Raw genomic sequence first — 57,671 nt, forward strand, 5'->3', positions numbered from 1 at the left:
ACGGATTGCAATGACTTCGCCATCCTCTAACTCATCAATTGCAACCTTTGCCTTTACAAAAGTAAGCGGGCACACTTTATCGGTAATATCTACTGTATCATCAATCTTGATTCCTTCGATTTCCATCTTATTTCTCCTCATATAATAATTTTTATTTTGAATTTCCATTCCGATTTTTTCTTTTTCTGCTGCTTCCGGCAACTCTATTTTTCTTCAAATGCATTGCGGATTACTTTGCGGAATTCATCTTCTCCTACGCGCTGTAAAAGTAAACGGAAACGCTCACCCGGATTTGCATGCTCTTCAAAGAATCCAATGGCTGCATCAGTCACACGGAATAATGTCTCTTCATCGGTAATCAGCGGAAGTAACTGTTCTCCTTTGTAAATATGATTTCCAAATAATCCACCAAAGGATACAATATATCCGCTCTTTCCTTCCCATGCATCTGTCGGGCAGGATTTTACACAACGGCCGCAGTTGGTACATTTATCATAATCAATGGTAACTTCTGTTCCGGTACATTTGATAGCATCTTCACGGCACGCCTTTTCACAGACACCACAATTGATACATTTATCTGCTACCCAGCTTACTTCCATACCACCTTTTACACCGATATCATTTTCTTCTGCCTTAAGACAGTTGTTCTGACATCCGGTAACACCAAATTTGAATTTGTGTGGAAGCTCTCTTCCGAAGTAATGCTCATCTAATTTCTTTGCCAGGCTATAGGTATCGATACATCCGCTCGGGCAGATTTCAGAGCCCTGACATGCGGTAACGGTACGGACTCTCGGTCCACATACACCAGGTTTTACACCACCGTCTGCTAACTTTGCACGAACCTCTTCTATATCTTCAAAGTTAATAAATGGAATCTCAATGCCCTGTCTGGAAGTCATATGAACATAGCCTTTTCCATATTTTTCTGCCACATCTGCTACTGCTTTAATATTTTCTGCTGTCAGGTTTCCTCCAACTACCTGAATTCTTAAAGAAAAGAATCCTTTCTGTTTCTGGCGCATAAATCCGCCTTTTTTCAATGCCGCATAATCAATTTTTGCCATTGTCTGCTTCCTCCATTTACTCTTTGCTTTTCTCTGGTCTGCTCTGATCCATTGCCTGTCTGAAGTCTTCGATTAAATCTTCGATATCTTCAATTCCGACACTGATGCGGATCAAATCATCAAATACTCCGGCGTCTCTTTTTTCTTCCGGGGTACTGTGTACATTTAATGTAGATTCCGGATGAATCACTAATGTTTTCGTATCTCCGATATTGGAAATAATCAGCGGAAGCTTTAATGCATTGATTATTTCAAATGCCCGTTTCTTGCTTCCGGTCCGTATGGTTAAGATTCCACCAAAACGGTCCTTAAACTGTTTCTTTGCGATTTCATGCCATGGACTGCTCTCCAATCCCGGATAATTGACTGTTACATCCGGATATTCTCTTACAAAAAACCTTGCCAGTTCTGCTGCATTGTCACAGATACGCTCCATCCGGATTCCCAGTGTCTCTAACCCGATGCAGTTATAAAATGCATTCTGCGGAGACAGACAGGCTCCTGTGTTGCGGAACAGTCCATTCCGAAGCTTGGCAGTATAGGCAAATGGTCCAAACTTCTTAAAGTCTGCCATGCCCGGATATTTTTCCACATCCCACTTAAATCTGCCGCTGTCCGTAATAATTCCGCTGATGGAATTGCTGTGACCATTGATGTATTTAGAGGAAGAATTCATTACAATATCCGCTCCTAGGGAAAGCGGCTTCACTAAGAATGCAGTAGCAACCGTATTATCTATAATGAGCGGTACCTGATGCTCATGTGCCAGATTTGCAAGTGCCGTAATATCTGTCACATCAAGTCTTGGATTACCAATGGTCTCTGCAAAGTAAAGACGGGTATGTTCATTGGTCTTTGCTTCAAATGCAGCCAGGTCATTGTTTTCCACATAATGTGTTGTGATACCAAATGCCTCTAAGTCACGGAATAAATCAATGCTGCCGCCATAGAGACTGGCACTGGATACGATTTCATCGCCGGAACGAAGGATATTACAAAATGCATTGTAGAGTGCTGCCATTCCTGATGCACAGGCAACGCTTGCTACGCCACCCTCTAACGCCGTTACTCTTTTTTCAAATGCATCTACCGTAGGATTACTGATTCTCGTATAGGAATATCCCGGTGCCTGGTTATGAAAAATCTTTTCTAGCTTCTCTGCCGACTCATGTGCAAATGCACTGGATTGATAAATCGGAGTTGTTGTTGCACCTGTATTCGGTTCTCCTTGAAAATCTCCATGTAATAATGCGGTATTAAACTTCATCTTACGCTCCAATTCCTGCACGTCTTATCGTGCACTAAATACTTTGAACTGCCTTAGGAAATCTATTTACGATTATTCCTATTGGTTTTGTATGAATTATATTTTACTATATTTTTCTAATTTGTCAATACTAATTTATCAGAGCATTGTTATTTCTCTCCGAATATGTTATTTTATTCACGCAAGCGACCGCCGCAGGCGCGAGAACGTGCCAAGGCTCATTCTTTGTTGCAACAATACTTTTCAGGAAACACAATACATATTTCTGGAATAACGGAAAGGATTTCCTATGTACACGAGAAAAAAAATCATTTTATCTTTTGCCGGAATGTTTTTCCTGCTGCTTCTTATGATGTTGGCAAGTCTTTTTTTCGGCAGTGTTTTATTAAATCCAAAAGAGATTTTATCCTGTCTGATTCAAAATGACCGGACTTCTGTCACAGGTCTGTTACTTTTTCATATCAGAATTCCACGGATGTTTGGTGCCATTGCTGCCGGCATGGGTTTATCCTGCGCCGGAGTTATCTTACAGACTGTTATGAATAATTCCCTTGCCAGTCCGAATACCATCGGTGTCAATTCCGGAGCCGGATTTGCCGTTATGATTGGGCTTGCCCTCTTCCAGGGCCGTGCAGCCCATAATGCCATCTTTGCATTTGCAGGTGCCTTTCTGACAACACTTCTTATTTTTGCACTGGCGTATATGGCAGACAGCAAACGTACTACTATTATTCTTGCCGGAATTACCGTTTCTTCTTTTTTAAGTGCCGGAATCAATACGGTAAAATTATTAAGTGATGATATCACCTTAAACCTCACTACCTTTATGATTGGTTCTCTTTCTGATGTCACCACCAAAACGCTGTTGGCTCCCGGCATTGCCATTGTCATTGCGGTTATTCTCTCCTGCTTTTTTGGAAGCCACATGAATGTTCTGAGTCTTGGAGAAGATGTTGCCCGCTCCCTTGGCATTCCGGTATCGCTGCTCCGTTTCCTGTTATTGATGCTTTCCAGTATACTGGCAGGCTGTGTGGTAAGCTATGCAGGACTTTTAAGCTTCGTCGGGCTGATTGTTCCTCATATTGCAAGACGGCTCTTTGGCAATGATCTGCGGCTTTTAGTTCCCCTTTGTGCTCTCTTAGGTGCAAGTTTCGTCCTCTTCTGTGACACCCTTGGACGTGTTATTGCCGCACCATATGAACTTCCTGCCGGCATTATTCTTTCTTTTGTTGGCGGACCGTTTTTCTTATATCTTTTATTAGGAAAGAAAGGAGGCCGCAGAGTCCATGCTTAAATTTGATTCCGTTTCCATTGGCTACCACAAGGTGCCTCTGATTAAAAATCTGTCCGTTGAAATTCCTACCGGCAGCATCACAACCATCGTAGGGCCAAATGGCTGTGGCAAAACAACACTGATTTCCGTATTAAATAAATCCAGCCAGCTTTTTAACGGCTCTATCACATTAGATGGCGAAGATATTTATCATATGAATGGACACCTTCGTGCCCAGAAAATTGCATTTTTACCGCAGATTCGTGAAGTGATTCCTGCTCTTCCGGTTCATACCTTAGTGGAGCATGGACGTTTTCCATATCTTGGCTTCTCCAGACGCCTCACCAAAGAAGACCGCAAACTGGTGGAAGATGCCATGGAATTTACCCATATTACGGATTACCGCAACGTTGCAACTGACACTCTTTCCGGTGGGATAAGACAGCGTGTCTTCTTTGCCATGACTTTAGCCCAGAACTGCGATACGATTATTTTGGATGAACCGACTACCTTCTTAGACTTGGAAAGCCAGAATAATTTCTACCGGATGCTTCCAATCTTAAAAGCACAGGGAAAAACAATTCTTTTGGTGCTGCACGACCTTGCCAAGGCACTTACTATTTCAGACAAACTTATCGTCATGGAATCCGGTGCCATCTGCTTTCAGGGCACTCCGGATGAATGCGTACAAAAAAACGTCTTAAATAAAGTATTTCATACTTCACTTAAGACGTTCTCTGATGCGGAAGGAACTTACTACTTCTTTGAGTAAGTTCCTTACTTTTCCAATGTTTCATTCATACTTCCCATCCGGTAACCGCAAAGGTCTAAGGTTACATAGGTAAATCCATATTCCCGGAAAGCTTTTGCAATTCTCTCCCGATTCTCCTTTTCCATCAGCTTCGAAAATTCTTCCGGCTCAATCTCAATTCTTGCCATCATTCCATGAATTCTTACCCTCACCTGATGAAAACCTAAATCCAATAATAATTGTTCCGCTTTATCCACCATTGTAAGTTTCTCTTCGGATATGGTCTCTCCATAGACAAACCGGGATGACAGACAGGCAAAGGACTGCTTTTCCCAGGTTGGAAGATTCAATGCCTTCGAAAGAACACGAATATCCTGCTTGGTAAAACCACAGTCTCTGAGCGGACTTTTTATTCCAAGCTCTGCCACTGCTTTTAATCCCGGACGATAATCTCCGTTATCATCAAGGTTAGAGCCTTCCGCCACATAAGCTATTTTCTTTTCTTCTGCAATCTTTAATATCTTTTCAAATAATTCATGCTTGCAAAGATAACAGCGGTTCTTAGGATTCTGTGCAAATCCTTCGATTTCAAGTTCTTCCGATTCTGTAATAAAATGTCTTATATTTTCTTTCCGGCAAAATGCTTCTGCTTCCCCTAACTCTCTCTTTGGAAATGAACAGGAGGACGCAGTTACTGCAATTGCCCGCTCTCCCAATACATCATGCGCCACTTTCAAAAGATAGGTGGAATCCACACCACTTGAGAATGCAACTGCCACGCTGCCTAATTTTTCAAAATATTGTTTTAACGCTTCCTGCTTTTTTAACTGTTCCGGAGTTGGCGCTGCTATTTTATCCATTTCTTATGCCTCTACTTCACTTCTTCTCTGAGTTCTTTTACCGTAGCAAGCTCCAGTCCGACCTTTTCTGCAATTACTTCATCTGTCAGAAGGTCTAAAAGGTTTCTTGCAACACTGATTTTTTCTCTGGCAATTCCACGGGCTTCACCAATTTTAATTCCTTTTGCTTCGCCAATCTTAATGCCCTGCGCTTCACCAATCTTGATGCCCTGCGCTTCACCAATCTCTATTCCCTTGTTGGTCATCTCTTCTGCAAACGTACACATTGTAATCACCTCTCCTGCCTTCACACGTTCTGCTACTGTTTTCTCTATTTTGACATAGGTTTTATCATTTGTAAACACCCGAAGTAGATTCAAAACCGCTTCTACATGGCAGATTGCCTCCGGATGTTCCTTGGGATTATATCTTCCAAGACGTTTTTCTGCAAAAAAATCTGCTACAATTTTAAAATCGCTCTTAAACTCTTTTCGGACTTTCTCCGGCAAAAATGCAATATTAAAAACAAATATTTTATAATCATTTACATACGGTCTTAGTTCCGGAGAAACATCTAAAATGTCAAATAGCGCATTCGGACTTTTCCATTCTGTATCACTGAAATTTAAAACAATCGTAATTGCCGGATATTTTCGTTCTTCCCCACGGTCAATCTGCGCCCGATACACAGCATAATCATACCCCATAATCCGGATGGGCATATTTTTGTCTATCCGACTTTCATTTTCAATCCCAAAAGATGCCACTTTGTATAACCCATTCTTATATAATTTCACAGTATCCCGAAACTGATTCCGAAGATTGTTTTCTTCCACCTTATAGATGCTTTCTGTTGGTCCCTCTTCCAATCCTTCTTCCAAAAGAATCTCCTTTCGAAAAAGTAATACATTATATATGTCAGCAAAAACATCCGAAAATGATTCCAGATATTTTTCTGCCAAATCCTTATCTGCCAAGTATTTTCCCCCTGTTAAATAAATATTTTGGATAAAAAGATTCTGAAAATATGAATATAAGATTATCACGAATACAGGCAGTTCAACACGCCTGCATAATAGATGAATATCGAATATTATTATGAACTGATTTTACTTAAGTATAATAGCAAAAATATTCCGAAGAGCACAAGTACTCTGCGGAATATTTTAATCTAATTTAATAGAATTTATATAATCTTTACAAAGATAAAACATTTTTTCTGTTTTTGTAACTATTTTCTTCTCATTTTTGTCATTTTCCATGTAAACGTTTGCGCACATGTACTTTAACATACCAATGGCGATCAGGTCATTGGCACAGTATATGGCTGTTGGCGGATTCTCACCCTGAATCAGCTTCTCCATGACTGCATAGCCAATCTTACGGTGTCCTAAAGAAATCAGATATTCCAATGCCTTTGCTGCAATTCTTCTTTCATCACAGATGACCTCATCTACTTGATAATTGGTAGAATTACGATTTACTGAAACAATTACTTTAGTCCCTATTTACATTTGTGTGTCCGATGTATCAACAGTATAATTATGCATTTCATGAATTGCGTATGCAATTAGAAAATCAAGTAGTCCAAATTCCATAAAATGAAATTTTAGGGCAAATTACAGACATTAGCTTGGCTGTAGTATTTTTAAACAACATGTGTTAGACTACTGTTATACAAATCGGAAGTTTACAGCGAGGTAAAAGTTTATGAATAACTATAATGAAGTGAAAAAATCATTTGGTACACAAGCAGAGAAATTTGCTTCATATCATATGTCTAAGGCAGAATATACCGATTATTTGATTCGTAGTATTCAGGCAAGGGGCAATGAACATGCATTGGAGGTTGCTGCTGGAACCTGTATATGTGGAAGAGCAGTGGCTCCTTATGTTAAGGACATTACTTGTTTGGATTTGACAGAAGCAATGTTGGAGCAGGGAAAAAAACTGGCAAAGCAAGAAGGTATTCAGAACATATCATTTGTATCGGGGAATGCGGAATGCTTACCTTTTGAAGATGAAACATTTGACCTTGTGATTACAAGACTTTCATTGCACCATTTTGTTGAGCCTGAAAAGCCTTTTCGGGAGATGCAACGAGTTTTGAAAAAAGGTGGAAAACTTGTTATTTGGGATATGGTAGCGACTACAGAAGAATTGCGTGAAACTAATGACGCTATTGAAACGATGCGTGATAACTCACATACAAGAATACTTAGCAGAGAAGAATTTGAAGCATTGTTTGAGGATGCTTTTGAGCTTCAGCTTGAAGAAACAACACTTGTTCCTGTAAATCTACAAAGTTGGATGGATTTGACAAGTACACCAGAGGATATTCAAAAAGATATTATTGATAAAATGGAATACGATTTGAATGGTGGAGATAAAACAGGTTTTAATCCCTATATCAAGGAGGGACAAATATGCTTTGACCATAGGTGGTTATTGCTGATTGGAAAAAAGGAAAACTAATCCCCATTTATCAAGAAAAAGAAACTTTCAGTTTATAGAGTTAAAAAATATAAGTTAAGGAGGCATGTATTATGAAAAAAGTAATCTATCTGCTTGTATTATGTATGGTGCTGGGAATGGCTGGATGTGGAACGAATCAAGAAAATAAAGAACCTGTGTCTGGAAATGTGTCCGTAGAAACAGAAAATAAAGAAAATGATGATGTAGTACAAAATGAGCAAATAGCAGATACTGGCTCATATCCTCCATGTGTTATGGTTGATGGTGTTATATATAAAGACACAGGATATGTAGCGTCAATGCCTGGTTGTGGAACAATGGATGGAGAAATTGTGTCAACAGTGGCAGGGACAGAGTTACCATCTGAAAATAATCAATCAAATTTCGGAAGCGGATATCATTATCAAAGGAGTTCTGAAGGTCAGCTCATAGTAGTCATTGATGACGAACGAATCATATTTAGAGATATTGAAAAAGATGATACGTCTATTCCAATAGAGGTTATCAATTTTAATGCAAAAGTAAAAGAAATTACCGATGATGGAGAACTTCTTGTAACGCATGTGAGTACAGCTGAAGGCTTTTGTCAGATGAATGATGGAGAGTATTATGTATCGGCAGAAAATTTAGCGGAAGATGTTCAGGTGGGAGATATCGTTACAATATGGTTTAATGGAATGATTCAAGAAACATACCCTGCTCAATTGGGGGTAGTTTATAGAATCATTAAAACACAATAATTAGTCAAATTCCAGTTTGTCAATTACAGATGACATTGAAAGAGTCAGCCCATTCAAGATGCTGGCTCTTTCAAAAATTCCATTCTAATAAATTGCACGACAACTTATCAAAAAATAAGCTCCACATTATGGAAAATGAATATAAAATGTATAAAAGTAGAAAAAGCGAATAATTATAAGGAATTATGCATCAGACACACTTTTGTAAAAAGGGAGTTACTTTATAGTAGGAAGACAGCTTCTTTAACACCTGGGGCTCACATTTTCCAGGTATAATTAAGCCGTCACTATTCCTGATTATTTCCCGTCCGTGTCATTAAAATATCAAGGTAATACATCGTGTCTTTTGTAGTACTCTTACCCATTTTCAGATTCCTGGCTGCCTCGTTTGGCATATAGTTCATCTCTCTTGCTATCTGCCAGATTTTCTCCCGCAGCCCTTCCGATGAACATTTGTAATCCGGATTATTCAAAACACGGGATACAGTGGCTGTTGAAACGCCTGCTATCGCCGCAATTTTCTTAATCGACATATTAATCCCTCCTGTATCCCGCATTTTTTATGAGGAACCGCAAAAAGCGTATTCCCAGCTATTTTTATGACTTATTTTTTTTACAACTAATTTCCTATAACCAGATTTCATCCTTGAAAATAATCTTACGATATGTTTCAAAATGCAGCCACTTATTGAAGAAGTCACTGGATGGTTTTTCACCTGCTGCAGCCAGATCGTCTAAGAATGCCTGTGCATCCTGTGCAGATGTAATGGCAACGGCAAAGCCTCTTCCGTTGATAACCGGAACATTGCTGTACTGGTATTCTGCCAGCGGTGCAATCTTTTCTACCTTGCGTCCACGAACCTGTACAAAGATTCTTTCTCTTAAGATGACAATATCGAAGTCATCCGGATACTGATAGCTCTCTCCGCTTACCGGAATTTCATCTCCAATGGTATAGGTCTTCTGAACCGGACGTACCTTGGCAATCGTCATACTCTCAAGGTTATAATAGAACTCTTCGAAAATGTCTCCATTTCCCTTAAGGCTTCCATATACGAAAGCTGCTTTTAAATCCTTGCTCTCATCTACGGCAGCATCTTCTACTACACCGCAGGCAGAAGTCATATTGGAAATACGGTCAATCAGAATCAGCTCTCCTAAAGTCTTATGCTTTTTGAATTCATCGATGACAACCGGCTCCTGCAAATCAAGGTCACAGACTGCAATCTCATTTTTCTTAAGCTGTCCTGCCGGAATAAATTCACCGGTATTTACATCAATCTTATACTGAATGTTCTTTAAGATACCAGGAATCTGCTTGGTTCCAAGTTTTACCAGATAATCGGTTCCCGGTGTCAGCTCCTCATCATCCATCCAGAGAATGGTTGCTGTAAAGGATTTGCTGATTGGCAGGTTATTGCCGGATGCAATGACACAGCCTCTGGATACGTCTACTTCTTTATCAAGCTGCAGTGTAACCGGCTGTCCCATAAAGGCACTCTGGCTGTCTTTATCTCCTACTAAAATGCTCTTGATATGCGCACGCTCATTGCTTGGCAGGGTAACGATTTCGTCTCCGACTTTTACTTCACCGGATTCAATCTGTCCCTGGAATCCACGGAAAGTATGGTCCGGACGGCACACTCTCTGTACCGGCATATAGAAGCCCTCTTCCTGCTTCTTCTCTGTTACATCTACTTTTTCAAGGTATGGAAGCAATGCCTCTCCCTTGTACCAGCTAATTTTATCGGATTTGGTTGTTACATTATCACCTTCTGTTGCAGAAACCGGAATAATGTAAATGCTCTCTAACTTCAGTTCGTCTGCTAATTCTTTAATCTGTGCTTCGATTTCTTTGAAACGCTCTTCGCTGTAGTCTACCAGATCCATTTTGTTTACTGCAAATACAAAGAACTTGATTCCCATTAATGCACAGATTCTGGCATGTCTTCTGGTCTGTACCAGTACCCCTTGTTTTGCATCAATTAAGATAACTGCAAGGTCTGCAAAGGATGCACCAACCGCCATGTTTCTGGTGTACTCTTCATGACCCGGTGTATCTGCTACGATAAAGCTTCTGTTGTCTGTTGTAAAATAACGGTATGCTACGTCAATGGTAATACCCTGCTCACGCTCTGCCATCAGTCCGTCCAACAGAAGAGAATAGTCAATTGCTCCACCGCGGCTTCCTACTTTGGAATCTAATTCCAGTGCTTTTTCCTGGTCTGTATACAAAAGCTTTGCATCATAAAGAATGTGTCCAATCAAAGTGGACTTTCCGTCATCCACACTACCGCATGTAATAAATTTTAATAATCCACTCATCTTAGAAATACCCCTCTCTCTTTCTTCTTTCCATACTGCCTGCTGCTTCGTTATCAATGACACGGGTGGTTCTCTCGGAAGATACTGCACTTAAAGTCTCATCGATAATTTCATCCAATGTAGTTGCTGTTGACTCTGTTCCTCCGGTCAAAGGATAGCATCCTAAGGTACGGAAACGTACACTCTTGTACTGGATTTCTTCTCCCGGAAGCAGACGCATACGGTCATCATCCACCATGATAATATTTCCATCACGATATACTACCGGACGTACTGCTGCAAAATATAATGGTACAATGTCAATTTTCTCACGTTTGATATACTGCCAGATATCAGTCTCTGTCCAGTTGGAAATCGGGAATACCCGAATGCTTTCGCCTTTATTGATTTTAGCGTTGTAAAGCTTCCACATTTCCGGTCTCTGGTTCTTCGGGTCCCAGGCATGATTTTCATTACGGAAGGAGAAAATTCTTTCCTTTGCACGGGATTTTTCCTCGTCTCGTCTGCCGCCACCAAATGCTGCAGTAAATCCATATTTATTTAGTGCCTGTTTCAGTGCCTGTGTTTTCATGATGTCGGTATATGCAGAGCCATGGTCGAATGGGTTAATGCCCTTCTTTACACCATCTTCATTGATATACTCTAACATTTCAATGCCAAGCTTCTTTGCTGTCTCATCACGGAAGTGAATCATTTCCTTGAATTTCCATGTGGTATTTACATGCAGGAATGGAAATGGCGGCTTCTCCGGATAAAATGCTTTCATGGCAAGATGCAGCATTACGGAGCTGTCTTTTCCAATGGAATAAAGCATAACCGGCTTCTCGCACTCTGCGGCCACCTCTCTTATGATGTAAATTGCTTCTGCTTCCAGTTCATCCAAATGTGATAATTCACCCATACTTACCTCTTTCTGCCACCCCGTGGCGATTTATTAATATTGATTCGATTGCTTTCTGTCGATAACGATGGTCTCTACGGTGCCATCCCTTTTCTCTATCTTCCAGTCCAGATACTGTTCCCGGCTTGCAACACTCATCTTACTTCCCATGCCGCCCATATCGGCTCCCAGGTAAAGTGCTATGGCATCTGCCTTACATTCTTTAATACAGGAGCAGCAGCCCCAGCAGTCCTTCGGATAGAGCATACATGCCTTTCCGTCAGAACCCATTCCAATCAGAGTTCCCGGACAGACCTGACTGCATCTGCCGCATCCCACACATTTGCTTTGATTAATAGCTATGCTCATAGGTCTCACCTCGCTTTACTAATTCCCGGAAGAGCACATGGATTTTACCATTTTCTTTTCTGGTATTGACATATTTTAACCACTCATCACTCTTATCCGGATAATCTAAGTTTTCTGCAAAACTGTGCCATCGGGTTTCCTTTCTGGCTCTCAGATGATAAATCAGTGTCTCACAGACCGTCAGCCGGTTCTTAAGCTCATAGACAAACATCAGCTCATGCATATTGGAAGCTCCAAGCCCCTTCGAAAGTTCCTTTAACTTTTCGATTTTCTCTTCTGCCAGATTCAGCTGGTTTTCATTAAACTGATAATGATTACTGATTCCGCCTGCATAGGTATCCATTACCTTCTGCATGGCTTCTTCTAATTGTTCCGTATCATATAAACCGGACTGATTTGTTAAAATCTTATCATACTCCTTCATCTTTTCTTCAAATCTGTTGTCACAGAATGCTTTTTCTTCTTCCGTCATTTCATAGCTTGCAGCCTTTTCTTTTGCAAGGTCTTCTACCATTGCCTTTGCTGCAATCTCGCCCTCGACCATGGCTCCTGTTACATATTTCTGTGGACAGCCTCCTGCCACATCTCCGGCTGCATACAGTCCGTGAATCGTAGATTCTCTTCTGGTGTCAACCCAGTAACCACTGGCGGTATGTCCACCTACCACATACGGCTCGGTTCCTTCGATTTCCACATTCTGCTCACTTGGGTTCTTTCCCTGTTCGATCCATTTTAAGGTCTGGCTTGGTGCCATGTTAAGATAAGCTTTCTTTAAGGAATCGTCCTGCTCGGCACTGATTCCTTCTGTCCGAAGATAACATGGACCGTGTCCTAATAAATTCTCTTTTACGGTTCCATACACACGCTGTGAAGTGGTAAGTCCGTATTTTGTCTCATACACTTCACCAAGGGCATTTACCTGCTTTGCCCCCACACCCTGTGCAATGGTTCCGGTCGGTGCGATGGTATCTTTGCAACGCAGTGCAATAAAACGCATTTCAAAGGTGGTCATCTCTGCTCCCGACTCAATTCCCATGGCATAACCGGCTCCGGTATTAAATGGTGGATACCACATCTTATGTCTGGAGAATCCCGGATTGTTCGGCCGGTAAAGACCGGATGCTCCACCGGTTGCACAAAGCACTTTCTTCGCCCGGATTTCTACTGCTGTCTCATTTTCAATGGAAAATCCCACTGCACCATAAATCCTGTTCTCCTTTACCAGATAATCGGTAATTGCCACCCGGTTTAAAATCGTAACATTTGGCAGTACCTCTACTGCAGAAGCAAGTAACGGCTTGATATTCTCACCGTTGATTTTGATATTCCGGTTTCCTCTTGCCACATATTTACCATTCTCATCTTTTAAAATGACAAGACCAAGCTTCTCCATTTTCTCTGTTACACGGTTTAAGCCCTCCGACATGGTAAGAAGTAAATCCTCTCTTACGATGCCGTCTGCATCCTTTTTGGCATAATCCACATAATCTTCCGGCTTTCTGCCCTCTACGATATATGCATTAATGGCATTTACTCCGGCTGCAAGACAGCCGCTTCTTTTGATGTTGGCTTTCTCTGCAATGATAACTTTCGCATCGGACTGTTCTGCAATGGTCAGTGCTGCATAACAGCCTGCGGTTCCACCGCCAATAATTAAAATGTCTGTATCCAATATTTTTCTGTTTTTAATTTCCATAGCAACTTAGATGTAGAATACATCATCCTCCTGCATTTCTTTATTTTCACAGAGATACGTCCGCTCTTTATCCAGCACATATAACCGGTAAATCAAAAGGCTTACCTTCTCTCCGATTTCAAGACTTTCTTTTTCCAATGGCCATTCACAGATTATCTCTATGCCGCCTACGTCTACCGTAACATCCAGACGGTTTCCACGGAATACGATATCCTTTACAATGCCATCCTGGGATGCACTCATATAGCGGTCAATTTTGCCAAATTTATGTATCTTTACAAATTCCGGTCGGATGACTGCTTTCGCTGCGCCCTCGATTTTATCAAATCCATGCAGCTCTTCGTAATGTTCCACCAGGGAAGAACGTCCAATAAACTGTGCTACAAACGGAGTATCCGGTGTATTATAAATCTCTGCCGGTGTTCCAATCTGTTCGATGGTTCCGTGATTGGTAATGATAATCTCATCTGCCACCTCAACGGCTTCATCCTGGTCATGGGTTACAAAAATGCTGGTGATTCCAAGCTTTGTAACCACACTACGAAGCCAGAGTCTTAATTCCGAACGAACTTTGGCATCAATTGCTGCAAACGGTTCATCCAGAAGCAGTACCTGTGGTCTTGGTGCCAATGCCCTTGCAAAAGCAACTCTCTGCCGCTGTCCGCCGGACAACTGGTTCGGATACCGCTTCTCCATACCGGAAAGTCCGGTAATCTCCAAAAGCTCCATTACCCGCTTCTTAATCTCTTTCTTTGGCACCTTCTGAAGCTCCAGTCCAAATGCCACATTGTCATATACCGTCATATAGCGGAACAATGCGTAATTCTGAAAAACAAATCCGATGCCTCGTTTGGAAGCCGGTACATCATTGACCCGTTTTCCGCCGATGTAAATATCTCCGGAATTTGGAATTTCCAGTCCTGCAATCATACGAAGCAGTGTTGTCTTTCCACTGCCGGATGGTCCAAGCAGTGCCACCAGTTTTCCTTTTTCAATGCCAAAGCTGACATGATCAGAAGCTTTAAAACTACCATATTGTTTGCATATATCTTTCATTTCAACATACATATCAGTGGCTCTCCCTTCTTGATTTTGCCCGATATTCCAGAATATTTCGAAGGAATAATATAATAACTGCCAGAATAACCAAAAGCGAGGATACTGCAAATGCTGCAGTAACGGACTGCTCTGTACCCGACATATATAATGCATCGATTTCCAGTGGAAGTGTAAAGGTCTCTCCTCTTGTCTTTGACAGAGCATTGACCGCACCGAACTCTCCCAACGCTCTCGAGGTACAAAGAATGACTCCATAGAGCAATGCCCATTTCATCTGCGGGAAGGTAATCTTAAAAAAGATTTTCAGTCCGCCGGCTCCCATCAGGGCTGCTGCTTCCTCTTCGTCCTTGCCCTGGGCATTTAAAACCGGAATCACTTCCCTTGATACATAAGGGAATGTTACAAATACCGTTGCTAAAATAACGCCCGGAATTGCAAAAGCGATTCTGATATTTGTTCCAAAGAACTGGTTGATTGCCCGGATAAATGGATATGTCCAGCCCAGTCTTCCAAATGTCATCAAAAATGCCAGTCCCACGATAACCGGTGAAATGGAAAACGGAATATCGATTAAGGTTGCCAGCACCTGTTTTCCTCGGAAGGAAAACTTGGTTAAAAGCCAGGAAACACATAATCCAAAGAATGTGTTAATCACCACCGCTGCCACTGTTGCAATCAGAGTTACCTTTAAAGCACTCTTTACATAATCTGTCCGGATGGACTGCATGTAAAAGGCAAATCCTTCTTTTAAGGAACTTGCAATGATGCAGAGCAGCGGAAGAACCAGCATCAGGAACAGGAACAGTACACTGACTGTAATCAGAATATGACGCGTACGTTTTTTTCTTTTTTCCAGTTTTTCAAGCTCATTCATACTTTTCTCCTTCTATAACTGATTCGTGCGTTGCGCCTGCTTCATCTGAATGATATTCACTGCAAATAAAATAAGGAATGATATGATTAACATAACCAGTGCAATTGCTGTTGCAGAGGCATAATCGATATAATTTAATTTCTGCATAATAACATAGGAAATTACCTGTGTATGCTCCTTGGCACTGTTGCCGGATATGTAGATAACGCTTCCATATTCTCCTACCCCTCTGGCAAATGCCAGTCCAAATCCGGTTAAAATTGCCGGTTTCATCTCAGATAAGATTACTTTGAAAAATGTTTTCGAAGGCGTTGCTCCAAGGATATAAGCTGCCTCTTCATACTGTCCATCCAATTTTTCCAATATTGGCTGAACGGAACGCACGACAAATGGAATTCCCACAAATACCAGTGCAATGACCAGTCCCACATGGGTATATGCTGCTTTTATTCCAAGGACTGCTAACGGCTTTCCGATGACTCCGGTGTCAGAATACATCTTTGATAAAGTAATACCTGCAACTGCAGTAGGCAGTGCAAATGGAAGTTCAATAAATCCATCTAAAATCCGTTTTCCCGGAAAATCATACCGGGTCAGCGTCCAGGCTAATATCACACCAAACACCACATTGATACATGCTGCTAAGAAAGAACATCCGATGCTGGTGGCAAATGCATATAATACATTTGACTTGGTCAGAAGTCCGAAAAATTCTGACAGAGATAACTTTAAGGAATATACCATTACGGATGCCAGTGGAATCAGTACAATCAGTGAAAGCATTGTAACTGTAATTCCAAGCGTTAAATGAAATCCCGGTATGACTCTGATTTTTTTATTTTTACGGAATCGTCTTTTCATACTTGCCTCTTCTTCTAGTAGTTATATATCTCATCGAACCAGGCATCATCATCAAAATAATCTTTGTATGCCTGATCCCAGCCACCAAAATCATCAATGCTCCAAAGTGTCATCGTCAGGTCAAAGGTATCTTCATATTCCTTTAAAATTTCCTGATTGGATGGACGGTAACCATTCTCTGCGGCGAGCCGCTGTGCATCATCTTCATATAAATAAGATAAATATGCTTCTGCCACATCTCTTGTTCCATTGAAATCTACATTATCATCTACCACTGCCACACTGGGCTGTGCTAAGATACTGACCGTCGGAGAAATCAGTTCATATTCTCCCGGATAATTCTTAAGTACTGTCATGGCTTCATTTTCCCATGCAATCAGTACATCGCCTTTTCCATTTTCCACAAAGGTGGTTGTGGAACCTCTTGCTCCGGAATCCATCACGGAAACGTTGGCATAAAGTTCTTTTAAAAATTTCTTTTGTTCTGCTTCACTGTAACCCTTTTCCTTTGCATAGCTTAATGCTGCCAGAAAGTTCCAGCATGCACCGCCGCTGCTCTTCGGGTCCGGCGTGATTACTTCAACACCCGGTTGAATCAAATCATCCCAGTCTTTGATATTTCTCTCATTTCCCTTTCGTACCAGAAAGACAATGGTTGAAGTATATGGTGCGGATTGATCCGGGAACTGATCCATCCAGCCCTCATTAATCAATCCGGTATCCTCTATCAACGAAATGTCATGTGCCAGTGCCAGTGTCACCACATCCGCATTACAACCTTCCACTACGGAACGTGCCTGCATGCCGGAGCCTCCATGAGACTGGATGACTTCCACTTTTTTTCCGGTTTCTGCTTCATAATGCTGTATGAACATTTTATTATATGCTTCATAAAACTCTCTGGTTGGGTCATAGGAAACATTGGTTATGGTAATGACATCACTCTTTTGTCTACCACATCCACTGAGCAGCAACATCATGACTGCAAGCAAAAGTGCAGTGATGTGGTAACGATATGTAGTTTTCTTTCCCTGCTGTTTTCTGCTCTTTTGCATGTCACCCAACATTTCCTTTCTATCTCTTTTCATTGATTTTATAATTCGAATAAAGAGGTGGATAAATACCGCTCTCCGCTGTCCGGCATTAAGATAACAATATTTTTATCTTTATTCTCCGGTCTGCCTGCCAGTTCTTCTGCTGCATGTAAGACTGCACCGGACGAGATTCCAATCAGGAGTCCATCCGTCTTTGCCACTTCTCTTGTGGTATCAAATGCCACATCATTATCTACCGGAATAATCTCATCAACCAGTGACAAATCCATAACCTTCGGAATAAATCCTGCGCCAATTCCCTGTATCTTATGTGGTCCCGGTTCTTTTCCGGAAAGAACGGCGGAAGTTGCAGGTTCTACTGCCACAATCTTAATGTCTGCTTTCTTTGCCTTTAAGCCTCTTGCTGTTCCGGTCAGTGTTCCACCGGTTCCTACGGAAGCTACAAAGATGTCTATCTTCCCGTCCGTATCCCGCCAGATTTCTTCTGCGGTAGTAAGCTCATGGATTTTTGGATTGACCGGATTTTCAAACTGTTGCGGAATAAATGCATTTCCATATTCTTCTTTTAACTGGGCCGCCTTCTCAATAGCGCCCCGCATGCCAAGCCGTCCCTGGGTCAGTACCACTTCTGCTCCCAGTGCTGTTACAATCTTTCTTCGCTCAACACTCATGGTATCCGGCATGGTTAAAATCAGATGCAGCTTCTTTGCCGCACATACAAATGCCAGCCCGATTCCGGTATTGCCACTGGTCGGTTCTATAATAACGGTCTTGTCATTAATCAGCCCGTCTTTTATTCCCTGTTCTATCATTGCTTCTGCCACACGGTCTTTTACGCTGCCCAATGGATTAAAATACTCAAGCTTTGCTAAAAGGTGTGCCGGAAGATGCTTTGCTTCTTCGTAATTTTTCAGTTCCAGTATTGGTGTATTACCAACTAATTCTGTCAGAGATTGTGCTATTTTCGCCATTTCCTTTTTTCTCCTTTCCTGTAACTATTTACCATAATACCCTATAATTCATATATGGTCAATAGGAAATGTAAGAAATTTTTTTCAGGACCTCGTTTTTCCGAAAAGTCCTGAATTTTTTTCTTTTTCTTACTCCGGTAAACGGACGGTATCTCCTACCACAATCACTGCCGGCATTGAAATCTGTTTCTCCTGCACTTCTTTTTCGATGGTAAGAAGTGTTCCATAGGCTGCCCGGCTGCTTCCATCAGAAGTTCCATGAATTACTGCTACCGGTGTCTCTGCCGCTGCACCGCCGTTTTGTAATTCTCTTATAATCTCCGCAAGCCTTGTGTATCCCATCAGAAAGACACAGGTTCCATCCATGGCAGCCATTTTGTGAATCTCATCTTTTAATGATTCCTCATCTCCGGCAAAATGCCCGGTCATTACATGAAAGCTCCGGCTGACCTTCCGCTCCGTCACCGGAATTCCGGCAAGCTCCGGCACTGCAATGCAGGAGGAAATGCCGGGAATTACTTCTGTTTCAATGCCTTCCTCCGTCAGTGCGTCTACTTCTTCATTTCCTCTGCCAAAGACAAATGGGTCACCGCCTTTTAACCTTACAACATGCGCACCTTCTTTTGCCTTCTCTATCAGCAGCATATTAATCTCTTCCTGCTTCATGCTGTGTCTGCCACTGCGTTTTCCTACACAGATTTTTTCACAGTTTTCAATGGTAAAATCAAGAAGCCTTGTATCAATTAACGCATCATAAATCAGCACCTGTGCTTTTCTGATTTCCTGCATGCCGCGCAGTGTTATGTATTCATAGGACAGACAACCGGCTCCCACCAGAACTACCTTTCCTGGTGATATTTTTCTATCTGAATATACATCTTTTCCAGATTGCGTCTCCCTATCCGAAGGTGCTCCTTTATCCGAAAGTACATCTTTTGATGTCTTGTTTCGATAATTTTCCAGTAAAATTTCGCATTCAGTTTCTGTCAGGGGACGTCCTTTTCCCATACACACATCTGCCAATTCCATCAGAAAAGCAGCTCTCTTTTTGTCATCTTCGATTGCCATTTTTGCAAAAGGACGAATCTTTTCAAGATAATCCAGGATTTCTTCCATCCGCTCCGGGATGTCTGCGCTTAACCGGGCACGGAACGTGGTTGCTACTCTTGGACTTGCTCCTTCGGTAGAAATGCCGATACTGAGCTTTCCTTCCCGAATCAGTGACGGGAACAGGAATCCACATTTTTCCTTATCATCTACAACATTTACCAGAATATTCCTCTCTTCACAAAGCTTTGCAATCCTTGCATTCAATGTTTCATCCGAGGTTGCCGCAATAACAAAATCCATTTTTTCCAGATTTGTAGTTTCAAAATCCCGCTCGGATAAAATAAGTTCCGACGTATCTGCGTTCTTTTTTCTTTTCTCTTTTATTTCTTCGGAAAGTTTCCAGATTCCATCATCAATCTTTGGTGCAACAACCAGAAGCTCTGGTTCATAAGGCAGCAGCTTTCTTACCTTGCGTTCTGCTACAATACCGCCACCGACAATCAGTCCTCTTTTTCCTTTTAGTTCCACAAAAAATGGAAAATATCCCATCCCGATTCTCCTTTATTGCCTATACTCTGTCACTTAAGTTTCTGCGTCTTAGTTTTCCTGATATAAAATGTCTGCCAGTTCTTTATACGCTTCTCCCCAGCGGGCATTTGGTTTCAGGTTGTAAAGCCGTTTATCCAGTACATAATAGTGATTCTCTTTCACTGCAGTAAGACTGCTCCATACCGGACTGTCAATTAATGTTTCCTGCACATTTTCCAGTGCCGCATCTGTATCGGTTCCCTGTGTAGTCACGAAAATATAATCCGGATCTGCGGTTACGATTGCTTCAAGGCTCAGATTATCCAATAATCCGCTGTCACTGTCTGCAATATTCACACATCCCAAATCCTTTAACAGCTCACCACCTACGCTGCCTTCACTTCCTTTGGCTTTTACACCACTTGCTGCTGCACGTAAAAATAATACGCTTGGATGGGAATCGTCTACTCTCGCCTTGATTTCTTCAATCTGTTTCTGAACATCAAGTCCGTTTTTTTCATATAAATCCTTTCTTCCGGTAATATCTGTACAAATGTCTAACATCTGAAGATATGCGTCAAAATCAGATACATCAAAATATGCTACTGTAACGCCTGCTTCTGTCAGCATATTTTCCATCTCCACATTAGAAGTAGTATTGGTGCTTGCAATTACAAGATCCGGCTGTGTGGCAAGTAATGCTTCTGTATTTGGCTCCTGAATACTTCCAAGATTTACCACATCATCTCCTAAGTCAAGGTCTAATGACTCCCAGGAATCATTGGCTGTTGCCACCAGTTCACCACCGGATAATAACCAGACATCTGCAAAGCTTCCAATCATGGCTGCCACACGGTCATGGGAAGTTACGGTTACATCTCTTCCCAGTGCATCCGTAAAAGTAATCGGATTCTCTTCACTGGCTCCCTCTGTCACTTCATTTCCTGCTTCTGTCACATTTTCTGTACTCTCAATTACCTCTGTCACAGACTGCTGCTCCGTGCTTAAGGTCTCCTTTGTATCCTTATTTCCACATCCTGTCAGTACTGTAAACATTAATGTTACGCAAAGACCGAGTGCTGTTATTTTTGTTCTTACACTTCTGTTCATTTTTTCTTTTCATCCTTTTCCTATTTATTTACTATGAATTGTATTGTACTATATTTTTTTGATTTGTCAAGATATAGAAAATACCTTTCTTTGCATTTAATAAAATAGCAGCACAATCTGTCCACCACCAATACAGGTATAAAGCCTGCCGGAGCACTAAGAATTTCTATAGCATCTTTCATCAGTTCCGGCAACCGGCGTATATTCACATCCATGTTCAAATGCGCCTCGCTGGCACTTCCCTGTGCCAGCGTTGCCTGTTGTCGGACGAAATTCCAAGTGCTCCTAGCAGACTTTATAATGTATTGGTGGCGGACAGACTGTGCCACTATTCTACTAAACAAAAAAAGTTATTTACTCCTTCGTTCTCATGCCTGAAGAAGCTTAATAACAAAAAAGAGACCTCCTTCCGTCTTACAGAATTCAGTCTCTTAAGAATCAGTCTCTCGATTCAATCATAATCAATATTCCGTTTTTTAAATCTATCACCGCTTCATCCTCTACAATTTCATTGCTGACGCCCAATGTATTATCACTGGTAAATGCGGCATCCTGCAGAGGATATTTCATTCCGGTCAATGTTACTCCGGTTACTTCTGTTGTAAGAGGAAGTAAGGATACATACTTTCCGAACTGCTGACTCTTTTGAAGAACCGCGCGCTCTTTCAACAGACGAATCCGGTTATGGAAATCTATGAGAAAGCACGGAATATCTTTTGCCAGCGGCTGCATCAGAAGCTGTATATTACCTAACACATGGTCAAGCCTTGTGCCGGTGCCGCCCAATATATGGATTTCACTGCTGTTTCGCTCCATAGCTTTTCCGATGGCAATTTCAGAATCGGTATAATCCTTCTCCGGCTGATACTGGTGCCACTCAATGCCGCTTTGCCGTCGAAATGCTTCCAATATGGTTTTATCTGCCGAATCATAATCTCCTAATATGACATCCGGTTTTATCTGATTGCGGTAACAGAATTCCATGCCACGGTCTGCTGCTAAGATACAATCCGGTTTTACCCGTTCTATATAACTTAATGCAAATGCATCCTCTATGGTTCCGCCATTGATAATCAATGTTTTCATCTTATTTACCACCATTAATGAGATTTAAGAAACATCTGGTGTTCTCTTCCGCATCTCCGCCAAAAACTGCGCTTCCGGCAACAATAATATTTGCTCCTGCATCCATCAATGTTTCAACATTGGAAAGGTTTACGCCGCCATCCACTTCAATATCAAGCTTCAGCTTCCGCTCCTGCACCATTTTCTTTAACTGACGCACTTTATCGATAGTATAAGGAATCAGCTTCTGTCCGCCAAAGCCCGGATTTACTGTCATGATTAATACCATATCCACTTTTTCTAAAATATGTTCAATGGCAGTTAATGGTGTAGCAGGATTTAATGCTACTCCTGCAATGATGCCACGTTCCTTAATAGCTTCAATGGTCCGGTCTAAGTGCTTACAGCTTTCTGCATGCACCGTAATCAAATCTGCTCCGCAGTCTACCAGCTCATCAATATAACGGATTGGCTCATCAATCATCAGATGAACATCAAACATTTTATCGGTGCATTTCCGGATAGAACGGATGACCGGCATTCCAAAAGAAATGCTTGGCACAAAGCTTCCATCCATTACATCGATATGAATGTACTGCGCCCCGGCTTCATCTACCGTCTTAATCTCTTCTCCTAATTTACTAAAATCTGCTGATAAAATAGATGGGGATAAACAATTCATTGTCTGATTCCTTTCTGTATCTGATATTTCTTTCGTATCTTATTTGGCTGTACTTTATTTTCGATATCCTATTTTCTATCTCTTCTCTTTCGATACTCTAATTATTTAATACTTCTTTCTGTCCTTTAATTCTCCATAAAGCTGGCAGTAATTTTCATAACGCACCGGATGAATCTTTCCTTCTGATAAAGCTTCTTTGACTCCGCAGTCCGGCTCACTGATATGGGAACAGCCATGAAATCTGCAATACGGTTCAAAGGCTGCAAACTCCGGATAACAATCCTGCAATTCTTCCTTCTCCATTTCCGGAAGATAAAGAGAACTAAATCCCGGTGTATCCATAATATAACCGTCGCCCTTAAGCTGAATCAGTTCCGCATGTCTTGTGGTATGACGACCGCGCTCTATCTTCTTACTGATTTCACCGGTCTCCATACAGGCTTCCGGTGCTAAAAGATTAATAAGTGAAGATTTTCCCACTCCAGAAGGTCCTGCTACCGTTGTAGTCTTTCCTTCTAATATTTTCTGAAGTTCTTTCAGTCCCAGTTCCTTTTTTGCACTGACAAAGAGTATCTTACAGCCGCTTGCTTCATAAATAGATGCAATCTCCTGCTGCTGTTCCTCCGTAATCAAATCACACTTATTAAAACAAAGGATTACCGGAACATCCTGCCGTCCCATCATTACCAGAAAGCGGTCCAAAAGATTAAAATTGGGATTGGGACTTGCCGCCGCGAAAATCAAAAGAGCCTGGTCCACATTGGCAACTGCCGGACGAATCAGTGCATTTTTTCTTGGAAGAATTGCTGCGACATTTCCGGTCTTCTTTTCTTCTGAAATAATATCAATCTCTACATCATCTCCCACCAGCGGTTTCATCTTCTGCTGGCGGAATATTCCTTTTGCCTTACATTCATAAATTCCGGATTCCACTACATGAACGTAGTAGAATCCGGAAATTCCTTTGACTATTTTTCCCTGCATGTGCATCCTTATTTTTCAGTAAAGTTTACAGAGGTCGATACCACATTGGTTCCTGTTGTACCATCTTCGTTGGTATATGTCCAATCAACCTCAAGGGTACCGCTGCTCATATTTTTAATATTATCTACATTCACAGAACCAGGTGTTGTTCCCTCGAAGGTTGTTGTCCAGAGGGTACTTCCATCAGAACCTTTCAGTGTAACGGTTCCGCCGGTATAATTCTTGCCATCCTGCGGTACTGCTAATGTATCACTCTTATAAGAATAGTATGTGGTCTTCTTGCCTAAACTGATGGTCAGGGTAACGGTTGTTCCACGGTCAACAAATTTGCCATTTACCGGATCCTGACTGATAACAAGACCTTCTGCCACATCATCACTGTAATCGGTTTTGGTTGTAACATTTAAGCCTGCACCGGTTAATTCGTTTTTCGCATCAGTTTCTGAGTGTCCTCTGACATCCGGTACCTGTACGCTTTCAATACCACGGCTTAAAATCAGGGTAATGGTATCACCCTTCTTCGCATTGGTTCCGATATCCGGTGTAGTCTTGATAACATAATCCTGCTGTACGGTATCGCTGTAATCATAATCCGTGCTTACCTTAAAGCCCATATCCTCTAATTTTTTCTGTGCTTCCGAAGACTTATAACCGGCTACGTCAGGAATCGGAACATCTCCTGCTCCGCTGCTGATACGGACAGTAACGGTATCGCCAGCCTTTACAGATTCACCCTTCTTCACACTCTGCTCGGCAATCTGTCCTTCCTCATAATCATCAGAGGAAATCTCCTCGCCTTCTTCTAACTTGATATCAAGCTTCTTATCTTTGATTTCATTCTGTGCTTCTTCAAAAGTAAGACCACGCAAATCAATCATTTCGATTTTATCTTCGGTGTCTGTTTCGGTTTCTGTTGCAATCTCTGTCTCGGTATCATTTTTCTTGTTGCCGCCAAATCGGAAAATTCCAAGGATATTACCAACCAGGCAAATGACGATTCCTACGATGATAACTGCAGCGACAATTCCCATAATAGTAACTGCTTTTTCCATCTTCGGATTGAGAATTCCATTCTCCTTCTCCTCATCCTCTGTTAATTCATCCTCATCCGGTTCTTCTTCCTCTCCTGCTTCTTCCTCCTCTCCTGCTTCTTCCTCTTCATCATAGGAAACTTTTCCGGAGCCTTCCCGGATCTGCTCTAATTCATCCTGTCCGATGACTCTTGTCTTATCATTGCTGCCAAGTGGAACCATGGTAACAAAATCTTCATTCGGACTAATCAGACATTTCTTTAAATCAATCAACAGTTCGCCCATATTCTCATAACGGCGGTCCGGGTTCTTCTGTGTACATTTTAAAATAATCTTCTCCAAGCTGATTGGAAGGTCCGGTGTATACGCGGTTGGTGGAACCATTTCTTCCTGTAAATGCTGGATTGCTACTGCAACGGTAGTATCTCCATCAAAAGGAACTCTTCCGGTTACCATTTCATACATGACAATTCCAAGAGAATAAATATCACTCTTGCCATCTACGAAACCGTTTCTTGCCTGCTCCGGAGAAGAATAATGTACGGAACCCATAACATCAGAATTAATGGTGTTGGAAGTTGCTGCACGGGCAATTCCAAAATCGGTTACCTTTACTTTTCCTTCTGTGGAAATAATAATATTCTGTGGCTTGATATCACGGTGCACAATATTTTTATTGTGTGCAGCCTCAATACCTCTGCCTACCTGAATGGCAATGCTGACTGCTTCTTTGTAAGTCAGTTTGCCTTTCTTCTCAATATATGTCTTTAATGTGATTCCATCCACATACTCCATGACAATATAATGCATGCCGTTTTCGCTTCCGACATCATAGATATTTACGATGTTTGGATGCTCTAAGCCTGCTGCTGACTGTGCCTCTGTACGGAACTTTGTCACAAAATTAACATCTTCACTGAATTCCTGCTTTAAAACTTTAATTGCCACAAAACGTCCTAAGACATGATCCTTTGCCTTATAAACATCAGACATTCCGCCTGCGCCTATTTTCCCAATAATTTCATAACGTTCTGCGATAAACATTCCCTCTGTTAACATATCTTCACCTCATCCGAAAATGGTTTTATTACAATTACTGTAATGTTGTCTTTACCGCCATTTTCATTGGCAGTCTTTACCAGTCTTTCTGCTTGTTCTGCAATATCACGCTGACTGAGCATAATATTTCTGATATCTGCATCCTCTACCATGTTGGTTAATCCATCGGTACACATAAGTATTTCATCTTCCGGATCCAGATTAATCTCAAAGAAATCCACATCCACTTCCGGGACTGCTCCGATTGCCCTTGTAATAATGTTTTTATCACGGTGATTCCGGGCTGTTTCTTTGTCCATCTCACCCATCCGCACCATTTCTTCTACCAGCGAATGGTCTTTCGTAATCTGCCTGATTTCCTGATTTACTACATATAGTCTGCTGTCTCCCACATTGGCAACCGTAAGCACATTGTCATGAATGGTACAAATTACCAGAGTAGTTCCCATTCCCTTCATTTCCTCATGGTTATTCGCTTCCTCTAACAGCATGGTATTTGCCTGCTTTACTGCAGACTCAATAATTGCAGCCGGCTCTGACAATGTCGACTCACGAATCAGCTTCTCCAATGTCTCTACCGTATATCTGGAAGCATAATCTCCTGCTTTATGTCCTCCCATTCCATCTGCAACAATGAAAAGATTTGGCAGATTACCAATCGGCTGCTCAGAGGAAAAGACATAGTCCTGATTGGAGCTGCGCTTTTGTCCGATATCTGTAATTGAAAAAGTCTTCATGATAGTCCACCTACCTTTCTAAAAATTTCTTTCTTAACTGTCCACAGGCACCATCAATATCTCTGCCCATTTCCCTTCTAATAGTAACATTAATTCCGTTTTTTTCAAGTTTATTTTTAAATTTGAGGATTTCCTCATGGTCTGACTGCACATAATCCCGCTCTTTAATGGGATTTACCGGAATCAGATTAATGTGGCAGTTCATGCCGGAAACCAGCTTAACCAGCCGCTCTGCATCCTCATCCGTATCATTGACGCCGCCCACCAGACTGTACTCAAAAGTGATTCTTCGTCCTGTCTTGTCAAAATAATATCTGCAGGCATCTAAGACCTCGGAAAGCTCATAACTGTTGGCAACCGGCATCAGCTCTTTCCTCTTTTCCTGTGAGGATGCATGCAGGGAAAGTGCCAGTGTAATCTGAAGTTTCAAATCAGCGAGCTGCTTCATCCGTGGCACCAGTCCACAGGTAGATACCGTAAGATTTCTCTGGCTGATATGAAGTCCATGCTCGTCTGTCAGCAGTTCAATGAATTTTACAATATTATCATAATTATCCATAGGTTCTCCGCTTCCCATGACTACCACATTGGAAATACGTTCTCCGATGCTCTCCTGAATCCGGTATATCTGCTCTAAGATTTCCGATGGTGTCAGATTACGCACCAGTCCGTCCAGTGTTGATGCACAGAACCGGCAGCCCATACGGCAGCCCACCTGGGAAGAAACACATACGGAATTGCCATGCTTATATTTCATCAGCACACTTTCTATCATATTCCCATCTGCCAATGCAAATAAGTACTTTCTCGTTCCGTCAATCTTCGAAATCTGTACCAGTTCTTCTTCTAATACTATAAGGTCTGCTTTCTCTTTTAATGTCTCCCTTAAATTCTTCGAAAGATTTGTCATTTCATCAAAGGAGGTGACATGATGGATGTGCATCCATTCATATATCTGCTTTGCCCGGAATTTCTTCTCTCCCAGAGACAAAAGAAATTCTTCTAATTCTTTTAAATTCAAGGATTTTACATCAACTTTTTCTATCATACATTCTGTTTCCTTAATCTGGCAATGAAAAATCCGTCACTGCCTAATTCATCCGGCAGAATCTGTTCCATGCTTTCTACTTCAAATTCTTTATGATTTGCCATAAACCACGCAACATTTTCTTCATTCTCTCCCGCATCAATGGTGCAGGTACTGTAAATCATTCTGCCACCCGGCTTCACATACTGATGAACCGTGGATAAAATCTCCCGCTGTAATGCGATCAGTGACTTGATATCTTCCGGCTGCATCCGGTATTTGATATCCGGTTTCTTCCGGAGCACACCCAGTCCGGAACATGGTAAATCGGCAATAACTACATCTGCTTTGCCGATACTGCCTTTATCTGATACACGGGCATCCCACTGCTCGGCTGTCATATTGGTCACCTGATGACGTCTGATATTCTCTTCTATCAAAGAGACCTTATACTCACTGACATCCCTGGTGATGACCCTTCCACTGCCGGAAAGCAGCTGTGCAATATGTATACTCTTTCCACCGGGTGCTCCGCACACATCAATGACAGTATCATTTGCTTTTACCTCTGCCGCCTCAGCCACCTTCATGGAGCTTAAATCCTGCACATAAAAAAGTCCTTCCGCAAATTCCGGAATGCTGCCAAGATAATCCACACCTCTTACATGCAATGCATAAGGAAGTTTTTCATCTATGTTCACTTCCATGCCACGATTTTTCAAGCGCTCCACCAATGCTTCCGGTGTAATCTTTGTAATATTACACCTTATAGTCAGTGGTTCTTCTTTCAAAAATGCTTCTGCTATCTTTTCAATCCGTTCTAAGGAATAATTTTTCTCCCAGAGTGTAATCATCCATTCCGGGATGGAACAGGTTACGGATAAATACTGTTTATAAGATTTTTCCTTATCCGGGTATATAATCTTATCAAGATTTCTTCCGATATTCCGAAGCACTCCATTGACAAATCCGGAAAGCTTGCCAAAGCCTTTTTTCTTTGCAAGCTTTACTGCTTCGTTGCAGGAAGCCGATACCGGAACACTGTCCATATATTTCATTTCATAGACGGCACTCCGGATAATACAACGGATTACCGGCTTCATTTTATTCACCTTCACACTGGAAAACTGATTGATAATATAATCAAGCTCCAGCATACGCTCCAGGGTGCCCTCGCTGATTCTGGTAATAAAGCTGCGCTCCTGTTTCTCAAGATACTGATATTTGGTCAGTACATCAGAAATCGCCACATGGCTGTATATGCCATCCTTTGTTACCGCCAGCAAAATTGCAAGCACCAGTTCCCGGCTGTTCACCGATTCAGTCATCCCGTCGTCCTCCAAATAATAATATCAGACGCAGTAACTGAAGAATTGCTGAAGCTGCTCCCGCCACATAGGTTAACGCCGCTGCTCCTAAAACTTTTCTCGTATAGCCCAGTTCCTGTTCTCCTAAGATGCCTGTCTCTCCAAGGATTCTTACTGCTCTTCTCGATGCATTAAATTCTACCGGAAGTGTTACAATCTGAAATAATACTGCCAGTGAAAAGCAGATGATTCCTGCTGTAATCAATGCCTGACCACTGCGGCTGCTGATAAATAATCCAATCAGGATCAGCGGCCATGCCAGTGTAGAACCGATATTTGCTACCGGAACAATGGCACCACGAATGGTAAGCGGTGCATAATTCTTCTGATGCTGGATGGCATGTCCGCACTCATGGGCTGCCACACCAACTGCTGCAACTGATGCAGCTCCATAGACGCTGTCCGAAAGACTTAAGGTCTTATTTCTCGGGTCATAATGGTCGGTAAGGTTTCCGGAAATATGGCGGATTTCCACATCATAAATGCCTGCTGCATTTAAGATTCTCTGTGCCGCCTGTGCTCCTGTCATCCCAGACATACTGCGGTATTTTGAATATTTTTTAAACGTATTGTTTACATGGGCAGATGCCAGAAGGCAGATTACTGCACCTATAATTACTAAGAAATAAGTCGGGTCCCACCAATAATAATACGGCATATGAATTCCTCCTTTTTATGGCTGTTTTGTTCCAAGCACCGTTCCATTTTCGATTGTAAATCCACGTAAGAAATCAGCAACCGGCATACGTTTTTTACCTTCTAACTGCACTTCTTCCAGTGAAAGCCGGTCAACACCTGTTTGTATGACAAGATTCTGTTTATCTGCCTTTACTACCGTTCCCGGTGCCGCATCTGTATTGCCCGGATGTACCGTTGCTTTCCAGATTTTCAATGTCTTACCGGAAAGGTAAGTATAGGCACTCGGCCATGGATTCAGTCCACGAATCAGCCTTTCTATCTGTGCTGCGGATAAAGACCAGTTAATCTTTCCCAAAGACTTCTGAATCATTTTGGTATGCGTTGCAATCCCATTATCCTGTGGTGTATACACTGCTGTACCATCTTCAATGGATTTCATGGTTTCTACACATAATTGTGCCCCGGCATCCTGCAATTTATCAAAAAGACTGCCACCGGTCTCCTGTGCGCCCAGTTCCACGGTTACAGATGCTATCATATCTCCGGTATCCAGACCTTCATCCATACGCATAATCGTTACGCCGGAAGCCTTCTCTCCATTGATTACTGCCCACTGGATTGGTGCAGCCCCACGGTATTTTGGAAGCAGGGATGCATGGACATTGATGCAGCCATATTTTGGCATCTCTAAAATTTCTTTTGGAAGTATCTGTCCAAAGGCTGCTACCACAATGATGTCCGGCTGATACTTTGCCAGATATTCTATGCATTCTGGACGACGCACACGCTCCGGCTGATACACTTCAATTTCATGGGCGATTGCAGCTTCCTTTACCGGAGGATACTGCATGCTCTTTCCTCTTCCCTTTGGTTTATCCGGCTGTGTTACTGCAAGCACTACTTCATGTCCTGCTGCCACAATTGCCTCTAATGTACCCACCGCAAAATCCGGCGTTCCCATAAATATTACTTTCATTTCTAACCCTCCTCATAGACTACGTCATGAAGCTCACCCTCTACTTTTTCCGTATACATATGTCCATCCAGATGGTCTAATTCATGACAGATTGCTCTTGCTAAAAGCTCTGTTCCCTCAATCTCATATTCATCACCATCTTCATTAAATGCACGGGCTTTTACATAATTTGGTCTTGTAACTGTTCCTGCCTTGCCCGGAAGACTTAAGCAGCCTTCATCCCCTGTCTGGGTTCCGGAAGTCTCGATAATCTCAGGATTAATCATAAGAATCGGACCATCTCCGATATCAATAACTACCATTCTCTTTAAGATTCCAACCTGCGGTGCAGCAAGTCCCACACCATTGGCTTCATACATGGTTTCTAACATATCATCTGCCAGTTCCAAAATCTTTGGTGTTATCTCTTTAATTTCTTTACAGGTCTTTGTCAATACCGGATCTCCTACTGTCCGGATCTGTCTTAATGCCATTTTTACTTCCTCCTTAAATTCCTTTCTCTAAAAGCCATTTACCGGGTCAAAATCAAATTGCACCGATACGTTTCTTACTCCCTGTTTTTCTTCCATAAGCTGTTCTACTTTATCTTTTATCTGAATCAACACACCATAATCCGGGTGTTTGAAATAAAGTACTTTTTTATAAATGTCATTTACCCTGGCTACTGCTGCATCTGCTGGTCCAATCATCTGAAGCTTTTTATCAGCCTGCACTTTTTCCATGGTATCTGCAAGCTCTTTTGCACATGCATAGGCTTCTGCTTCTTCTTTTGATGCACAAAGCACAACCAGCATATGCCATACCGGCGGATAACGCATTGCCTGCCGGTAGAAAATTTCCTCTTCATAGAACCGGTTATAATCCTGATTCTTTGCACAGATGACACTGTAGTGCTCCGGATTATAAGTCTGGATAATGACCTCTCCCGGTTTCTCACCTCGTCCTGCCCTTCCGGCTGCCTGGGTCAGAAGCTGAAAGGTTCTCTCAGCGGCATGATAATCGGATACATAAAGAGATAAGTCTGCCGCCAGCACTCCTACTAATGTTACATTTGGAAAATCATGTCCTTTTACAATCATCTGGGTTCCAATCAGGATATCTGCTTCCTGATTGGCAAATGCGGAGAGGATTTTCTCATAGCTGTCTTTGCTTCTTGTGGTATCAAAATCCATCCGAAGAATCCTTGCCTCAGGAAATTCTTTTTTTACCAGCTCCTCAATTTTCTGGGTTCCGGCTTTAAAACCACTGATATATTTTGAACCACAGCTCGGACATATCTTAACATGATTTTGCTCATAACCACAATAGTGACATATCAGTTTTCCATTATTATGTGCATGCAATGACACATCACAGTGGGGACATTTCATTACATGACCACAGGCACGGCAGGATACAAAGCCTGCCATTCCCCTGCGGTTAATAAATAGCATAACCTGTTCTTTCCGCAATAACCGCTGCTCTATTTTTTTATGAAGGCTTCTGCTTAAAATCGAAAAGTTTCTTGCCTTTAATTCTTCTCTTAAGTCCACAATTTCACATTCCGGCAGTGGCTTTTCCTTCACCCGCTTATCCATGGAAAGGAGTAAATAGTCACCCTTTTTCGCATGATAAAAGCTTTCTATGGAAGGGGTCGCCGAGCCTAAAATCACGGTGGCACCGGACATTCTCGCCCGCTCTATTGCGGTTTCCCTTGCATGATACCTTGGTATCGTCTCACTTTTATAAGTGCCCTCATGCTCTTCATCTATTATAATATACCCAAGATTTGAAAAAGGTGTGAACAAAGCAGAACGAGGGCCAATCATAACATCAATTTCACCTTTTTTTGCCCGCTCAAACTGGTCGGAACGCTCTCCCGGTGACAGTTTCGAATTCATAATGGAAACCCGGTCGCCAAACCTATGGTAAAACCGCATCACCATCTGATAGGTCAATGCAATCTCCGGAATTAATACGATGGACTGCTTTCCCCTGCCGGCAGCTTCTGCAATCAGCTCCATATAGACTTCTGTCTTACCGCTTCCGGTCACTCCGTGAATGAGGCACGGCTTCTTTTCTGTTCTGGCATTTTCTATCACTGCATCCACCACTTTTTGCTGCATTGCATTTAAGGTCAGGGTATAGGCTCCCATCTCCTGTGTACGGACAGGGTTACGGTAAGTCCGCACTTCTTCTACCGTTATAACGCCCTGCTGCATCATTGCTTTGATGACATCTGCCGTAATATGAAGCTTTTTGGTTATTACATCATAACTTAAGACAGTTTCTTCTAATAGTGCTTCTAACAGTCTTGCCCGGGCAGTTCTGTGCTTTCTTTTCAATTCTTCCAAAAGGCTTGCCGCCTCGTTAAAAGAAAGTACAAGACGCACCAGACGGCTCTTTTTTTCCTTTGCTTTCTCTTTAATCGGAATCACTGTCTTTAATGCCTGGTTCATGGTTCCGCCATAATTTTTACGCATCCACGCTGCCAGGGCAATGAACTGTGATTCGATTTGCATGGCATTGCTATCAACAGCTTTAATGTCCTTTAATTTTGCCGTGTCAAATTCTGCTTTATCTGTCAGTTCTATCACGTAGCCCTTTATCGTCCGGTTTCCAAAGGGAACAATGACCTGCATTCCTTCCGTTATCTCATCCTTCATTTCCGGTGGAATCCGATACTGAAAAGTTTTATCTAATTTTTCATGAGAAATATCAATTATGATATTGGCATATTTTGCCATAGATTCACCTCATATACTGTTCTCTATCATTTCCCGTTCGTTCATCGGATAAAAATGTCCTTCTATCTCCTGATACTCTTCATGACCTTTTCCTGCCACTACAATCAAATCGCCCTCCTGTGCCTGGGAAATAGCATAAGAAATGGCTTCTCTTCTATCCGGGATAATTTTATACTTTCCTTTCGTTCTCTTCATTCCCTGTTCGATGTCAGAAAGGATTGCCTCCGGCTTTTCATATCTTGGATTATCCGATGTCAATATCGTGACATCCGAAAGTCTTCCGGCTGTCTCCCCCATCTGAAACCTCCGCAGCGGAGAACGGTTTCCACCGCAGCCAAACAATAATACCAGACGCTTGGGCTGATACTGCCGCAATGTCTTTATCAGGGATTCCAGACTTGCCGCATTATGGGCATAATCAATGACTACATCAAATTTATCTGAAATTCTTACTTCTTCAATTCTTCCTTTTACTGAAACATTTCTTAAGGTTTTCCTTATCGTCTCCGGGGAAATTCCAAGGAGATGTGCTGCTTCCATGGCAGCAAGGGAATTATATACATTGGCAGTTCCGGGCATTTTTAATACGATTTCATCCTTTATCCACCCGGTTGTCTGATATGTGACATTTAATCCACGACTGCTTCTTTCATATATGATATGCTCCGCTTTTACATCGCAGGGTTGTTCGATTCCATAAGTATAAACCGGAGCCGAAAGATCCGCTGTCATAAAACCATGATATTTATCATCTGCATTGATACAAATCATCCGGCTACGCTCAAAAAGCCGTTTTTTACAGCAGGCATACTCCCGGAAACTCCGATGCTCCCCCGGTCCGATATGGTCCATGGACAGATTAGTATAAATTCCAATGGCAAAGGTGATTCCTTCCACCCGGTAATGCTTCAGTCCCTGGGAGGATACTTCCATCACACAACAACTGCATCCGGCATCCGCCATTTCCCGCAGTTCCTTCTGTAATACCAGGGCATCCGGTGTCGTATTGCTGCCTGGCTTTTTTAATCCATCGCTTCTTCGTACGCCAAGAGTTCCGATCAGTCCGCATTTTACCCCGGCTTCCTTTAACATCTGATACAGCATACAGGCAGTCGTGGTCTTTCCTTTTGTTCCGGTAATTCCTATCATCTGCATGGCTTCTGCCGGTGCACCATAATAATTTCTGGCTATCCATGCCATGGCTTCACTGGTATTGCGTACCCGGATGACTGTCACATCACCTTCCACCCAGACATGCTTTGATACTACACAAACCGCTGCACCTTTACGAATTGCCTGAGCAAGATAATCATGCCCATCTTCTCTGCTTCCCGCAAGGCAGATAAACATGCTTCCTCTGACCACCTGTCTGGAATCATGGCAGATATGTGTCACCTTACAATCCATCGTTCCCCGTGTACAAATATATGTAACCTGCTTTAGTAAATCCTTAAGATATGCCATAGACGTATCCTTAAAAATACACTTTTATCATTATATGCTACCAGGTGGGTTTTTACAAGTTTTCCACTTTTTATTTATGAAAGATTTCATAATTTCTTACAGATATTTTATGAAATTACGAAACAGGGTGATGCTGCAAATGTATTTATTGTGTAACCGAAATAACCGGATGTTCACGAAATCTGAATGTAACATAATGACCTGCAAGAAGCACTAAGAATTCTGATATTGTTATGATTTGTTCCGGCAACCAGCGCAAATTCACATCCATGTTCATATGCGCTTCGCTGCCACATCCATGTGTCAGCGTTGCCTGTTTTTATACAGAATTCCAAGTGCTTCTAACAGGTCTTATCATACATTCGTCCTTTCGTGAACACCCAGTTATTTTACACACAAAAATTACCAGCCGCATTCCATCCCTGTTTCATAATTTCATAGTATTTTTCTAAATTCAAAGGAGATACTTTTCTTATGATAAAGAATAATTTTATGATATGCGGACTCACGGGCTGGTGCATGGAAATTATCTTCACCTCCCTTGATTCTGTCCGCAATAACAATTTTAAACTGATGGGGCATACTTCTATCTGGATGTTCCCGATTTATGGCATGGCGGCGGTTATTCCGCCTGTTTATAAGCACATTCATAAGCTGCCTGCCATCTTCCGGGGTTCCATTTACTCTGCCGGTATCTTTGTCTGTGAGTATCTGACCGGAACCTTCTTAAAGAAAAAGGGCATCTGTCCATGGGATTACAGCAATGCCAAAACCAATATCAACGGTGTCATCCGCTTAGACTATGCGCCTCTCTGGATGATGGCAGGTCTCCTATTTGAACGTGTTACCACTGTTCCCCGGAGAAAATCTTAAATCCCCTTTTCTGCATAAAACAGCATCGCACGGAACTTCTTTATTAAGTCCGTGCGATGCCTGAATCCTGCAATGTCCTGTTACGCTTATGAGTCTAAATCATCAATATCTGTGCCAGCTCCAATATCTAACGTATTTAAAGTACGGCGTTTCATTCTTGCAATTTCGGATGCTTTTAAGATGTAATTTTTTACTTCCCTGGAATGTTTAATATGTGTCAGCCGAAGCTCCGGTGTAGTAACATCTCCGGTATAACAGATTACAGTTCCAAGTCCGAACATCCGCTCCAGCAAAGTTGCCGTTAATTTTACATCCTGTACCTTATACATATAGCAGTCATTTTCTTCAATTTTGAATAAGCCTGCATCTACTGTAATTACACTTGGTTTGATGATATATTTGGTAAAGGTCCATGGCAGACCGAAAAAGAGTATTCTCTTGCGTTCTGTGTACTGGGCATCCTCATCAAAGTCCATCTGCATATCGTTTCTTTCCTCAATCATTTTTGCTCTCCTTCTCTTTGCATCACCTTATGATACCCTACTTTATCATATACTGAAAAATTTTTCAAATTTCAGAATATTGCGTCTTTATATTTTACCTTGAATTTTATATTTTATTATTATATGATAGTAAAAATGCCTAGATGACATTACTAAAAACATCATACAGGAGGAATCTTATGCGACACTTAATGAGTCCCCTCGATTTATCCGTAGAGGAGCTGGATCAACTGCTGGATTTAGCAGGTGATATTGAAAAAAATCCACAAAAATATGCACATGCCTGTGATGGCATGAAACTTGCAACCTGTTTCTATGAACCAAGTACCCGTACCCGTCTTAGTTTTGAAGCTGCCATGTTAAACCTTGGTGGTTCTGTTCTTGGTTTTGCCAGTGCAGACAGTTCATCCGCAGCAAAAGGTGAAAGTGTTTCCGATACTATCCGAATCATTTCCTGTTACGCAGATATATGTGCCATGCGTCATCCAAAGGAAGGTGCGCCTCTCGTAGCTTCCCAGAAATCTTCTATTCCAGTAATCAACGCCGGTGATGGCGGTCATCAACATCCAACCCAGACATTAACTGATTTATTAACCATTCGTTCTTTAAAAGGGAAATTAGACAATATGACAATCGGTTTATGCGGTGATTTAAAATTCGGCCGGACCGTGCACTCTCTGATTAATGCACTGATTCGTTATCCCGGAATCCGCTTCGTTCTTATTTCTCCGGAAGAACTTAAAATTCCGGACTATATCCGCGAAGACGTTCTGGTAAAAAATAATATTCCGTTTGAAGAAGTAACAAGACTGGATGATGCAATGCCAAAACTTGATATTCTTTATATGACCAGAGTGCAGAAGGAACGTTTCTTCAATGAAGAAGATTATGTCCGTCTGAAAAACTATTACATATTAGACAAGGAAAAAATGAAACTTGCCAAGGACGATATGTATGTTCTTCATCCACTTCCTCGTGTCAATGAAATATCCGTAGAAGTAGATGATGACCCAAGAGCTGCTTATTTCCGTCAGGCACAGTACGGTGTCTATGTGCGAATGGCTCTGATTCTTACACTATTAAAATGGAGGTAATCAATATGTTAAATATCAGTGGAATTCATGAAGGTTTCGTTCTCGACCATATCAAAGCCGGTATGAGCCTTTCTATCTATCACAATTTAAAGCTGGACAAGTTAGACTGTACCGTTGCCATTATCAAGAATGCCAAAAGCAATAAAATGGGAAAAAAAGACATCATCAAAGTCGAATGCCCGATTGATGCCTTAGACTTAGATATCTTAGGTTTTATCGACCACAATATTACCGTAAATATTATCAAAGGCGATAAAATCGTTGAGAAAAAAGAACTGCATCTTCCAAAGCAGGTAAAAAATGTAATCCGTTGCAAGAACCCACGCTGCATTACTTCCATCGAACAGGAATTAGACCAGATTTTCCTGCTCACAGATGAAAAAGAAGAAACCTATCGCTGCAAATACTGCGAAGAAATGTATACCGACTACGGTTTTCGCGCATAAGTAAAATTGTTAAAAAGTGCACAGGAACGAATTCCTGTGCACTTTTTATGAAACTATATAACTGCTTTTCTTTTCCCCTAGAAAAAAACTTACAGTTTTATCTTTTTATCTTGACAATTGTCCACAGATTTTCTCTACATCATAGTCTGGTGCCATATCTCTTGCCAGTTCATATATATTTTGAATTTTTTCCGGAGTTTCTTCTAGCATATCCGCAATTTCTTCTACAGATTTTCCTTTTTTCATTTTCTTTATTACAAGTGAAACTAAACTCTGCTCTATTCCATGCTCGACTCCTGCCTCAAATTCTGCTTTCCTTAATTTCTTTTCCTCTTCCTCTTTGTCATATTCAAATATACTCATAGCAATTACCTCCGCCTGATTTTTCCTAAGGAAATCTGCCAGAATATTTTCATGGATGCATTCTGCAACTGCTTTTTGTACAGCAGCATCTACTGGCATCTGTTCCGTAAAAACACGCACTTTTGCGACATAAATGGAATATTCCCTCAATATCTGGCACTGGGACATTAACTCCGTGTTGTGCCCCACATTCACATTAAATGTGGTAACAACAAGCTCCAAAGATGGATTGTCTGTTGCATGATAAAACGCATCTGACAGCCGTCTGGTACAACAATCCTCTATCGGCATGCTTCCGTTATAAAATACAATAAAATGGGGATTTGGAATTTTCTGCAACGCAGAAGAATATAGGGATTTCTTATCTACAAGCCTCTGGTATTCTGCTGCAATATAAAATAATAGCATTTTCTAAAGTTACAATTTCCAGCGCATCTGCATCCGTATAATTACTGCTATTAACCGCATTATAAAGTGACAGCAAAGCTTCCTTTTCCGAAAATAGCATGCGAAAAATAGTGTCCTTGAATTTACGGTTTGCTACCGGTGTGTTTTCATTTGTTTCTCTTGTCATAGGCAAGTCCTCCTTGTATGTGGCAGGAGAACCATTGCTACAAAATCCACTGCTGTACCTCTCCTGCTTTTTTGATTAATTAGTGAATAAAAGCATAGATAGATACAGAAATGTCATGTTCAAAATGAAACAAGATTTGAATAATAGAATTTGCTATTTCGATTGTATTAATGTATGCTTTTTTGTATTTTAACATATGTCGCACAATGGTACAAGATGGAAAAGTGCACAGGAACGAATTCCTGTGCATATAGATAAAAAGGAAGCAACAGATTACTCTGCTGCTTCCTTTTATGTCATCGATATTATTACATAATATCAACGATTACTTTTTTGTTTTCTTTTGAGGCTGCTGCTTTCACAACAGAACGGATTGCCTTTGCAATGCGTCCCTGTTTTCCGATTACCTTACCCATGTCGGACTGAGCTACGCGCAGTTCCAATACGATGGCTTTCTCGTTCTCTGTCTCTGTGACATTGACCTCATCCGGGTAATCTACAAGTGATTTTGCAATTACTTCTACTAATTCCTTCATAGGTACACCTCACTATTTTACGATACCGGTTGCTTTGAAGATACGGTTTACGGTTTCTGTTGGCTGTGCGCCGTTTGCTAACCATTTCTTAGCCAGTTCTTCATTTACATGGTACTCACTAGGATCCTTAGTTGGGTCATAAGTTCCAATCTCTTCGATGCATTTTCCATCTCTTGGGGAACGGGAATCTGCAACTACGATTCTATAGAAAGGAGCCTTTTTCTGTCCTAATCTTCTTAATCTGATCTTTACTGCCATTACTGTTTCACCTCCTTGAATTATGCTATCCTAAGCAAATGCTTATATGTTAAAAAGGAAACTTGAATTTTCCCATTTTACCACCGCGTCCACGTCCACCCATAAGTCCGGGCATCTGTTTCATCATTTTCTTCGCCTGTTCAAACTGCTTTACCAGACGGTTTACTTCACTGATATCTACCCCTGCACCTTTTGCAATCCGGTGCTTACGGCTCGGATTCAAAAGTGAAGGATTACTTCTTTCCTTCTTTGTCATGGAATAGATGATGGCTGTTGTACGTGCCATATTTTTCTCAGCTTCACCTTCATCAATATCCGGCATCTTTCCGCCGCCCAGTCCCGGCAGCATTCCAAGAATATTGCCAAGACCGCCCATTTTCTTCATCTGTTCCATGGAAAGCAGATAATCATCAAAGGTAAAATCCGCTTTCTTCAGACGCTGCTGCATGTCTTTGGCTTTTTCTTCATCTATATCAATCTCACTCTGTGCTTTTTCAATGAGTGTAAGCACATCGCCCATGCCAAGAATTCTGCTTGCCATACGATCCGGATAGAACTGTTCCAAATCGGAAAGTTTCTCACCCATACCAACATAAAGAATCGGCTTTCCGGTTACCGCACGGATAGATAATGCTGCTCCACCCCGGGTATCACCGTCTAACTTTGTCAGCACGACTCCGTCAATTCCAATCTTCTCATCGAACGTTCCTGCCACATTTACGGCATCCTGTCCGGTCATGGCATCTACAACCAAAATGGTCTGTGCCACATCGACATTTTCTTTTATCTCAATCAACTCATCCATCATATCTTCATCTACATGAAGACGTCCGGCGGTATCTAAGATTACAACCTGATTGCCATTCTTTACTGCATGCTCAACTGCCGCTTTCGCAATATTTACCGGCTTATTCTTATCGCCCATGGAGAATACTTCAACTTCCTGCTTCTCTCCATTGATTTTCAACTGCTCAATAGCAGCCGGGCGATACACATCACAGGCTACCAGCAGTGGTTTCTTGCCCTTCTGCTTTAACTTACCTGCAATCTTAGCGGTTGTGGTGGTTTTACCAGCTCCCTGAAGACCTACCATCATAATAACGGTAATCTGCTGTCCCGGACGAAGTGCTATCTCCGTTGTCTCGGAACCCATGAGCTTAACCATCTCTTCATTTACAATTTTAATTACCATCTGTCCAGGATTCAGTCCGTTCATTACATCGGAACCAATTGCACGCTCCTGCACCGCTTTGGTAAACTGTTTTACTACCTTAAAGTTAACATCTGCTTCAAGCAGAGCCATCTTTACTTCTTTCAGTGCTGCCTTCACATCATCTTCCGTAAGCCTTCCCTTACTGCGAAGATTCTTAAATACATTTTGAAGTTTCTGTGAAAGACTGTCAAATGCCATATTACAGCTCCTCCAATATTTCTCCCGAAATTCTCTCTATTTCATCAATTACTGTATCCTTGCGTCCTGCCCGGAAGCTTTCCGCTAATTTGTTAATCTCTTCTACCTTCTGCTTCGTCTCTAAGAACTTCTTTACCAGATGAAGCTTCTCTTCATAGCCTTCCAGCATCTTATTGCACCGCTTAATCAGATCATGTACACCCTGGCGGCTGATGCCCTCGCAGGAAGCTATCTCGCCTAAAGATAAATCATTGAACACGAAATCTTCGTAGATTCTTCTCTGATGTTCATTGAGCAGCTCTCCATAAAAATCATATAAATAAGCCTGTTCTACTTTTTCTTCCATGTTCTCACTCCTTGCGACCTTAGCTATCATACTATAAAGGAAGCAGGGTGTCAAGTATTTTTTCTTGACACCCTGCTTTTTCTTCTATTACACTCGCTTTTCATTTTTCCGAATATTTGTTATACGCTCCTTTTTACAATTCATCAAGAAATTTCAGAGTTGCAAAGTCTGCCACCGGCAGCTTCTTACAGATACTTTACAATAGAACAAAGAATGTGCCTTAGTGCATCCTCGCGGAACGTTTTTTACTTTACAGGAAAGCAATTTCCTGCAAAGTTAAAAAAAAACCTTGATATCATCAAGGCTTTTTTCATGCAGGAGATGGGACTTGAACCCACACGATATTGCTACCACAGGCACCTGAAGCCTGCGCGTCTGCCAATTCCGCCACTCCTGCGAACAAATGATATTTTACCGTTTCAACGGTAATAAGTCAACCCCTATTTTTAATTTTTTCCCTTTTTTTGAAAAAATATATAAAATTGACAAAAATCGAAAAAAGTTAAAAATAGGCATTGACAATTGTCCCGGAATTTGTTACTATTTACAAGTCGTCATGAGACGTAAGTTCATACGGTATGCGGAAGTGTCGGAACTGGCAGACGAGCAAGACTAAGGATCTTGTAAGCATTGCGCTTGTGTGGGTTCAAGTCCCATCTTCCGCATTCAATGAAAAGATGAGGAAACCTTTATTATAGAGGTTTCCTTATTTTTTGTTATTATAATGTCTGAACACTGTTGAACACGTTATTCATCTTGCTACCGATAGCTGTTTCGTAGGCACTGGAACGATTGTCCATAGTATCAGTGACATACATATAATGTTTGGCAGTTGTAGAAAAATCTTTATGTCCAGCAAACATTCTGATTTCTTCATCTGTAAGAACTTTAGATGCTCCCATGTTAGAAATGCAAGTTTTGCGAATGCTATGATTTCCCTTTTGTGGTGTTTTTAACATACGATTTAATCTTCGCAGTACATTATTGATTGCATCATTGTTCATTCTAGTTCCATCTTTCGTAAGCATCAAATATTCAGATTTAAAACCACGCATTTGGTTTGCTTGAACAATCATTGAAAAGAATACTTTTGCTTCTTTTATCAAATAAAGTTCTCTATCCGAATTTATACTTTTTAGATATGGAGAAATTTCATATCCATTTCTTCTGATTTTCCCATTCGACAGTTTTTCATATACTTTAATTTCTTGTCTTTGAATATGTACTGTATCTTCTTCAAAATCAGAAACCTTTAAAGCTACAACTTCTCCGACTCGTAAAGCTAATGCGAAGTTTAAGCACACTGCTAAGTAAGCTGTATTTTTTGTTTTATAGTATTGCTTTATTGCTAATTCTATAAGTCGTGTTTCTTCGTCATTGACAAATACTTGTTCAGTTACAGCTTTTGTAGGGTTAACAGAAAATTTTTTTCGTGATATATTACGAATTAAACGTGATATATTTTGGGTACAAATTTTCTTTTCAATAGCATAATCAAAAAGCATATTCAACAATGACTTCATTTCTTTAAACTGACGTGCAGTCAAATTATATTGTGTAATTTTATTAAGATACCAAGTTTTTAAAGTTGGCACATCAATTTTTAAAATTTCATTTTTTATGAATGCATCATTTCGACGTAATTTTTCATTGCGGAATATATAGTTTTTTTCAATATTATCACCTCACAAATGATATAAAAAATGTTTATTAATTTCTCTAACAAGCTTGCAATGCTAATATTATATGGTACTAAAATTGAGTAGTCTATTAGCAAAAGAAAACGAAAATTTTAAGTTGGAAATCAAATAGTCGAGTTGGTTCTCGAAATAATAGAGTGCAATAATTTTTTTTTAATGAATATAGAAATCATCATTTTATTAAAAATCGTTAATGCTGTGAATTGTCTTTGTGCAATTTGCACAAAGCAAACTTACGATAATGTATCAGTTTGAAATTCATCTAGCAAATAGAACATCATTAGTGTATACTTGCTCTATAAATTGTTATTTGTAGAGAGAAGATGATTGTTAAATGAGAATTGCTGCGTATCAATTTGCTGTATCTGGAAATATTAGTGAGAATTATAAAGAAATAGAAAAAGCAATATATATCGCAAAAACTGAAAAGGTTCAGTTGCTTATATTTCCAGAATGTTCATTAACAGGGTATCCTCCGAGAAATATATCTAATGCGTCATGTGTTGATTTTAATCTTGTTCAGATAATGTGTGATAAACTTCAATCAATAGCTAACAAAAATGACATTTCATTTATTATTGGAACTATATTTAAAGAAAAAGAAATATACAATAGAGCAATGTTGTTTCAGCCTAATAGTCAAATTGAGTTCTATGATAAGCGTGCCTTGTGGGGATGGGATAAGGATAATTTCACAAAAGGCAGTAATAATGGAATATTTGAAATGGAAGGGATAAAATTTGGAATAAGAATTTGTTTTGAAATCAGATTTCCTGAATTCTTTCGAGAACTATACAAAAGAAATACAGATATAAATCTAGTTCTATTTTATGATGTAGCAGATATAGATGATAACGAAAGATATAACATGATTAAAGGACACTTACAAACTCGAGCAGTTGAAAATGTTACTACCACTATTTCTGTAAATGCTATTTCACCATTTCAAACGGCTCCGACAATGGTCCTTGGAAAATCGGGGCAGTGTATAAAAGAATGTGTTAGAAATAAACCTGAACTTTTGATTTATGATTTTGAAAAGACAGAGAATGATTTCGGCGAAAATGGAAGGATATCAATATCTGATATGTTGATTGAATAGAGTGCAATTAATATTTCAAGACAATGAATTGGTTAACTTCCAGTTTGTGAAGTTGAACACCTTTTTGAACACGTTACGATAGAAGTACACTGAAAGCCTTTCTGTTATTCGGTTGGTTTGTGGGGCAATGGGTTCAAGTCCCATCTTCCGCATTATTTAATGGAGCGGGAAGCCTGATAAATCAAGGCTTCCTGTTTTTTTGCTTATAACCAGATTTTAGTTACAGCATGTATCTACGCTTTAAAAATATTATGTAAAAAGCTTCTTTCGCCAGCCAAATACAACTCTGGAAAAAGAAGCTTTTACATTCTTTTCTACTCTTTTATTTTTGCATACACAACCTTCAACAGCTTATTGTGTGGATTCTCAATCGGGTTTAATTCAATGCTCCTAAACTTCTTTAAGAAGGTAGAAAGTTTACTACACTGGTAATTTCGTGGGTCAAAGCCCGGAATACGTTTGCTCAGATTGATTCCAAGCTCAGAAATATTAATCCAGCCATTTTCCTCTGCATTGCTCCGGATAATGGAGATTACCTCCTTTTCAATATCCGAAAGCTTCGGAAGGTTGTCATTGTCCCCGGCATCCTTTTCCGAAGATGCATTCGTATTTCTTCTTGTGGTGGCTGTGCGCTGTTTTTCCTCTGCTTCTTCCTTATTATAAAGTAAATCAAGATACTTGAAATTCTCACAGGCATTTACAAAGGACTTCGGTGTCTTCTCTTCTCCCATTCCGATTACCATCATACCAGCTTCCTTTAAGCGCATGGCAAGTTTGGTAAAATCACTGTCTGACGACACCAGACAGAAACCGCTGACTTTGCCGGAATAAAGAATATCCATGGCATCTATAATCAATGCTGAATCAGAAGCACTTTTTCCTGCAGTATAATTACACTGCAATTCCGGTGTCAGAGCATACTCCTGCATATTTTTCATCCATGCAGATACGCTCGGATTCGAATAATCTCCATAAACCCGCTTATAAGTAGCCACCCCGTAATTGCTGACCTCATCCATAATTAGTTTCACATATTTATTGGATACATTTTCTGCATCAATCAGCACTGCTAATTTCGGTTGTTCATTCATACTATCTGCGCTCCTATTTCTTTAAGTGTCCCGTCACTACTACACGAATCAGATTGGTGGTACCGGAAATACCCAATGGAATTCCAGCTGTAATAACCGCCAAATCTCCATGCTGTACATATCCATGCTGTTCTGCGGATTCCATTGCATTATTAAACAATGCTTCTGTATCCGTCTCTTCCTGTATCATAAGTGGTGTTACGCCCCAGGAAAGATTCATCTGATAATAACTCTTTTCCGATGGGGTACAGCCGATAATTGCACATTTCGGACGATATCTTGAAATCATGCGGGCAGTCTTGCCGGATTTGGTTACCGTAACAATTGCTGCCGCATTGATGTCAATGGCAGTCATACAGGTTGCATGGGAAATGGCATCGGTTACATCCGGATTATCAATCTTCTCCAGCTGGCGGAAACGTTTCTCATAGTCAATATCATTTTCTGTATATTCTGCAATCTCTGTCATGGTTTTTAATGCCTCCACCGGATATTTTCCGGCAGCAGTCTCACCAGACAGCATAATTGCACTGGTTCCATCATAAATAGCATTGGCTACATCGGTTGCTTCTGCTCTGGTCGGACGCGGATTCTTCATCATGGAATCCAGCATCTGTGTTGCCGTAATAACAACCTTTTCTGCATGGTAAACCTTTTTTATAATTTTCTTCTGAATTGCCGGAACTTCACGAATCGGAATCTCCACTCCCATGTCTCCTCTGGCAACCATAATGCCATCTGACACTGCCAGAATCTCATCAATATTATCTACACCCTGACGGTTTTCAATTTTAGAGATAATCTTAATGTCATTGCAGCCCTGCTCTGCCATAATTTTCCGTAACTGCAGCACATCATCTGCACAGCGTACAAAAGATGCTGCAATAAAATCTACACCCTGCTCAATTCCAAATAGAATATCGGAGCGGTCTTTCGGGCTGATATAAGGCATGGACAGATTTACATTCGGTACATTAATTCCTTTGCGGTCTGAAATCACACCGCCATTTTCTACTTTACAGGTAATCTCAGTTTCTGTCACATTGGTTACCAGCATTTCAATCAGTCCATCATCGATCAGAATTCTGGTTCCGGCTTTGACATCATGTACCAGATTCTTGTAAGTAATAGAGACCCGCTCTTTATTTCCCATAATATCATTGGTGGTGAGTTTAAAGGTATCTCCCGGAAGCAGTTCTGCTCTGCCACCCTCCAGCTGTCCAATCCTGATTTCCGGTCCACTGGTATCAAGAAGAATTCCAACCGGTCTGCCCAGTTCCTTACGCATCTTTTTTACACGATCCATGGTTACTTTATGTTCTGCCTGTGAGCCGTGGGAAAAGTTAATTCTTGCCACGTCCATTCCATTTTCCATTAACTGTTTTAATACTTCATCATCCTTTGTTGCCGGTCCTAATGTACATATAATTTTTGTCTTTCTCATATTCTGTCCTTTCCTGCTACAAGCCCTCTATCTTCTTTTATTCATTTATACTTCTTTCGTCTTTTCCTGTTCCTCTTTAGAAGAAGTCGCATCCTCTCTGCCATGATGCTCATACCACCAGCATGCAGCAACTGCTGCCGCTGCCATAATGCCCATAAGCGCTACTACAATATCCTGTGCCATATTTTATTATCCTCCTATCACAGTTATGACCTGATATTGTACGCAAAGAAACCTATGCTCCTCTGCGCACAGGTAAATTGCTTCTAACTTGTGATAGTCAGCCCTTCGCTCCATCCTGATGATGGATATAGCCTATAATGACACTCCTGCTGTCCAAAACATCCTTTGATTTCCGTAATTCAAAGTTCCAGCCGTCTTTTGCCTGATTTTCAGGCAATACTGCTGCCAGGGATAATGCTGCTCCTTCCAAATCGTTGTTTTTCTCCGACAATCTGCGGTATCCTGCTGTAATCCTGCCGGTCTCACGATTTCCCAAAAGTTCTTCAGTACAGCTCTCTGATGGTCTGGATAAATGTGCTGCCTGTATGAAATTCTGGTTCGCAGTATCTTCACATACAAAGGAAGAATCTATGTTGATATTTTCAACATACATTCCTGAAACCGTCATAATAACAGCCACTATGAGACTTATCAGCTTTTTCTTTAAACCTGTTATCCTCATTGTATTCTCCCTGCTTACTGTGCAACTGCGAAAACACGCTTTACAGGAAAGCAATTTCCTGTAAAGTAAAAAAACTGGCAGGAGTAACTCCTGCCAGTTGCGTTGCTACCCGTCTGCTTACGCTCATTATAAGCATTTCGCTATTGAAATGCAAGAAACGAATAGACAATTATTCTTTTTTTACATAATCTTTACTTATTAACTACCGGATACGACACCAAGTTCCAAAAGCCTTCTCTTTGCCTGCTGCTGATTCTGAAACTGTATGCCTGTAATGCCAAGCTTTTCTGCCGTCTCTATGTTTTCCGGACGGTCGTCTATGAATACACATTCCTGTGGCACTAAATGGTATCTGTCCAGCAATAGCTTATAAATTTCCACTTCCGGCTTGATGCACTTCACCTGATAGGAAAAGATTGCTCCGGTAGTCTCCTTTTCAAAAGAAAGTTCTTCTGTTGCTTTTTCATAAGTGCTCTTTGGAAAATTAGATAATATATAGGTATGATATCCATTTTTCTCAAGGCTTCGTATCCACCGCACCGTATATGGATAAGTACGAATCGTCTCTCCTACATGGTCATAAAAGAGTCTGATTTCTCTTTCATAATCCGGTGTTTCCTTGATGCATGCAGCAATAATCTCTTCATCCGGCTTTGCTCCCCGGTCGAATTCGTTCCAGGTTACGGAACGGACGGTAGCATCCGCCACACATTCAAAAGTTTCCCCCTCAAAACCGAGCTTATGAAATACTTCTTCCCAGCAAAAGTCTACCAGCACTTTTCCTACGTCAAAGATTACATTTTTTATCATCACAATCTGCCTTTATTCTTAACGATAAATGATATCATTTCTTCCCGGTCCGTTAGAAACCATGGTAATCGGATATCCAATCTGTTCTTCAATGAATTCTACATATTTACGGCAGTTTTCCGGAAGGTCTTCGTATTTCTTAATTCCACGGATATCTGTCTTCCAGCCCGGAAGTTTCTTTAATACAGGTTTTGCTTTTTCAAGCTTTGTGGTTACAGGGAAGTCTGTGGTTACTTCTCCGTCGATTTCATATCCTACGCAAACCGGAATCTCATCTAAATATCCTAAAACATCTAACACTGTAAATGCTACATCGGTAGTTCCCTGCATGCGGCAGCCATATTTACTTGCCACGCAGTCAAACCATCCCATACGTCTTGGACGTCCTGTGGTTGCACCGAATTCTCCGCCGTCTCCGCCACGTTTTCTTAATTCATCCGCTTCTTCGCCAAAGATTTCGCTAACGAATGCACCTGCACCAACAGCAGAAGAATATGCTTTACATACAGTAACAATTTTCTTAATCTCATATGGTGGAATTCCTGCACCGATTGCACCATATGCAGCCAATGTAGAAGAAGATGTTACCATCGGATAAATTCCGTGATCCGGATCTTTTAAGGTTCCAAGCTGTCCCTCTAAGAGAATGTTCTTTCCTTCTTTGATTGCTTTATCAAGATATAAAGAAACATCACAGACATACGGAGCAACCATATCACGGTACTCATGTAATGTATTTAATAATTCAGTTTTATCCAGTAATGGTTTGTGGTACATATGCTCCAACATAATATTTTTCATTTCACAGATACGGTCTACCTTTTCTGCCAAAGTATCTTCATCGAAAAGTTCACTTACCTGAAAACCGATTTTAGCATATTTATCTGAATAAAATGGTGCAATACCTGACTTGGTTGAACCGAATGATTTCTTGCCAAGACGCTCCTCTTCGTACTGATCAAAAAGCACATGATACGGCATAACAATCTGTGCACGGTCAGAAACCAAAAGCTTAGGTGCCGGTACATTACGGTCTGTAATAGACTTCATCTCATTGAAAAGCTTCGGGATATCAAGTGCAACACCATTTCCGATAATACTTGTGGTATGTCCGTAGAACACTCCTGATGGAAGGGTATGTAATGCAAATTTTCCGTAATCATTTACGATAGTATGTCCTGCATTTGCACCACCCTGGAAACGGATAATAATATCTGCTTCCTTTGCAAGCATATCAGTAATCTTGCCTTTTCCTTCATCTCCCCAGTTTGCACCAACTACTGCTGTAACCATTTTTATTTCCTCCTTATAATAAGAAATATGTTCTTCTCGCTGCTCGCGTAACTATGAGAAACACGCTTTACGAGCTACTCGCGGAGCGTTTTTTACTTTACAGGAAAGCAATTTCCTGTAAAGCAAAAAAGAACCGGTGTAAAAACCAGTTCTCTGCTTCTTACTTTCTGATTATAACGAATCAGATATTATAAGTAAAGTCAATATTCCTTATACTCGGTATAAGTTTTACTTATGTTGTAATAATTTCAACAATTTTTCTGCTGCTGCAGTCAACGGAACCCTGTCATCTGAAACAATACAGAACTGTCTGGCAGGAATCTTCTTATTAAATGTAATCTGAAACAGTTCCCCCTTTTCAATTTCTTCCTGAGCAAAGTCCCTGACCACATTTGCTATGCCAAGGCTCCTTTTCGCAAACTGTATCAGCATATCGCTGGTGGCAAGTTCTATCTCCGGATGAATCACAACGCCTTCTCCCAGCAGAAATTCCTCTACATATTTTCTGGTAGAGGTATTTCCCTCCAGGCACATAACCGGCAGATGTTCCAATTCTTTATAGCTTAATTTACCGCCCTTTAAATATTCAAATTTTCGTCCTGCCACAAAGACATCTTCTATCTCACGCACCGGAATCACATGCATATTCTTCGTTGTCTCCATGGGCGTGCTGACTACACCAAAATCAATTCTACCGCTCTGCAGATATTTCAGTGTCTCCGGTGTCGGTGCATTGGTAACTGTAATTCTGATTTTCGGATACTGCTCATGAAACTGTTCCAGATAAGAAAGCAGATAAAACTGCAGTGTCATATCGCTGGCTCCGATACATACTTCTCCGCTGGTCAGCTCCTGCATTTCAAGGAATTTGCGTTCGCCTTCCCGGATGGTCTCATAGCCCCGCTGCACATAGCCGTAAAGTGTCTGCCCCTCTGCAGTCAGACGCACCCCTCTGGATGTCCGCATGAAAAGGGTGGTTCCCAGTTCCCGCTCCAAATTACGGATTGCCTGGGACACTGCCGGCTGTGAAACATTCAGTTCTTCTGCTGCCAATGTAATACTGTGAAGTTTTCCTACATAATAAAAAAATTTGTAATATTCTAAATTCGTATTCATGAGCGAATTATACCATAATTAAATTGATTTTTACATTGTCATTTTTATTTTACCAATGTATACTAATCCCGTTTCCAAAGAATATAGTACTTTTTTCTCATATAGTGCAGAACATTTCTGCAAAAAATTATGAAAGGAGCTTATAATTATGACGAAAGATATGACAACCGGAAATCCACTGAAATTAATTCTTTTCTTCTCACTTCCTGTATTGTTCGGAAATCTGTTCCAGCAGTTCTACAGTATGGTAGATACCATCATTGTAGGACAGTTTTTGGGAGAAGATGCCCTGGCTGCTGTAGGTGCAACCGGTTCTATTATGTTTCTGGTACTTGGTTTTGCATCCGGACTTGCCCAGGGATTCGGTGTTATGGTATCACAGGCTTTCGGTGCAAAGGATGAAAGCCGTTTAAAGCATATTGTTGCTTTATCCTTCCTCTTAACCATAATCATTTCCGTGGTTCTTACCGCATTGACTGTTACTACTTCCCGGGAGCTTTTAATCTTTATGAACACACCGGATAATATTCTTGATATGGCAGACTCTTATATCCGGGTTATCTTCTGGGGTATCATTACCAGTATGATGTACAATGTTGTTTCCGGAATTTTAAGAGGTGTTGGTGACAGCAAGACTCCATTATACTTCCTGCTGTTTTCCTCCGCTCTTAATATTGTGCTGGATTTATTCTGTATTGTAACTTTAAAACTAAATGTTGCAGGTGCTGCATATGCCACCGTAATCTCACAGGGTATTTCCGCTGTTCTCTGTCTTATTTATATGTACCGTAAATTCACGATTCTCCGCACCAGAAAAAGTGATTACTACATCGACCGCGTGACAACCGCCCAGATGATGGGACTTGGTATCCCGATGGCTTTGAACTACTCTCTGATAGCTGTTGGTTCCATGATTCTTCAGTCTGCAGTAAATGTATTTGGTTCCAGTGCTGTTGCAGCCTTTACTGCTGCATCCAAGGTAGAACAGATTTCTACCCAGCCAATGCCGGCTCTTGGAACCACAATGTCTACTTACTGCGGTCAGAACTTAGGTGCCGGAAAATACGAACGCATCTTCGATGGCATGAAGAAGGCCTTTGGAATCGCCCTTGGAACTGTTGCAATTGCTGCATTCATCTGTACTGTATTTGGCCGTTCCATTGTTTCCCTTTTCTTAAGCGAACCGACGGAAGCCATTTACAGTTATGCCACACAGTACTTAAATACCATCAGCTGCTTTTTCTTCTTTCTTGCTCTTATTTACCTTTATCGTACTTCTTTGCAGGGACTTGGAAAAGGTATCATGCCTATGGTCAGCGGTATCTTTGAAATGATTTGCCGTGTCGGTGTCGTATGGCTCCTTTTAAATCCATATGGATACTGGTCAGTCCGTCTGGCAAGCCCGGTAGCATGGATTGGTGCCGGTGTACCACTTATGATTTCCTATCTTGTTTGGAAGAACCGGAAAAAGAAACAGCTCTGCAGTCAGGCTGTATAAAATCCTGTGCCTGCAATGCTGCAGCAGAAAAGAAGCCCCATTCTGAATAATCAGACGATGGGGCTTCTACTTTACTTATTACTTATTTCCTATTCCAGTTTATGCAACCGGATTTCCGCACTTGGTACAAAACTTATTTCCAGCTACAAGCGGAGCACCACATTTACTGCATACCGGCTGTACTGGCTGCTGTGGCTGTACTGGCTGGCTCTGGAACTGCCCCTGCTGTGGCGGCATTGGCTGTCCCTGGAACTGTCCCTGCTGCTGTGGCGGCACTGGCTGTCCCTGGAACTGTCCCTGCTGTGGTGGCACATTTCCATACATATTCTGCTGTGGCATTCCCTGATATCCGTTCATCATTTTCTGTCTGATTAATGGTTTCTCAGCCTGAAGTACGTTGATAATAATCAACAGATCCAACACTACAATTGCCAGAATAAACAATATATTAAATATAAATCCGGCTGTAACTTTCGCTGTACAGTAATTATCTGTTGCCTCCTTATTTACTCCGACGCAAAGTGCAATCCAGAAAATAAAGTCAACAACAGCACAGCTTCCGGATGCGATTGCAGCAATTTTATCTTTTAATACGCTCTTTAAGCACCAGAGAGCCAGCATAGCGATTGGAAGCAGCAGCATTATGATGCAGATTATTTTCGGGTCTGTTACACTTTCACCCTCTATCTTAATACCTGTCATAGCTTTAAAAGCGCTGATTTTAATATTTCCATATCCTGCACAGGATACCATAAATGATGGCACAAAGAAAAATACCATTAACAAAATAGATAACAGACGAATGATATTTTTCACATGAATGTGCTTTGTAAAATTATTTCCAGAATTCATTTTCTTCTCCTTTAGTTTCCAAACTGAGTTAAATTATCAGTTACTTCGTAAGTATAATCAACCTTCTGAGTTACAACCAAATCATTAAACATCTGTGCCCCATCTGTATAACCCTCAACATTATCCCATCCATCATCATACTCTAAATCAGTATATCCTTCGATATCACCATATGTATTAAAGTTCTGGCTTCCATCGGATAATGCCATAATATTTGTATATTTTACCGGGAAGTATACAACAGTTGGCTCAAATGCATTTTCTGCACTGGTTACAGTTGTCGAAAATACCAGATAAAGGACGTTCGTATCACCCCATGTATCACTGTTTTTTGCAACCAGATAATAAGAACCTTCATAACTGAATCCGGAATTTCCAATATAGGAATTGTTATTTGCAAAATATGCATCTAACGCATCTGTTGCTTCATTTTTCATGGAATCCAGATTGTCTGCTGAAATATCTGCAGCAGATGTTACATAAGAATCTACTCCGGATACAATATATTCTTTTGATGTCTGTGTGAATTTGTAACCATTTGCCAATGCATTCTCTTCTGATTCATCAACTGTTAAAGTTACGGTATCTCCGACATCAAGACTGTCATAATCTTCAAAATTGAACCACAGATAACGTAAATAGTCATCCTCTGAATTATTTGTCCAGTTTGGATATACATAAGGTGGTGTTCCCGAAAAGGTTACTTCGATATCTTCAAACGGATCAACTTCTTTTACTTCTTCCAGTCCTTCTACTGTAAATTCCTGTTCTTTGGAAAGAATTTTAACTCCTGCTTTTTTCTCATAATCTTCATCCCATGAAGCAGTAACAGTTACCACATCCCCATTTGACAGGTCTGAATCCGGTTTCACATCAAAAGTAATACTGTCAATCAAATCCCAGTTACTGCTTCCCATCACATCAGCAAGGTCACTCCAGTCAAGGTCATCAAGAGATTTTACATTTTTAAGTTTCTTTCCCTGTGCCTTGATAACAGCTTCACTGAATCCGGTCTCGTCGAAATCAACATATGCTGTTCCTGCTGTTTCATATCCGTTATACTCTACAGAAATATAATCGTTGATATTTACTTTCTTTTTCTGATTCTTCACTACCACAAGTGCAACAATTGCAACTACTACAACTGCAATGACCGCAATAAGCAATGCCCATAACTGTTTCGTCATCTTAAATGGTTTCTTAGGCGGGCGTGCCTGCTGTGGCTGTCCCTGGAACTGTCCCTGCTGCGGCTGTCCCTGGAACTGTCCCTGCTGTGGTCTTCCCTGGAACTGTCCCTGCTGTGGTCTTCCCTGGAACTGTCCCTGCTGCGGCTGACTCTGGAACTGTCCCTGCTGCGGCTGTCCCTGTACTGGTGTTTCCTGCTGCGGCTGTTCCTGTACCGGTGCTTCCTGTTCTGCCGGCTGTTCCTGTACCGGTGTTTCCTGCTCTGCCGGCTGTTCCTGTACCGGTGTTTCCTGCTCTGCCGGCTGTTCCTGTACCGGTGCTGCCTGCTCTGCCGGCTGTTCCTGTACCGGTGCTGCCTGCTCTGCCGGCTGTTCCATCTCCCCTTTTAATTTCTGGCCACAATTCGGGCAAAAATCTGCATCATCACCCACTTGTGTGCCACAATTACCACAAAATGCCATTTTCATTTTCCTCCTTCGTTTTACCATGATATGTTACTTGCTTTTATACATTAACAAGTTAAACTATTTCAATTCTACACAATATTTTGTGGTTGGTCAATCAATTTTACCGAGAATTTACACTTTAAATCTTATAATTTTCTTGCACAGGCAAGTGCTAATGCTCCCGGTCCGATATGGCAGGATACATTCAAAGAAAGCGGATCCATCATAATGTCTGTAATCCCAAATTCCGCTTCCACTTCTTTGCGGAATTCCATTGCTGCACTTATATCTCCCGTATATGCAATACAAAGCTGCATCTCGTCCTGACACTCCTTAAAGCGGGATGCATAATCATCTTTTACTGCTTTTATCATAATGCTTTTTGCCTGCTTTACCGTTCTTGCTTTTGCAAAAGCATCCAGCTTTTCACCCTGAATCTGTAATACCGGTTTTAATTTCAACAATGTTCCCAGTGCTGCTGCTGCCGGTGTAATTCTTCCACCTTTTTTCAGATAGTAAAGGGTATCTACCATGATATAAATGCTGGACTGGAATTTTGCATCCTCTAAAATATCTTTAATCTCTTTTCCGCTCTTGCCACTCTCTGCCAGCCTGATTGCATCAAATACGGACTGCTTCTGTGTTACGGAAATTCTCTGATTGTTTACTACAAAAACCCTGCCCTCATACTCTTCATCTGAAGATAATGCTGTTGCTGTCTCACAGGAACTGCTCAATCCACTGGATAAAGGAATGTATACTATTTCATCATATTCTTTTAAAAGCTCATCCCAACGGTCTGTAAGGTCTCCTACTGCCGGCATGGATGTTGAAATCTCTGCTCCATCTGTCAGATGCTCATAAAATGTATCCTGTGTCAGATTGATATCCTCAAACAGTGTTTCACCATTTATAAAAAAAGGCATTGGTAATACGCTAATCCCTAACTGCTGCGCTTCTACCTGACGAATTCCACTGGAACTGTCTGTAAGAATAACTACCTTTCCCATTTTTCTTCCTCCTTGCTGTTCAGACTTCATGTTACACAATGAAATAATTGTAACATATTTTGCAAATCAAAACAACTGCCCCCAAAAAACTAACATCAGGAAAAAAACTGCATAGCAAAACTCCTGACTGCATTATCTGCAGTCAGGAGCTCTCTACACTTACTTTTCAGTAATATATTTTATTTTCTTATTACATCATTCCCATACCTGGGTTTCCTGCCGGCATTGCAGGAGCATCTTCTTTGATATTTGCTACAACAGATTCCGTTGTAAGTAATGTAGATGCTACAGATGTTGCATTCTGCAAAGCACTTCTTGTAACCTTAACCGGGTCAAGGATACCAGCTTCTACCATATCTACATATTCTTCTGTTGCTGCATTAAATCCGATACCAGGAGCGGACTCTTTTACTTTATTAATAATAACTGCACCTTCGAGACCTGCATTTGCGGAAATGTAATACAATGGAGCCTCCAATGCCTTTAAGATAACCTTTGCACCGGTCTTCTCATCACCTTCCAATGTCTCAGCAAGCTTTGCAACCTCTTTGGATGCATGGATGTATGCAGAACCGCCACCTGCGATGATTCCTTCTTCGACTGCTGCTCTTGTTGCATTCAAAGCATCTTCCATACGAAGTTTTGCTTCTTTCATTTCTGTCTCTGTTGCAGCACCAACACGGATAACTGCTACGCCACCTGCCAGTTTTGCAAGTCTTTCCTGTAATTTTTCTTTATCAAATTCAGATGTTGTCTCTTCAAGCTGTGCACGAATCTGGCCGATTCTTGCCTGAATTTCTTCTTTATTTCCTTCACCATCAACGATAACGGTGTTCTCTTTCTTAACCTTAACAGATTTTGCACGGCCAAGCTGTGCCATAGTAACATCTTTTAATTCCAGGCCAACTTCTTCTGAAATCACCTGACCACCGGTAAGGATAGCGATATCTTTTAACATTTCTTTTCTTCTGTCGCCATATCCTGGAGCTTTTACCGCTACTACGTTAAATGTTCCACGCAGTTTATTTACAATCAATGTAGTTAAAGCTTCACCCTCGATATCTTCGGCAATGATAAGAAGTTTGGAACCGGACTGAACAATCTGCTCTAACAGTGAAAGGATTTCCTGAATGTTGCTGATTTTCTTATCGGTAATTAAGATGTACGGTTCATCTAAAACTGCTTCCATCTTATCCATATCTGTGCACATATATGCGGAAATGTATCCACGGTCAAACTGCATACCTTCTACCAGGTCAAGCTCTGTCTGCATGGTCTTGCTCTCTTCAATGGTAATAACACCATCATTGGAAACTTTTTCCATTGCGTCTGCTACCATGTTGCCAACGCTTTCATCACCTGCGGAAATAGATGCAACTTTTGCAATCTGGTCTTTTCCGGTTACTTTAGAAGACATTGCTGCGATTGTTTCAACTGCTTTTTCAGTTGCTTTCTTCATACCACGTCTTAAAACGATTGGGTTTGCACCAGCCTCTAAGTTCTTCATTCCTTCCTGAATCATTGCTTGTGCAAGAACAGTTGCTGTTGTAGTACCATCACCGGCGACGTCATTGGTCTTGGTTGCTACTTCTTTTACAAGCTGTGCGCCCATATTTTCGAATGCATCTTCCAATTCGATTTCTTTTGCAATGGTAACACCATCGTTTGTGATTAATGGAGCTCCATATGATTTATCCAGTACAACGTTTCTTCCTTTTGGTCCGATTGTTACTCTGACTGTATTTGCCAGTTTATCAACTCCAGCCTCTAATGCTGTTCTGGCTTCTGTTCCATATTTGATTTCCTTTGCCATAATTTCTTACCTCTTTCTTCTATTTTCCTATTTTATTATTTGTTTTATTTACCAATTATCAATTCGATTATTCTACTACTGCAAGAATATCATTCTGCTTTACGATGATATATTCTTCGCCATCCAGTTTTACTTCTGTTCCGGCATATTTAGAATAAATAACCTTCTGTCCTTCTTTTACCTGCATGGTAACTTCTTTGCCATCTACCACTCCGCCAGGACCAACTGCGATTACTTCTGCTTCCTGTGGTTTCTCCTGTGCAGCACTTGCT

At 41.1% G+C, this 57,671-nt stretch carries 58 protein-coding genes, 2 tRNA genes and 1 pseudogene (2 of these 61 only partly in view); 10 read left to right on the forward strand and 51 right to left on the reverse strand.

The genetic code is table 11. The features are described 5' to 3' along the window. The 3 genes from DWX96_RS04125 to DWX96_RS04135 form a co-directional block, all read right to left on the reverse strand. On the reverse strand, nt 1-126 hold the beginning of the coding sequence (locus DWX96_RS04125) for a sulfurtransferase TusA family protein (protein ID WP_242988730.1). 126 nt of this gene lie to the left of the window's left edge; 126 of the gene's 252 nt are visible here — the first part of the coding sequence; it begins with the start codon at nt 124-126; its stop codon lies off the left edge, out of view. Nucleotides 127-203: 77 nt separating this feature from the next. Beyond that, on the reverse strand, nt 204-1,070 hold the full coding sequence (locus tag DWX96_RS04130; RefSeq protein WP_022243151.1) for a 4Fe-4S binding protein: 867 nt from the start codon (nt 1,068-1,070) through the stop codon (nt 204-206). Between the two features lie 16 nt (nt 1,071-1,086). Then, nucleotides 1,087-2,337 carry an O-acetylhomoserine aminocarboxypropyltransferase/cysteine synthase family protein gene (locus DWX96_RS04135; RefSeq protein WP_118056822.1) on the reverse strand — a complete coding sequence of 417 codons (1,251 nt, stop codon included), beginning with the start codon at nt 2,335-2,337 and terminating at the stop codon, nt 1,087-1,089. Nucleotides 2,338-2,626: 289 nt separating this feature from the next. On the opposite strand from DWX96_RS04135, the gene DWX96_RS04140 reads away from it, so the two are divergent. Beyond that, a complete protein-coding gene (locus DWX96_RS04140; RefSeq protein ID WP_197420870.1) occupies nt 2,627-3,631 on the forward strand; it encodes a FecCD family ABC transporter permease in 1,005 nt (334 codons plus the stop codon). Beyond that, nucleotides 3,624-4,382 (forward strand): ABC transporter ATP-binding protein, encoded by a 759-nt coding sequence (locus DWX96_RS04145; RefSeq protein WP_117947607.1) that lies wholly within the window; start codon nt 3,624-3,626, stop codon nt 4,380-4,382. The genes DWX96_RS04140 and DWX96_RS04145 overlap by 8 nt, the downstream gene beginning before the upstream one ends. 5 nt (nt 4,383-4,387) lie before the next feature. Here the strand turns inward: DWX96_RS04145 and larE are convergent, their stop codons facing one another. From larE to DWX96_RS14390, 3 genes are all read right to left on the reverse strand, one after another. Then, a complete protein-coding gene (larE, locus tag DWX96_RS04150; protein ID WP_118056823.1) occupies nt 4,388-5,221 on the reverse strand; it encodes an ATP-dependent sacrificial sulfur transferase LarE in 834 nt (277 codons plus the stop codon). Between the two features lie 11 nt (nt 5,222-5,232). Beyond that, the gene (locus tag DWX96_RS04155) at nt 5,233-6,177 is read right to left on the reverse strand and encodes an Rpn family recombination-promoting nuclease/putative transposase (protein ID WP_117699068.1); all 945 of its coding nucleotides are present in this window, start codon (nt 6,175-6,177) and stop codon (nt 5,233-5,235) included. Between the two features lie 189 nt (nt 6,178-6,366). Further along, nucleotides 6,367-6,612 (reverse strand): hypothetical protein, encoded by a 246-nt coding sequence (locus tag DWX96_RS14390; RefSeq protein ID WP_197420871.1) that lies wholly within the window; start codon nt 6,610-6,612, stop codon nt 6,367-6,369. A 298-nt stretch (nt 6,613-6,910) separates the two neighbouring features. On the opposite strand from DWX96_RS14390, the gene DWX96_RS04165 reads away from it, so the two are divergent. Both DWX96_RS04165 and DWX96_RS04170 read left to right on the forward strand, forming a co-directional pair. Beyond that, a complete protein-coding gene (locus DWX96_RS04165; RefSeq protein ID WP_117699067.1) occupies nt 6,911-7,675 on the forward strand; it encodes a class I SAM-dependent methyltransferase in 765 nt (254 codons plus the stop codon). Nucleotides 7,676-7,746: 71 nt separating this feature from the next. Beyond that, a complete protein-coding gene (locus DWX96_RS04170; RefSeq protein WP_008402220.1) occupies nt 7,747-8,415 on the forward strand; it encodes a hypothetical protein in 669 nt (222 codons plus the stop codon). A gap of 287 nt (nt 8,416-8,702) precedes the next feature. Here DWX96_RS04170 and DWX96_RS04175 read toward each other — a convergent pair whose 3' ends face one another. From DWX96_RS04175 to DWX96_RS04295, 24 genes are all read right to left on the reverse strand, one after another. Then, on the reverse strand, nt 8,703-8,948 hold the full coding sequence (locus DWX96_RS04175) for a LacI family DNA-binding transcriptional regulator (RefSeq protein WP_242988732.1): 246 nt from the start codon (nt 8,946-8,948) through the stop codon (nt 8,703-8,705). A gap of 94 nt (nt 8,949-9,042) precedes the next feature. Next, nucleotides 9,043-10,740 (reverse strand): sulfate adenylyltransferase subunit 1, encoded by a 1,698-nt coding sequence (locus tag DWX96_RS04180; protein WP_117840880.1) that lies wholly within the window; start codon nt 10,738-10,740, stop codon nt 9,043-9,045. Nucleotide 10,741: 1 nt separating this feature from the next. Next, on the reverse strand, nt 10,742-11,641 hold the full coding sequence (cysD, locus tag DWX96_RS04185) for a sulfate adenylyltransferase subunit CysD (RefSeq protein ID WP_117946578.1): 900 nt from the start codon (nt 11,639-11,641) through the stop codon (nt 10,742-10,744). 33 nt (nt 11,642-11,674) lie between these two features. Continuing rightward, complete coding sequence (locus DWX96_RS04190) at nt 11,675-11,989, reverse strand: 4Fe-4S dicluster domain-containing protein (RefSeq protein WP_117946580.1); 315 nt, start codon at nt 11,987-11,989, stop codon at nt 11,675-11,677. Further along, nucleotides 11,973-13,685 carry an adenylyl-sulfate reductase subunit alpha gene (locus DWX96_RS04195; protein WP_117946582.1) on the reverse strand — a complete coding sequence of 571 codons (1,713 nt, stop codon included), beginning with the start codon at nt 13,683-13,685 and terminating at the stop codon, nt 11,973-11,975. The genes DWX96_RS04190 and DWX96_RS04195 overlap by 17 nt, the downstream gene beginning before the upstream one ends. A gap of 6 nt (nt 13,686-13,691) precedes the next feature. Beyond that, the gene (locus DWX96_RS04200; protein ID WP_118056824.1) at nt 13,692-14,753 is read right to left on the reverse strand and encodes an ABC transporter ATP-binding protein; all 1,062 of its coding nucleotides are present in this window, start codon (nt 14,751-14,753) and stop codon (nt 13,692-13,694) included. A 1-nt stretch (nt 14,754) separates the two neighbouring features. Beyond that, nucleotides 14,755-15,618 (reverse strand): sulfate ABC transporter permease, encoded by an 864-nt coding sequence (locus DWX96_RS04205; protein ID WP_118056825.1) that lies wholly within the window; start codon nt 15,616-15,618, stop codon nt 14,755-14,757. Nucleotides 15,619-15,630: 12 nt separating this feature from the next. Further along, complete coding sequence (gene cysT, locus DWX96_RS04210) at nt 15,631-16,479, reverse strand: sulfate ABC transporter permease subunit CysT (protein ID WP_117946588.1); 849 nt, start codon at nt 16,477-16,479, stop codon at nt 15,631-15,633. 14 nt (nt 16,480-16,493) lie between these two features. Further along, the gene (locus DWX96_RS04215) at nt 16,494-17,534 is read right to left on the reverse strand and encodes a sulfate ABC transporter substrate-binding protein (RefSeq protein ID WP_118056948.1); all 1,041 of its coding nucleotides are present in this window, start codon (nt 17,532-17,534) and stop codon (nt 16,494-16,496) included. A gap of 38 nt (nt 17,535-17,572) precedes the next feature. After that, a complete protein-coding gene (gene cysK, locus DWX96_RS04220) occupies nt 17,573-18,505 on the reverse strand; it encodes a cysteine synthase A (RefSeq protein ID WP_117946590.1) in 933 nt (310 codons plus the stop codon). Nucleotides 18,506-18,634: 129 nt separating this feature from the next. Beyond that, a complete protein-coding gene (gene cobA / locus DWX96_RS04225) occupies nt 18,635-20,104 on the reverse strand; it encodes a uroporphyrinogen-III C-methyltransferase (RefSeq protein WP_118056826.1) in 1,470 nt (489 codons plus the stop codon). A 48-nt stretch (nt 20,105-20,152) separates the two neighbouring features. Further along, the gene (locus DWX96_RS04230) at nt 20,153-21,193 is read right to left on the reverse strand and encodes an ABC transporter substrate-binding protein (protein ID WP_118056827.1); all 1,041 of its coding nucleotides are present in this window, start codon (nt 21,191-21,193) and stop codon (nt 20,153-20,155) included. Between the two features lie 438 nt (nt 21,194-21,631). Further along, complete coding sequence (locus tag DWX96_RS04240; protein ID WP_118056949.1) at nt 21,632-22,279, reverse strand: thiamine diphosphokinase; 648 nt, start codon at nt 22,277-22,279, stop codon at nt 21,632-21,634. A gap of 1 nt (nt 22,280) precedes the next feature. Beyond that, nucleotides 22,281-22,940 carry a ribulose-phosphate 3-epimerase gene (gene rpe, locus DWX96_RS04245; protein WP_118056829.1) on the reverse strand — a complete coding sequence of 220 codons (660 nt, stop codon included), beginning with the start codon at nt 22,938-22,940 and terminating at the stop codon, nt 22,281-22,283. A 105-nt stretch (nt 22,941-23,045) separates the two neighbouring features. After that, entirely contained in the window at nt 23,046-23,924 is an 879-nt protein-coding gene (gene rsgA / locus DWX96_RS04250; RefSeq protein WP_118056830.1) for a ribosome small subunit-dependent GTPase A, read from the reverse strand. A gap of 8 nt (nt 23,925-23,932) precedes the next feature. After that, a complete protein-coding gene (pknB, locus tag DWX96_RS04255) occupies nt 23,933-26,014 on the reverse strand; it encodes a Stk1 family PASTA domain-containing Ser/Thr kinase (protein ID WP_118056831.1) in 2,082 nt (693 codons plus the stop codon). Continuing rightward, nucleotides 26,008-26,751, reverse strand: coding sequence for a Stp1/IreP family PP2C-type Ser/Thr phosphatase (locus DWX96_RS04260; protein ID WP_022243173.1), 744 nt, complete (start codon nt 26,749-26,751; stop codon nt 26,008-26,010). Before DWX96_RS04260 ends, pknB begins: the two co-directional genes overlap by 7 nt. Nucleotides 26,752-26,761: 10 nt before the next feature. Then, on the reverse strand, nt 26,762-27,799 hold the full coding sequence (gene rlmN / locus DWX96_RS04265) for a 23S rRNA (adenine(2503)-C(2))-methyltransferase RlmN (RefSeq protein WP_022243174.1): 1,038 nt from the start codon (nt 27,797-27,799) through the stop codon (nt 26,762-26,764). After that, nucleotides 27,796-29,106: a 16S rRNA (cytosine(967)-C(5))-methyltransferase RsmB gene (gene rsmB, locus DWX96_RS04270; protein WP_118056832.1), complete on the reverse strand. Its 1,311-nt coding sequence runs from the start codon at nt 29,104-29,106 to the stop codon at nt 27,796-27,798. Before rsmB ends, rlmN begins: the two co-directional genes overlap by 4 nt. After that, nucleotides 29,099-29,803 carry a zinc metallopeptidase gene (locus tag DWX96_RS04275; protein ID WP_118056833.1) on the reverse strand — a complete coding sequence of 235 codons (705 nt, stop codon included), beginning with the start codon at nt 29,801-29,803 and terminating at the stop codon, nt 29,099-29,101. The genes rsmB and DWX96_RS04275 overlap by 8 nt, the downstream gene beginning before the upstream one ends. A gap of 15 nt (nt 29,804-29,818) precedes the next feature. Continuing rightward, the gene (gene fmt, locus DWX96_RS04280; RefSeq protein WP_118056834.1) at nt 29,819-30,760 is read right to left on the reverse strand and encodes a methionyl-tRNA formyltransferase; all 942 of its coding nucleotides are present in this window, start codon (nt 30,758-30,760) and stop codon (nt 29,819-29,821) included. 2 nt (nt 30,761-30,762) lie between these two features. Then, entirely contained in the window at nt 30,763-31,233 is a 471-nt protein-coding gene (gene def, locus DWX96_RS04285; RefSeq protein ID WP_022243178.1) for a peptide deformylase, read from the reverse strand. Nucleotides 31,234-31,260: 27 nt separating this feature from the next. Then, entirely contained in the window at nt 31,261-33,486 is a 2,226-nt protein-coding gene (priA, locus tag DWX96_RS04290; protein ID WP_118056835.1) for a replication restart helicase PriA, read from the reverse strand. Between the two features lie 9 nt (nt 33,487-33,495). Next, nucleotides 33,496-34,950: a UDP-N-acetylmuramoyl-L-alanyl-D-glutamate--2,6-diaminopimelate ligase gene (locus DWX96_RS04295; RefSeq protein ID WP_117946610.1), complete on the reverse strand. Its 1,455-nt coding sequence runs from the start codon at nt 34,948-34,950 to the stop codon at nt 33,496-33,498. A gap of 474 nt (nt 34,951-35,424) precedes the next feature. Here DWX96_RS04295 and DWX96_RS04300 point away from each other — a divergent pair, with 474 nt between their 5' ends. Beyond that, nucleotides 35,425-35,823 (forward strand): putative ABC transporter permease, encoded by a 399-nt coding sequence (locus DWX96_RS04300; RefSeq protein ID WP_118056836.1) that lies wholly within the window; start codon nt 35,425-35,427, stop codon nt 35,821-35,823. 86 nt (nt 35,824-35,909) lie between these two features. On the opposite strand, the gene DWX96_RS04305 is transcribed toward DWX96_RS04300, so the two are convergent. Beyond that, nucleotides 35,910-36,326 (reverse strand): PH domain-containing protein, encoded by a 417-nt coding sequence (locus DWX96_RS04305; RefSeq protein WP_118056837.1) that lies wholly within the window; start codon nt 36,324-36,326, stop codon nt 35,910-35,912. Between the two features lie 179 nt (nt 36,327-36,505). Between DWX96_RS04305 and pyrB the strand changes: the two genes are divergently transcribed. Both pyrB and DWX96_RS04315 read left to right on the forward strand, forming a co-directional pair. Next, a complete protein-coding gene (gene pyrB, locus DWX96_RS04310) occupies nt 36,506-37,420 on the forward strand; it encodes an aspartate carbamoyltransferase (RefSeq protein WP_022243183.1) in 915 nt (304 codons plus the stop codon). Nucleotides 37,421-37,425: 5 nt separating this feature from the next. Next, a complete protein-coding gene (locus DWX96_RS04315; RefSeq protein ID WP_022243184.1) occupies nt 37,426-37,866 on the forward strand; it encodes an aspartate carbamoyltransferase regulatory subunit in 441 nt (146 codons plus the stop codon). A gap of 105 nt (nt 37,867-37,971) precedes the next feature. On the opposite strand, the gene DWX96_RS04320 is transcribed toward DWX96_RS04315, so the two are convergent. The 7 genes from DWX96_RS04320 to DWX96_RS04345 all read right to left on the reverse strand — a co-directional run bounded on the left by DWX96_RS04320 (nt 37,972) and on the right by DWX96_RS04345 (nt 41,751). After that, complete coding sequence (locus DWX96_RS04320) at nt 37,972-38,637, reverse strand: hypothetical protein (RefSeq protein WP_330416143.1); 666 nt, start codon at nt 38,635-38,637, stop codon at nt 37,972-37,974. Continuing rightward, complete coding sequence (locus tag DWX96_RS14795) at nt 38,591-38,803, reverse strand: hypothetical protein (protein WP_330416144.1); 213 nt, start codon at nt 38,801-38,803, stop codon at nt 38,591-38,593. The genes DWX96_RS04320 and DWX96_RS14795 overlap by 47 nt, the downstream gene beginning before the upstream one ends. 308 nt (nt 38,804-39,111) lie before the next feature. Further along, nucleotides 39,112-39,339: a KH domain-containing protein gene (locus tag DWX96_RS04325; protein ID WP_022243186.1), complete on the reverse strand. Its 228-nt coding sequence runs from the start codon at nt 39,337-39,339 to the stop codon at nt 39,112-39,114. 12 nt (nt 39,340-39,351) lie between these two features. Then, nucleotides 39,352-39,597, reverse strand: coding sequence for a 30S ribosomal protein S16 (gene rpsP / locus DWX96_RS04330; protein ID WP_022243187.1), 246 nt, complete (start codon nt 39,595-39,597; stop codon nt 39,352-39,354). Nucleotides 39,598-39,646: 49 nt separating this feature from the next. Next, complete coding sequence (gene ffh, locus DWX96_RS04335; RefSeq protein WP_118056838.1) at nt 39,647-41,008, reverse strand: signal recognition particle protein; 1,362 nt, start codon at nt 41,006-41,008, stop codon at nt 39,647-39,649. A 1-nt stretch (nt 41,009) separates the two neighbouring features. Beyond that, complete coding sequence (gene ylxM, locus DWX96_RS04340; protein WP_117946616.1) at nt 41,010-41,354, reverse strand: YlxM family DNA-binding protein; 345 nt, start codon at nt 41,352-41,354, stop codon at nt 41,010-41,012. A 313-nt stretch (nt 41,355-41,667) separates the two neighbouring features. Beyond that, a tRNA-Leu gene (locus tag DWX96_RS04345) sits at nt 41,668-41,751 on the reverse strand. A gap of 183 nt (nt 41,752-41,934) precedes the next feature. Here DWX96_RS04345 and DWX96_RS04350 point away from each other — a divergent pair. After that, nucleotides 41,935-42,019, forward strand: a tRNA-Leu gene (locus tag DWX96_RS04350). Nucleotides 42,020-42,073: 54 nt separating this feature from the next. On the opposite strand, the gene DWX96_RS04355 is transcribed toward DWX96_RS04350, so the two are convergent. Further along, entirely contained in the window at nt 42,074-42,949 is an 876-nt protein-coding gene (locus DWX96_RS04355) for a tyrosine-type recombinase/integrase (protein ID WP_118056839.1), read from the reverse strand. Between the two features lie 439 nt (nt 42,950-43,388). On the opposite strand from DWX96_RS04355, the gene DWX96_RS04360 reads away from it, so the two are divergent. After that, on the forward strand, nt 43,389-44,156 hold the full coding sequence (locus DWX96_RS04360) for a carbon-nitrogen hydrolase family protein (protein ID WP_118056840.1): 768 nt from the start codon (nt 43,389-43,391) through the stop codon (nt 44,154-44,156). Nucleotides 44,157-44,470: 314 nt separating this feature from the next. Here DWX96_RS04360 and DWX96_RS04365 read toward each other — a convergent pair whose 3' ends face one another. The 7 genes and pseudogenes from DWX96_RS04365 to DWX96_RS04390 all read right to left on the reverse strand — a co-directional run bounded on the left by DWX96_RS04365 (nt 44,471) and on the right by DWX96_RS04390 (nt 50,595). Then, the gene (locus DWX96_RS04365) at nt 44,471-45,247 is read right to left on the reverse strand and encodes an NYN domain-containing protein (RefSeq protein ID WP_022243191.1); all 777 of its coding nucleotides are present in this window, start codon (nt 45,245-45,247) and stop codon (nt 44,471-44,473) included. 22 nt (nt 45,248-45,269) lie between these two features. Then, nucleotides 45,270-46,691 (reverse strand): annotated as a pseudogene (gene pyk, locus DWX96_RS04370) (pyruvate kinase); the annotation flags it as partial. A gap of 45 nt (nt 46,692-46,736) precedes the next feature. Further along, nucleotides 46,737-46,874 (reverse strand): hypothetical protein, encoded by a 138-nt coding sequence (locus DWX96_RS14225; protein ID WP_156454686.1) that lies wholly within the window; start codon nt 46,872-46,874, stop codon nt 46,737-46,739. A gap of 97 nt (nt 46,875-46,971) precedes the next feature. Beyond that, nucleotides 46,972-47,376, reverse strand: coding sequence for a hypothetical protein (locus tag DWX96_RS04375; RefSeq protein WP_118056841.1), 405 nt, complete (start codon nt 47,374-47,376; stop codon nt 46,972-46,974). 198 nt (nt 47,377-47,574) lie between these two features. Continuing rightward, nucleotides 47,575-48,186 carry an HAD family hydrolase gene (locus DWX96_RS04380; RefSeq protein ID WP_118056842.1) on the reverse strand — a complete coding sequence of 204 codons (612 nt, stop codon included), beginning with the start codon at nt 48,184-48,186 and terminating at the stop codon, nt 47,575-47,577. 18 nt (nt 48,187-48,204) lie between these two features. Beyond that, nucleotides 48,205-49,479, reverse strand: coding sequence for an adenylosuccinate synthase (locus tag DWX96_RS04385; RefSeq protein WP_118056843.1), 1,275 nt, complete (start codon nt 49,477-49,479; stop codon nt 48,205-48,207). A 228-nt stretch (nt 49,480-49,707) separates the two neighbouring features. Next, on the reverse strand, nt 49,708-50,595 hold the full coding sequence (locus DWX96_RS04390; RefSeq protein WP_117698476.1) for a LysR family transcriptional regulator: 888 nt from the start codon (nt 50,593-50,595) through the stop codon (nt 49,708-49,710). Nucleotides 50,596-50,743: 148 nt separating this feature from the next. Here DWX96_RS04390 and DWX96_RS04395 point away from each other — a divergent pair, with 148 nt between their 5' ends. Continuing rightward, nucleotides 50,744-52,093 (forward strand): MATE family efflux transporter, encoded by a 1,350-nt coding sequence (locus DWX96_RS04395; protein WP_118056844.1) that lies wholly within the window; start codon nt 50,744-50,746, stop codon nt 52,091-52,093. A gap of 99 nt (nt 52,094-52,192) precedes the next feature. Here the strand turns inward: DWX96_RS04395 and DWX96_RS04400 are convergent, their stop codons facing one another. The 5 genes from DWX96_RS04400 to groES all read right to left on the reverse strand — a co-directional run. Then, nucleotides 52,193-52,945 carry a zinc ribbon domain-containing protein gene (locus tag DWX96_RS04400; RefSeq protein ID WP_118056845.1) on the reverse strand — a complete coding sequence of 251 codons (753 nt, stop codon included), beginning with the start codon at nt 52,943-52,945 and terminating at the stop codon, nt 52,193-52,195. 11 nt (nt 52,946-52,956) lie between these two features. After that, complete coding sequence (locus tag DWX96_RS04405) at nt 52,957-54,591, reverse strand: zinc ribbon domain-containing protein (RefSeq protein ID WP_158564612.1); 1,635 nt, start codon at nt 54,589-54,591, stop codon at nt 52,957-52,959. 131 nt (nt 54,592-54,722) lie between these two features. Beyond that, complete coding sequence (locus DWX96_RS04410) at nt 54,723-55,586, reverse strand: DegV family protein (RefSeq protein ID WP_118056847.1); 864 nt, start codon at nt 55,584-55,586, stop codon at nt 54,723-54,725. Between the two features lie 190 nt (nt 55,587-55,776). Next, the gene (gene groL / locus DWX96_RS04415) at nt 55,777-57,399 is read right to left on the reverse strand and encodes a chaperonin GroEL (protein WP_117840855.1); all 1,623 of its coding nucleotides are present in this window, start codon (nt 57,397-57,399) and stop codon (nt 55,777-55,779) included. 67 nt (nt 57,400-57,466) lie between these two features. Then, nucleotides 57,467-57,671 carry the 3' portion of a co-chaperone GroES gene (gene groES, locus DWX96_RS04420; protein ID WP_022242508.1) on the reverse strand. The gene runs 80 nt beyond the window's last position, so 205 of the gene's 285 nt are visible here — the last part of the coding sequence; its start codon lies beyond the right edge, outside the window; its stop codon occupies nt 57,467-57,469.

The sequence above is a fragment of the Roseburia sp. AF22-2LB genome, from assembly GCF_003461125.1.
GTDB lineage: Bacteria > Bacillota > Clostridia > Lachnospirales > Lachnospiraceae > Roseburia_C > Roseburia_C amylophila.

Excerpts from the sequence above, each read along its gene's own strand:
- cysT (WP_117946588.1), bottom strand. The coding sequence starts at position 16,479 with ATGAAAAGACGATTCCGTAAAAATAAAAAAATCAGAGTCATACCGGGA.
- cobA (WP_118056826.1), bottom strand. The coding sequence starts at position 20,104 with ATGGGATATTTTCCATTTTTTGTGGAACTAAAAGGAAAAAGAGGACTG.
- ffh (WP_118056838.1), bottom strand. The coding sequence starts at position 41,008 with ATGGCATTTGACAGTCTTTCACAGAAACTTCAAAATGTATTTAAGAAT.
- DWX96_RS04170 (WP_008402220.1), top strand. The coding sequence starts at position 7,747 with ATGAAAAAAGTAATCTATCTGCTTGTATTATGTATGGTGCTGGGAATG.
- ylxM (WP_117946616.1), bottom strand. The coding sequence starts at position 41,354 with ATGGAAGAAAAAGTAGAACAGGCTTATTTATATGATTTTTATGGAGAG.
- DWX96_RS04275 (WP_118056833.1), bottom strand. The coding sequence starts at position 29,803 with ATGCCGTATTATTATTGGTGGGACCCGACTTATTTCTTAGTAATTATA.
- cysK (WP_117946590.1), bottom strand. The coding sequence starts at position 18,505 with ATGGCGAAAATAGCACAATCTCTGACAGAATTAGTTGGTAATACACCA.
- fmt (WP_118056834.1), bottom strand. The coding sequence starts at position 30,760 with ATGAAAGTAATATTTATGGGAACGCCGGATTTTGCGGTGGGTACATTA.
- DWX96_RS04205 (WP_118056825.1), bottom strand. The coding sequence starts at position 15,618 with ATGAATGAGCTTGAAAAACTGGAAAAAAGAAAAAAACGTACGCGTCAT.
- rsgA (WP_118056830.1), bottom strand. The coding sequence starts at position 23,924 with ATGCAGGGAAAAATAGTCAAAGGAATTTCCGGATTCTACTACGTTCAT.
- DWX96_RS04360 (WP_118056840.1), top strand. The coding sequence starts at position 43,389 with ATGAGAATTGCTGCGTATCAATTTGCTGTATCTGGAAATATTAGTGAG.
- DWX96_RS14795 (WP_330416144.1), bottom strand. The coding sequence starts at position 38,803 with ATGACAAGAGAAACAAATGAAAACACACCGGTAGCAAACCGTAAATTC.
- DWX96_RS04405 (WP_158564612.1), bottom strand. The coding sequence starts at position 54,591 with ATGGCATTTTGTGGTAATTGTGGCACACAAGTGGGTGATGATGCAGAT.
- pknB (WP_118056831.1), bottom strand. The coding sequence starts at position 26,014 with ATGTTAACAGAGGGAATGTTTATCGCAGAACGTTATGAAATTATTGGG.
- DWX96_RS04145 (WP_117947607.1), top strand. The coding sequence starts at position 3,624 with ATGCTTAAATTTGATTCCGTTTCCATTGGCTACCACAAGGTGCCTCTG.
- priA (WP_118056835.1), bottom strand. The coding sequence starts at position 33,486 with ATGGCAAAATATGCCAATATCATAATTGATATTTCTCATGAAAAATTA.
- DWX96_RS04175 (WP_242988732.1), bottom strand. The coding sequence starts at position 8,948 with ATGTCGATTAAGAAAATTGCGGCGATAGCAGGCGTTTCAACAGCCACT.
- DWX96_RS04395 (WP_118056844.1), top strand. The coding sequence starts at position 50,744 with ATGACGAAAGATATGACAACCGGAAATCCACTGAAATTAATTCTTTTC.
- DWX96_RS04400 (WP_118056845.1), bottom strand. The coding sequence starts at position 52,945 with ATGAATTCTGGAAATAATTTTACAAAGCACATTCATGTGAAAAATATC.
- rpe (WP_118056829.1), bottom strand. The coding sequence starts at position 22,940 with ATGAATTGTTTATCCCCATCTATTTTATCAGCAGATTTTAGTAAATTA.
- rsmB (WP_118056832.1), bottom strand. The coding sequence starts at position 29,106 with ATGACTGAATCGGTGAACAGCCGGGAACTGGTGCTTGCAATTTTGCTG.
- DWX96_RS04240 (WP_118056949.1), bottom strand. The coding sequence starts at position 22,279 with ATGAAAACATTGATTATCAATGGCGGAACCATAGAGGATGCATTTGCA.
- groL (WP_117840855.1), bottom strand. The coding sequence starts at position 57,399 with ATGGCAAAGGAAATCAAATATGGAACAGAAGCCAGAACAGCATTAGAG.
- rlmN (WP_022243174.1), bottom strand. The coding sequence starts at position 27,799 with ATGATAGAAAAAGTTGATGTAAAATCCTTGAATTTAAAAGAATTAGAA.
- rpsP (WP_022243187.1), bottom strand. The coding sequence starts at position 39,597 with ATGGCAGTAAAGATCAGATTAAGAAGATTAGGACAGAAAAAGGCTCCT.
- DWX96_RS04200 (WP_118056824.1), bottom strand. The coding sequence starts at position 14,753 with ATGTATGTTGAAATGAAAGATATATGCAAACAATATGGTAGTTTTAAA.
- DWX96_RS04375 (WP_118056841.1), bottom strand. The coding sequence starts at position 47,376 with ATGAGGATAACAGGTTTAAAGAAAAAGCTGATAAGTCTCATAGTGGCT.
- DWX96_RS04365 (WP_022243191.1), bottom strand. The coding sequence starts at position 45,247 with ATGAATGAACAACCGAAATTAGCAGTGCTGATTGATGCAGAAAATGTA.
- cysD (WP_117946578.1), bottom strand. The coding sequence starts at position 11,641 with ATGGGTGAATTATCACATTTGGATGAACTGGAAGCAGAAGCAATTTAC.
- DWX96_RS04140 (WP_197420870.1), top strand. The coding sequence starts at position 2,627 with ATGTACACGAGAAAAAAAATCATTTTATCTTTTGCCGGAATGTTTTTC.
- DWX96_RS04380 (WP_118056842.1), bottom strand. The coding sequence starts at position 48,186 with ATGATAAAAAATGTAATCTTTGACGTAGGAAAAGTGCTGGTAGACTTT.
- DWX96_RS04320 (WP_330416143.1), bottom strand. The coding sequence starts at position 38,637 with ATGCTATTATTTTATATTGCAGCAGAATACCAGAGGCTTGTAGATAAG.
- DWX96_RS04295 (WP_117946610.1), bottom strand. The coding sequence starts at position 34,950 with ATGGCATATCTTAAGGATTTACTAAAGCAGGTTACATATATTTGTACA.
- DWX96_RS04385 (WP_118056843.1), bottom strand. The coding sequence starts at position 49,479 with ATGGTTACAGCAGTAGTTGGTGCAAACTGGGGAGATGAAGGAAAAGGC.
- DWX96_RS04300 (WP_118056836.1), top strand. The coding sequence starts at position 35,425 with ATGATAAAGAATAATTTTATGATATGCGGACTCACGGGCTGGTGCATG.
- DWX96_RS04305 (WP_118056837.1), bottom strand. The coding sequence starts at position 36,326 with ATGATTGAGGAAAGAAACGATATGCAGATGGACTTTGATGAGGATGCC.
- DWX96_RS04180 (WP_117840880.1), bottom strand. The coding sequence starts at position 10,740 with ATGAGTGGATTATTAAAATTTATTACATGCGGTAGTGTGGATGACGGA.
- DWX96_RS04195 (WP_117946582.1), bottom strand. The coding sequence starts at position 13,685 with ATGGAAATTAAAAACAGAAAAATATTGGATACAGACATTTTAATTATT.
- DWX96_RS04390 (WP_117698476.1), bottom strand. The coding sequence starts at position 50,595 with ATGAATACGAATTTAGAATATTACAAATTTTTTTATTATGTAGGAAAA.
- DWX96_RS04325 (WP_022243186.1), bottom strand. The coding sequence starts at position 39,339 with ATGAAGGAATTAGTAGAAGTAATTGCAAAATCACTTGTAGATTACCCG.
- larE (WP_118056823.1), bottom strand. The coding sequence starts at position 5,221 with ATGGATAAAATAGCAGCGCCAACTCCGGAACAGTTAAAAAAGCAGGAA.
- DWX96_RS04190 (WP_117946580.1), bottom strand. The coding sequence starts at position 11,989 with ATGAGCATAGCTATTAATCAAAGCAAATGTGTGGGATGCGGCAGATGC.
- DWX96_RS04410 (WP_118056847.1), bottom strand. The coding sequence starts at position 55,586 with ATGGGAAAGGTAGTTATTCTTACAGACAGTTCCAGTGGAATTCGTCAG.
- DWX96_RS04315 (WP_022243184.1), top strand. The coding sequence starts at position 37,426 with ATGTTAAATATCAGTGGAATTCATGAAGGTTTCGTTCTCGACCATATC.
- DWX96_RS04230 (WP_118056827.1), bottom strand. The coding sequence starts at position 21,193 with ATGAACAGAAGTGTAAGAACAAAAATAACAGCACTCGGTCTTTGCGTA.
- DWX96_RS14225 (WP_156454686.1), bottom strand. The coding sequence starts at position 46,874 with ATGGCACAGGATATTGTAGTAGCGCTTATGGGCATTATGGCAGCGGCA.
- def (WP_022243178.1), bottom strand. The coding sequence starts at position 31,233 with ATGGCATTAAGACAGATCCGGACAGTAGGAGATCCGGTATTGACAAAG.
- DWX96_RS04135 (WP_118056822.1), bottom strand. The coding sequence starts at position 2,337 with ATGAAGTTTAATACCGCATTATTACATGGAGATTTTCAAGGAGAACCG.
- DWX96_RS04260 (WP_022243173.1), bottom strand. The coding sequence starts at position 26,751 with ATGAAGACTTTTTCAATTACAGATATCGGACAAAAGCGCAGCTCCAAT.
- DWX96_RS04165 (WP_117699067.1), top strand. The coding sequence starts at position 6,911 with ATGAATAACTATAATGAAGTGAAAAAATCATTTGGTACACAAGCAGAG.
- DWX96_RS04130 (WP_022243151.1), bottom strand. The coding sequence starts at position 1,070 with ATGGCAAAAATTGATTATGCGGCATTGAAAAAAGGCGGATTTATGCGC.
- DWX96_RS04215 (WP_118056948.1), bottom strand. The coding sequence starts at position 17,534 with ATGCAAAAGAGCAGAAAACAGCAGGGAAAGAAAACTACATATCGTTAC.
- pyrB (WP_022243183.1), top strand. The coding sequence starts at position 36,506 with ATGCGACACTTAATGAGTCCCCTCGATTTATCCGTAGAGGAGCTGGAT.